The organism is Pseudarthrobacter raffinosi (assembly GCF_023913835.1).
Classification (GTDB): domain Bacteria; phylum Actinomycetota; class Actinomycetes; order Actinomycetales; family Micrococcaceae; genus Arthrobacter; species Arthrobacter raffinosi.
Genome location: NZ_JAMXBG010000005.1, coordinates 169,770 through 226,415 on the forward strand (window position 1 = coordinate 169,770; position 56,646 = coordinate 226,415).

General features: G+C 65.0%; 59 protein-coding genes, 1 tRNA gene and 1 pseudogene (2 of these 61 running past the window's edge). 37 read left to right on the plus strand and 24 right to left on the minus strand.

The window, feature by feature from the left end; genetic code table 11:
• Both NG697_RS07020 and NG697_RS07025 read left to right on the plus strand, forming a co-directional pair.
• A protein-coding gene (locus NG697_RS07020; protein WP_252613890.1) for a glycoside hydrolase family 13 protein crosses the window boundary here: on the plus strand, positions 1–1,315 show its 3' portion. The gene continues 398 nt to the left of window position 1, outside the view; the window shows 1,315 of its 1,713 coding nt (coding positions 399–1,713); its start codon lies off the left edge, out of view; the stop codon is at positions 1,313–1,315.
• Positions 1,316–1,398: 83 nt separating this feature from the next.
• Complete coding sequence (locus NG697_RS07025; RefSeq protein ID WP_252613892.1) at positions 1,399–2,367, plus strand: aldo/keto reductase; 969 nt, start codon at positions 1,399–1,401, stop codon at positions 2,365–2,367.
• 227 nt (positions 2,368–2,594) lie between these two features.
• On the opposite strand, the gene NG697_RS07030 is transcribed toward NG697_RS07025, so the two are convergent.
• From NG697_RS07030 to NG697_RS07055, 6 genes are all read right to left on the minus strand, one after another.
• On the minus strand, positions 2,595–2,906 hold the full coding sequence (locus NG697_RS07030) for a thioredoxin family protein (RefSeq protein WP_252598457.1): 312 nt from the start codon (positions 2,904–2,906) through the stop codon (positions 2,595–2,597).
• Between the two features lie 95 nt (positions 2,907–3,001).
• Positions 3,002–3,802: a cation diffusion facilitator family transporter gene (locus NG697_RS07035; protein WP_374209904.1), complete on the minus strand. Its 801-nt coding sequence runs from the start codon at positions 3,800–3,802 to the stop codon at positions 3,002–3,004.
• Positions 3,799–4,125 carry an ArsR/SmtB family transcription factor gene (locus NG697_RS07040; RefSeq protein ID WP_252613894.1) on the minus strand — a complete coding sequence of 109 codons (327 nt, stop codon included), beginning with the start codon at positions 4,123–4,125 and terminating at the stop codon, positions 3,799–3,801. Before NG697_RS07040 ends, NG697_RS07035 begins: the two co-directional genes overlap by 4 nt.
• Before the next feature lie 114 nt (positions 4,126–4,239).
• The gene (locus NG697_RS07045) at positions 4,240–4,602 is read right to left on the minus strand and encodes a GNAT family N-acetyltransferase (RefSeq protein WP_252598451.1); all 363 of its coding nucleotides are present in this window, start codon (positions 4,600–4,602) and stop codon (positions 4,240–4,242) included.
• The gene (locus NG697_RS07050; protein ID WP_252613896.1) at positions 4,599–4,949 is read right to left on the minus strand and encodes an ArsR/SmtB family transcription factor; all 351 of its coding nucleotides are present in this window, start codon (positions 4,947–4,949) and stop codon (positions 4,599–4,601) included. Before NG697_RS07050 ends, NG697_RS07045 begins: the two co-directional genes overlap by 4 nt.
• 111 nt (positions 4,950–5,060) lie before the next feature.
• On the minus strand, positions 5,061–5,801 hold the full coding sequence (locus NG697_RS07055) for an aquaporin (RefSeq protein ID WP_252598449.1): 741 nt from the start codon (positions 5,799–5,801) through the stop codon (positions 5,061–5,063).
• Between the two features lie 45 nt (positions 5,802–5,846).
• Here NG697_RS07055 and NG697_RS07060 point away from each other — a divergent pair, with 45 nt between their 5' ends.
• The 13 genes from NG697_RS07060 to NG697_RS07120 all read left to right on the plus strand — a co-directional run bounded on the left by NG697_RS07060 (position 5,847) and on the right by NG697_RS07120 (position 16,423).
• Positions 5,847–6,521 carry an arsenate reductase/protein-tyrosine-phosphatase family protein gene (locus NG697_RS07060; protein ID WP_252613897.1) on the plus strand — a complete coding sequence of 225 codons (675 nt, stop codon included), beginning with the start codon at positions 5,847–5,849 and terminating at the stop codon, positions 6,519–6,521.
• 148 nt (positions 6,522–6,669) lie between these two features.
• Positions 6,670–7,092, plus strand: a complete 423-nt coding sequence (locus NG697_RS07065) for an arsenate reductase ArsC (protein ID WP_252569627.1) — start codon at positions 6,670–6,672, stop codon at positions 7,090–7,092.
• A gap of 38 nt (positions 7,093–7,130) precedes the next feature.
• Positions 7,131–8,108, plus strand: coding sequence for a thioredoxin-disulfide reductase (gene trxB, locus NG697_RS07070; protein ID WP_252569624.1), 978 nt, complete (start codon positions 7,131–7,133; stop codon positions 8,106–8,108).
• A 179-nt stretch (positions 8,109–8,287) separates the two neighbouring features.
• Positions 8,288–9,667 (plus strand): FAD-dependent oxidoreductase, encoded by a 1,380-nt coding sequence (locus NG697_RS07075; RefSeq protein WP_252613899.1) that lies wholly within the window; start codon positions 8,288–8,290, stop codon positions 9,665–9,667.
• A 58-nt stretch (positions 9,668–9,725) separates the two neighbouring features.
• Positions 9,726–10,397 (plus strand): arsenate reductase ArsC, encoded by a 672-nt coding sequence (locus NG697_RS07080; protein WP_252569619.1) that lies wholly within the window; start codon positions 9,726–9,728, stop codon positions 10,395–10,397.
• On the plus strand, positions 10,394–10,816 hold the full coding sequence (locus NG697_RS07085; RefSeq protein WP_252569616.1) for an arsenate-mycothiol transferase ArsC: 423 nt from the start codon (positions 10,394–10,396) through the stop codon (positions 10,814–10,816). The genes NG697_RS07080 and NG697_RS07085 overlap by 4 nt, the downstream gene beginning before the upstream one ends.
• 145 nt (positions 10,817–10,961) lie before the next feature.
• Positions 10,962–11,825 carry an HpcH/HpaI aldolase/citrate lyase family protein gene (locus NG697_RS07090; RefSeq protein ID WP_252598443.1) on the plus strand — a complete coding sequence of 288 codons (864 nt, stop codon included), beginning with the start codon at positions 10,962–10,964 and terminating at the stop codon, positions 11,823–11,825.
• A 32-nt stretch (positions 11,826–11,857) separates the two neighbouring features.
• Positions 11,858–12,829, plus strand: a complete 972-nt coding sequence (locus NG697_RS07095; RefSeq protein WP_252608542.1) for a DUF2797 domain-containing protein — start codon at positions 11,858–11,860, stop codon at positions 12,827–12,829.
• Positions 12,830–12,851: 22 nt separating this feature from the next.
• The gene (locus NG697_RS07100) at positions 12,852–13,076 is read left to right on the plus strand and encodes a DUF3188 domain-containing protein (RefSeq protein WP_252598440.1); all 225 of its coding nucleotides are present in this window, start codon (positions 12,852–12,854) and stop codon (positions 13,074–13,076) included.
• Between the two features lie 44 nt (positions 13,077–13,120).
• Positions 13,121–13,588: an FAS1-like dehydratase domain-containing protein gene (locus NG697_RS07105; RefSeq protein ID WP_141141246.1), complete on the plus strand. Its 468-nt coding sequence runs from the start codon at positions 13,121–13,123 to the stop codon at positions 13,586–13,588.
• A gap of 2 nt (positions 13,589–13,590) precedes the next feature.
• A complete protein-coding gene (locus NG697_RS07110) occupies positions 13,591–14,028 on the plus strand; it encodes a MaoC family dehydratase (protein ID WP_058931677.1) in 438 nt (145 codons plus the stop codon).
• A 4-nt stretch (positions 14,029–14,032) separates the two neighbouring features.
• Positions 14,033–15,307, plus strand: a complete 1,275-nt coding sequence (locus NG697_RS07115) for an MFS transporter (RefSeq protein WP_252598438.1) — start codon at positions 14,033–14,035, stop codon at positions 15,305–15,307.
• Between the two features lie 48 nt (positions 15,308–15,355).
• Positions 15,356–16,423, plus strand: a complete 1,068-nt coding sequence (locus NG697_RS07120; RefSeq protein ID WP_252598436.1) for a UDP-N-acetylmuramate dehydrogenase — start codon at positions 15,356–15,358, stop codon at positions 16,421–16,423.
• A 20-nt stretch (positions 16,424–16,443) separates the two neighbouring features.
• On the opposite strand, the gene NG697_RS07125 is transcribed toward NG697_RS07120, so the two are convergent.
• Positions 16,444–16,953, minus strand: a complete 510-nt coding sequence (locus NG697_RS07125) for a hypothetical protein (RefSeq protein ID WP_252608557.1) — start codon at positions 16,951–16,953, stop codon at positions 16,444–16,446.
• 37 nt (positions 16,954–16,990) lie between these two features.
• Here NG697_RS07125 and NG697_RS07130 point away from each other — a divergent pair, with 37 nt between their 5' ends.
• Positions 16,991–18,088 (plus strand): winged helix DNA-binding domain-containing protein, encoded by a 1,098-nt coding sequence (locus tag NG697_RS07130; RefSeq protein ID WP_252598662.1) that lies wholly within the window; start codon positions 16,991–16,993, stop codon positions 18,086–18,088.
• A 1,154-nt stretch (positions 18,089–19,242) separates the two neighbouring features.
• On the opposite strand, the gene asd is transcribed toward NG697_RS07130, so the two are convergent.
• The 8 genes from asd to NG697_RS07170 form a co-directional block, all read right to left on the minus strand.
• Positions 19,243–20,385 carry an aspartate-semialdehyde dehydrogenase gene (gene asd / locus NG697_RS07135; RefSeq protein ID WP_252598433.1) on the minus strand — a complete coding sequence of 381 codons (1,143 nt, stop codon included), beginning with the start codon at positions 20,383–20,385 and terminating at the stop codon, positions 19,243–19,245.
• 92 nt (positions 20,386–20,477) lie between these two features.
• Positions 20,478–20,696 carry an NF038396 family protein gene (locus NG697_RS07140; protein ID WP_252598432.1) on the minus strand — a complete coding sequence of 73 codons (219 nt, stop codon included), beginning with the start codon at positions 20,694–20,696 and terminating at the stop codon, positions 20,478–20,480.
• A gap of 1 nt (position 20,697) precedes the next feature.
• Positions 20,698–21,282, minus strand: a complete 585-nt coding sequence (locus tag NG697_RS07145; RefSeq protein ID WP_252613900.1) for a dihydrofolate reductase — start codon at positions 21,280–21,282, stop codon at positions 20,698–20,700.
• On the minus strand, positions 21,279–22,082 hold the full coding sequence (locus NG697_RS07150; RefSeq protein ID WP_252598429.1) for a thymidylate synthase: 804 nt from the start codon (positions 22,080–22,082) through the stop codon (positions 21,279–21,281). The genes NG697_RS07145 and NG697_RS07150 overlap by 4 nt, the downstream gene beginning before the upstream one ends.
• Positions 22,083–22,251: 169 nt before the next feature.
• Complete coding sequence (locus NG697_RS07155) at positions 22,252–23,220, minus strand: NUDIX hydrolase (protein WP_252598428.1); 969 nt, start codon at positions 23,218–23,220, stop codon at positions 22,252–22,254.
• A gap of 10 nt (positions 23,221–23,230) precedes the next feature.
• Complete coding sequence (locus NG697_RS07160; protein WP_252608559.1) at positions 23,231–25,480, minus strand: RNA degradosome polyphosphate kinase; 2,250 nt, start codon at positions 25,478–25,480, stop codon at positions 23,231–23,233.
• A gap of 148 nt (positions 25,481–25,628) precedes the next feature.
• The gene (mshD, locus tag NG697_RS07165) at positions 25,629–26,600 is read right to left on the minus strand and encodes a mycothiol synthase (RefSeq protein ID WP_252598425.1); all 972 of its coding nucleotides are present in this window, start codon (positions 26,598–26,600) and stop codon (positions 25,629–25,631) included.
• 224 nt (positions 26,601–26,824) lie between these two features.
• Positions 26,825–27,523, minus strand: coding sequence for a winged helix-turn-helix transcriptional regulator (locus NG697_RS07170; RefSeq protein ID WP_056344481.1), 699 nt, complete (start codon positions 27,521–27,523; stop codon positions 26,825–26,827).
• Between the two features lie 348 nt (positions 27,524–27,871).
• Between NG697_RS07170 and NG697_RS07175 the strand changes: the two genes are divergently transcribed.
• From NG697_RS07175 to NG697_RS07200, 6 genes and pseudogenes are all read left to right on the plus strand, one after another.
• Positions 27,872–28,639 carry a permease gene (locus NG697_RS07175; protein WP_252598661.1) on the plus strand — a complete coding sequence of 256 codons (768 nt, stop codon included), beginning with the start codon at positions 27,872–27,874 and terminating at the stop codon, positions 28,637–28,639.
• A gap of 170 nt (positions 28,640–28,809) precedes the next feature.
• Complete coding sequence (locus NG697_RS07180; RefSeq protein WP_056344475.1) at positions 28,810–29,424, plus strand: nitrobindin family protein; 615 nt, start codon at positions 28,810–28,812, stop codon at positions 29,422–29,424.
• A 74-nt stretch (positions 29,425–29,498) separates the two neighbouring features.
• A complete protein-coding gene (locus NG697_RS07185) occupies positions 29,499–30,221 on the plus strand; it encodes a flavodoxin family protein (RefSeq protein ID WP_141141233.1) in 723 nt (240 codons plus the stop codon).
• 96 nt (positions 30,222–30,317) lie between these two features.
• The gene (ygfZ, locus tag NG697_RS07190; RefSeq protein ID WP_252613902.1) at positions 30,318–31,403 is read left to right on the plus strand and encodes a CAF17-like 4Fe-4S cluster assembly/insertion protein YgfZ; all 1,086 of its coding nucleotides are present in this window, start codon (positions 30,318–30,320) and stop codon (positions 31,401–31,403) included.
• A complete protein-coding gene (locus NG697_RS07195) occupies positions 31,400–31,837 on the plus strand; it encodes an ankyrin repeat domain-containing protein (RefSeq protein ID WP_252613903.1) in 438 nt (145 codons plus the stop codon). The genes ygfZ and NG697_RS07195 overlap by 4 nt, the downstream gene beginning before the upstream one ends.
• A gap of 28 nt (positions 31,838–31,865) precedes the next feature.
• Positions 31,866–32,968 (plus strand): annotated as a pseudogene (locus NG697_RS07200) (MFS transporter); the annotation flags it as partial.
• A 37-nt stretch (positions 32,969–33,005) separates the two neighbouring features.
• On the opposite strand, the gene NG697_RS07205 reads toward NG697_RS07200, so the two are convergent.
• The 6 genes from NG697_RS07205 to NG697_RS07230 form a co-directional block, all read right to left on the minus strand.
• Positions 33,006–33,722 carry a GNAT family N-acetyltransferase gene (locus NG697_RS07205; RefSeq protein ID WP_252598421.1) on the minus strand — a complete coding sequence of 239 codons (717 nt, stop codon included), beginning with the start codon at positions 33,720–33,722 and terminating at the stop codon, positions 33,006–33,008.
• Between the two features lie 90 nt (positions 33,723–33,812).
• Positions 33,813–34,838, minus strand: a complete 1,026-nt coding sequence (locus NG697_RS07210) for an ATP-dependent 6-phosphofructokinase (protein WP_252569560.1) — start codon at positions 34,836–34,838, stop codon at positions 33,813–33,815.
• 97 nt (positions 34,839–34,935) lie between these two features.
• Positions 34,936–35,076: a response regulator transcription factor gene (locus NG697_RS07215; protein WP_308293080.1), complete on the minus strand. Its 141-nt coding sequence runs from the start codon at positions 35,074–35,076 to the stop codon at positions 34,936–34,938.
• A 197-nt stretch (positions 35,077–35,273) separates the two neighbouring features.
• Positions 35,274–35,525, minus strand: a complete 252-nt coding sequence (locus NG697_RS07220; protein WP_056344450.1) for a PspC domain-containing protein — start codon at positions 35,523–35,525, stop codon at positions 35,274–35,276.
• Positions 35,526–35,528: 3 nt separating this feature from the next.
• Positions 35,529–35,813, minus strand: coding sequence for a hypothetical protein (locus NG697_RS07225; RefSeq protein WP_252569547.1), 285 nt, complete (start codon positions 35,811–35,813; stop codon positions 35,529–35,531).
• 1 nt (position 35,814) lies between these two features.
• A complete protein-coding gene (locus tag NG697_RS07230) occupies positions 35,815–37,365 on the minus strand; it encodes a PspC domain-containing protein (protein WP_252608562.1) in 1,551 nt (516 codons plus the stop codon).
• A gap of 124 nt (positions 37,366–37,489) precedes the next feature.
• On the opposite strand from NG697_RS07230, the gene NG697_RS07235 reads away from it, so the two are divergent.
• Positions 37,490–38,908, plus strand: coding sequence for an ATP-binding protein (locus NG697_RS07235; protein ID WP_252613905.1), 1,419 nt, complete (start codon positions 37,490–37,492; stop codon positions 38,906–38,908).
• Complete coding sequence (locus tag NG697_RS07240; RefSeq protein ID WP_210412321.1) at positions 38,905–39,603, plus strand: LuxR C-terminal-related transcriptional regulator; 699 nt, start codon at positions 38,905–38,907, stop codon at positions 39,601–39,603. Before NG697_RS07235 ends, NG697_RS07240 begins: the two co-directional genes overlap by 4 nt.
• Positions 39,604–39,746: 143 nt before the next feature.
• On the opposite strand, the gene NG697_RS07245 is transcribed toward NG697_RS07240, so the two are convergent.
• Entirely contained in the window at positions 39,747–40,964 is a 1,218-nt protein-coding gene (locus tag NG697_RS07245; RefSeq protein ID WP_252598417.1) for a pyridoxal phosphate-dependent aminotransferase, read from the minus strand.
• Positions 40,965–41,238: 274 nt separating this feature from the next.
• Here NG697_RS07245 and NG697_RS07250 point away from each other — a divergent pair.
• From NG697_RS07250 to rplL, 10 genes are all read left to right on the plus strand, one after another.
• Positions 41,239–41,311, plus strand: a tRNA-Trp gene (locus NG697_RS07250).
• Positions 41,312–41,392: 81 nt separating this feature from the next.
• Positions 41,393–41,677 (plus strand): preprotein translocase subunit SecE, encoded by a 285-nt coding sequence (gene secE / locus NG697_RS07255; protein WP_056344431.1) that lies wholly within the window; start codon positions 41,393–41,395, stop codon positions 41,675–41,677.
• A 116-nt stretch (positions 41,678–41,793) separates the two neighbouring features.
• Positions 41,794–42,660, plus strand: a complete 867-nt coding sequence (gene nusG, locus NG697_RS07260) for a transcription termination/antitermination protein NusG (protein ID WP_252608577.1) — start codon at positions 41,794–41,796, stop codon at positions 42,658–42,660.
• A gap of 130 nt (positions 42,661–42,790) precedes the next feature.
• Positions 42,791–43,222, plus strand: coding sequence for a 50S ribosomal protein L11 (gene rplK, locus NG697_RS07265; protein WP_024365990.1), 432 nt, complete (start codon positions 42,791–42,793; stop codon positions 43,220–43,222).
• A 142-nt stretch (positions 43,223–43,364) separates the two neighbouring features.
• Positions 43,365–44,072, plus strand: coding sequence for a 50S ribosomal protein L1 (rplA, locus tag NG697_RS07270; protein ID WP_058931708.1), 708 nt, complete (start codon positions 43,365–43,367; stop codon positions 44,070–44,072).
• Between the two features lie 148 nt (positions 44,073–44,220).
• Positions 44,221–44,679: a GNAT family N-acetyltransferase gene (locus tag NG697_RS07275; protein WP_252613907.1), complete on the plus strand. Its 459-nt coding sequence runs from the start codon at positions 44,221–44,223 to the stop codon at positions 44,677–44,679.
• A gap of 47 nt (positions 44,680–44,726) precedes the next feature.
• Positions 44,727–45,176 carry a hypothetical protein gene (locus tag NG697_RS07280; RefSeq protein ID WP_252613909.1) on the plus strand — a complete coding sequence of 150 codons (450 nt, stop codon included), beginning with the start codon at positions 44,727–44,729 and terminating at the stop codon, positions 45,174–45,176.
• A gap of 8 nt (positions 45,177–45,184) precedes the next feature.
• Positions 45,185–46,303 carry a GNAT family N-acetyltransferase gene (locus NG697_RS07285; RefSeq protein WP_252613911.1) on the plus strand — a complete coding sequence of 373 codons (1,119 nt, stop codon included), beginning with the start codon at positions 45,185–45,187 and terminating at the stop codon, positions 46,301–46,303.
• Between the two features lie 296 nt (positions 46,304–46,599).
• On the plus strand, positions 46,600–47,199 hold the full coding sequence (gene rplJ, locus NG697_RS07290; protein ID WP_252598412.1) for a 50S ribosomal protein L10: 600 nt from the start codon (positions 46,600–46,602) through the stop codon (positions 47,197–47,199).
• An 80-nt stretch (positions 47,200–47,279) separates the two neighbouring features.
• Positions 47,280–47,657, plus strand: a complete 378-nt coding sequence (gene rplL, locus NG697_RS07295) for a 50S ribosomal protein L7/L12 (RefSeq protein ID WP_056344416.1) — start codon at positions 47,280–47,282, stop codon at positions 47,655–47,657.
• A 134-nt stretch (positions 47,658–47,791) separates the two neighbouring features.
• On the opposite strand, the gene NG697_RS07300 is transcribed toward rplL, so the two are convergent.
• Positions 47,792–48,289, minus strand: a complete 498-nt coding sequence (locus NG697_RS07300) for an aminoacyl-tRNA deacylase (RefSeq protein WP_252598411.1) — start codon at positions 48,287–48,289, stop codon at positions 47,792–47,794.
• 33 nt (positions 48,290–48,322) lie between these two features.
• Complete coding sequence (locus NG697_RS07305) at positions 48,323–49,522, minus strand: acetyl-CoA C-acetyltransferase (RefSeq protein ID WP_252608589.1); 1,200 nt, start codon at positions 49,520–49,522, stop codon at positions 48,323–48,325.
• A 243-nt stretch (positions 49,523–49,765) separates the two neighbouring features.
• Here NG697_RS07305 and NG697_RS07310 point away from each other — a divergent pair, with 243 nt between their 5' ends.
• From NG697_RS07310 to NG697_RS07320, 3 genes are all read left to right on the plus strand, one after another.
• Positions 49,766–50,236 carry a hypothetical protein gene (locus tag NG697_RS07310; protein ID WP_252598409.1) on the plus strand — a complete coding sequence of 157 codons (471 nt, stop codon included), beginning with the start codon at positions 49,766–49,768 and terminating at the stop codon, positions 50,234–50,236.
• Between the two features lie 296 nt (positions 50,237–50,532).
• Positions 50,533–54,042, plus strand: coding sequence for a DNA-directed RNA polymerase subunit beta (gene rpoB, locus NG697_RS07315; protein WP_058931713.1), 3,510 nt, complete (start codon positions 50,533–50,535; stop codon positions 54,040–54,042).
• 119 nt (positions 54,043–54,161) lie between these two features.
• Positions 54,162–56,646, plus strand: partial view of a DNA-directed RNA polymerase subunit beta' gene (locus NG697_RS07320; RefSeq protein WP_252613912.1) — the 5' portion only. It continues 1,415 nt past the right edge of the window; the window shows 2,485 of its 3,900 coding nt (coding positions 1–2,485); the start codon lies at positions 54,162–54,164; its stop codon lies off the right edge, out of view.

Sequence of the window (56,646 nt, forward strand, 5' to 3'; positions counted from 1 at the left end):
GCCGAAGGGTTCCGCCGCCCGTGAGCGATACATCTTCCGTGACGGCAAAGGACCCAACGGGGAATTCCCGCCGTCGGACTGGGACTCCGTCTTCGGCGGACCGGCTTGGGAACGCATCACCGAGCCGGACGGCACCCCCGGCCAGTGGTACATGCACATCTTTGCCAAGGAGCAGCCGGACCTGAACTGGTCCAGCCGGGAGGTCCGCGATGACTTCCTCAAGACCCTGCGCTTCTGGTCCGACCGCGGCGTCGACGGCTTCCGCGTGGACGTGGCACATGCCCTCACCAAGGATCTCACCGAGCCGCTGCTCTCCAAGCTGGAGCTGACCGAGGCCAACTCGGGGACGGACGGGTTCGACGACGGTTCGCACCCCTTCTGGGACCGGGACGACGTCCACGACATCTACCTCGAATGGCGCGAAGTCTTCAACGAATACAACCCGCCCCGCACCGCCGTCGCCGAAGCGTGGGTGCACGCTACCCGCCGTGCCCGCTACGCCAGCCCGGAGGGCCTGGGCCAGGCCTTCAACTTCGACCTGCTGCAGGCCGACTTCGATGCCGAGGATTTCCGCAAAATCATCACCCGCAACCTCGCCGAAGCCGCCGCGACCGGCGCGTCCTCCACCTGGGTTTTCTCCAACCACGACGTCGTCCGGCATGCCACGCGCTATGGCCTGCCCAAGGCGTCCAAGGGCAAGAAGCACGCCAAGGGCCAGGACGGGAAGGGCTGGCTGCTGGCCGGCGGCCCCAAGGAGGAACTCGACGTGGACCTTGGCGAGCGACGTGCCCGCGCCGCCACCCTGCTGATGCTCGCTGTGCCCGGCTCGGCCTACCTGTACCAGGGCGAGGAACTGGGCCTGCAGGAAGTGGCGGAGATTCCGGACTCCGAGCGCCAGGATCCCGCGTTCTTCCGGAACAGGGGCGTTGAGGTGGGCCGTGACGGCTGCCGGGTGCCACTGCCCTGGAAGGTTGAAGGGACCTCCTTCGGCTTTGGCGACGGCGGTGCGCACCTGCCGCAGCCGGACTGGTTCAGCAAGTATGCGGTGGAGGCGCAGGACGGCACCGAAAACTCCACCCTGGAGCTGTACCGCACGGCCCTGAAGCTGCGCCGCGAACTGCAGGCCGGCGAGGAGCTGGAGTGGGTGGAGACCGGCAACCCGGAGGTCCTGCACTTCCGCCGCCCCGGTAGCTGGCAGTCCGTTACCAACTTCGGGGACACCGCCGTCGACCTGCCGGCAGGGACCGTCCTGGTCAGCAGCGCACCGCTGGTGGACGGCAAACTGGGCGCCAACAGCACCGTCTGGCTGCGCTGACATAACCCAAGATCGACAGGTGGCGGGACCCGGCCGGGTCCCGCCACCTGTGCGTCGGCCACGGCTCATGAAAGAGTGAAGCAATGACCCAACACACCGTTCCATCCCCCGCGCAGGAACTCATATACGGCTGCATGGGCCTGGGCGGCAGCTGGACCGACGAACCGCATCAGGTGCAGCGTGTGGACGAGGCCGCCGCCGCCGTCGAGGCCGCGCTGGACGCCGGCATTACGCTGTTCGATCACGCGGACATCTACCGCGGCGGCAAGTCCGAGTCGGTGTTCGGCGAGGTCCTCGCGGCAACGCCCGGCCTGCGTGACCGGATCCGGCTGCAGACCAAGTGCGGCATCCGGCTCCGCGAACGCGGGTTGGCCACACACTATGACCTCAGCCGGGAATCCATCCTGGAACGCGTGGACGGCAGCCTGAAGAGGCTGCAGACGGACTACGTGGACGTCCTCCTGCTGCACCGCCCGGATCCCCTGACGGACCTGGCGGAGGTGGCGGCCGCCGTCGGGCAACTCCTGGCCGACGGCAAGGTTCGGGCGCTTGGGGTGTCCAACATGTCCGGCGCGCAGATCAAGGCGTTGCAGGAGCGGCTGGAGGTGCCCGTGGTGGCCAACCAGCTGGAGATGAGCCTGCTGAAGCGGGCCTGGCTGGAAAGCCAGGTCCTGGTGAACCATCCGGAGTCGCTGGACTACAGCTTCCCGCACGGGACCCTGGAGTACTGCAGCGAAAACGGCGTTACCGTGCAGGCTTACGGTGCGCTGGCGCAGGGGTTGTACACGGGGGCAGCTCCGGAAAACCCGACGGCGGCGGAGACTGCCGCGGCCGCGATGGTTGCGGAGCTTGCGAGTCAGTACGGCACCACGGGGGAGGCCGTCCTCCTGGGGTGGCTGATGAAGCATCCGGCCGGCATTGCGCCCGTGATCGGGACCGTGAATCCGGCGAGAATCGCCGCCTGCGCGGACGCCGCCCGCGTGGCGGAGGCCATGACCCGGGCCGACTGGTACGGACTGTGGATTGCGGCGCGGGGCGGCACCCTCCCCTGAGATGAAGTCCTAGGAGCGGGCCTTTCCAGGGAGCGCCGGACAGCGACACCGTCGGCGCCTCTCGCTTCGACGTGGGACGATGTCAAGTATGTGGCTTGGCCTTAGGGCGAGGGCGCAAGGCGACCCGGAGCCCGCATCTCCGGCAAATGTAGGCGGGTTCGGCACCGAGGGCATGGAGCTTCTCGCGCTTCATTGTCCGGCCACAGCAGGAACACTGATGGTAAGTGTCAGAGGCCATGGTTCGTCAGAGCTTCCGTCATCTGATCGACGGTTGGAACGCCGGCAAGACCATCTGGCGTGGGGTAGATCCGGCATGCGAGGTCGCTGGCCGGCGCCCTGTCGGGGAAGATGTCGGCCCCGTCTGCCGTGATCGTCGGCGAACCGGCAAAAGCCGTCCCGAGCGTATCTGCCGGAGTCTTGATGTGCCGCAAACGGACGCGGATGTCTTGGCGCCCCAAAGCGACCAAGGCGGCTTCCACCTGCTTGAGTGCAGGGGCCATGTTCGGGCAGTCATCGATGTGGAGGAGTTCTATTCTCACGTTGTCGTTCTCCGGTTCGCCTATCGCGGTAGTGCTGATCAGGGTTTGTGTCGTCTGTGGCCGATCCTATTCCGGTCGCTGCAGGCGGGCAGGCTCTAGGCATGGCCCTGCCCAGCGGGTTCGGAGCGGCTGGTAGGCGGTTCAGAACTGGTTCCGCAGCCCTCACAGCAGCCGGAAGTATCACTTTGCACAACAACCGCGTTCAGAGGTGCCGGTTCGCCCAAATCGGCCGGACCGGTGACTTTCTTGCTGCGGGTGCCCGGCTCGGGGACGGCGCAGCAGACGTCCCCTTTCCAGGCGTTGAGGCCTTCGCGAGTGGCGATCCCGGCGATGACCAGCGCCGCGCCGGCGTCTGCCCACCACCATCCCAGTGTGCTGTTGAGAACCAGGCCCACCAAAAGAACTGCGGATAGATATGTGCACAGCAGGGTCTGTTTCGAATCTGCGACCGCCGTGCGGGAGCCAAGTTCACGGCCCGCGCGGCGTTGAAGCCAGGACAGGACAGGCATGATGGCCAGACTCAGGGCAGCGATCACGATGCCCGGAGTGGAATGCTGTGCCTGGCCGCCTCCGGATAGGGCCCTGACCGAGTCCACGGAGACGAACAATGCAAGGGCAAAGAAGGACATCGCGATGATCCGAAGGGTGATGTGCTCGCGCCGTTCGGGGTCCGTCGCGGAAAACTGCCAGGACAGCGCGACCGCGGAAGCGACCTCGATCACCGAATCAAGTCCGAAGCCCACGAGGGCCGAGGAGTCGGCCAGGTTGCCCGCCCATAGCGCGACGACGGCCTCAACGACGTTGTAGGTGATCGTCGCGGCCGCGAACAGGCGGATGCGGCGGCTCAGGACAACGCGGCGGCTGACCGTAGGCGCACTTTGAATTGTGGTGGTCACACCAAGCACGTCCCGTCTGGGGCACAGCAGGCAGGATCCACGGCCAGCACGACACCCAGCAGATCTCTTATCGCGTGGCCCAACCGGGCGTCGGCGAGCTCGTACCGGGTCCGCCGGCCGTCCGGGACAGCCACCACCAGGCCGCAGCCCCGCAGGCATGTCAGGTGATTGGACATGCTCTGCCGTGAGACACCCAACGAATCGGCCAGGTCCGACGGGTATCCGGGCGCATCCTCCAATGCCAGCAGAATCCGGGCCCGGGTAGGGTCGGAGACCGCGTAGCCGAACCGGGCCAGCACTGGGGCGTGTACGAGGGTTTCCATATAGCCAAAGTACATCCAAGTGTGTATTCACGCAATCGTGTACTCAAAGCGGAGATTCAGGCCATCATGGCATTGCCTGCGCATGGCGGCCTTTGGCTGGCTTTCGTCCTCCGTTCAGATGGCGGGGGAGCGGCGCTCGATCAGGAGGGTGTCCCGCCACTGGCCGGCGCGAGGGCCGTGTGGCATTCGGGCGATGCGGTTTCTGCGCCCGACGATGGTGAAGATGGAGTGTTCCGCTACTCCTGCATAGGCCGGCCGGGAGGAGGCGGGCGAAACCGCGGCCCAGCCGAGGACCTCACCTTCGCTGGATACTGCGACATGGCGGTGGCCGGGGAGCTTGGACTGGTCGAAGGAGTCCCAGTCAGGGGCTTGGGTTTCGAAGGTGGCCTGCCCGGTGTCGATACCTTGCTGGTAAATCCGTCGGATGGCCGGCCAGTCGGACTGCTCCATGTTCTGCAAGGCCACCGGGTAGGTCATAAATTGGCCAGGATGCCGGCGGCGTCGTCGAGGGCTCCGGGGACGAGAGAGTAGTAGGCCCACGTGCCACGCTTTTCGCGGTGCAGCAGCCCTGCCTCCACCAAAATTTTCAGGTGGTGGGAAACCGTTGGCTGGCCCAGGTCCAGGGGGTCGGTCAGGTCGCACACGCAGGACTCGCCCGAGGATTCGGCCTTGACGATGGAAAGCAGCCGCAGCCGGTTCGGATCGGCCAGCGCCTTGAAGACCAGGGCTTTCTGCTTCGCCTCCTCGGCCCCCAATGCGGGCGGACCTGCCGAGATGCAGCAGGCGTCATCCGTGGCCTGATCGATTACGGGCAGCAAGTTCATGTACCCATTATGCCCGAATATTGACCATCATCAATGTATTAATCCCGCCGCTCGACCCGGAAGTGGCTACGCTCCGGAGGCTTGCCCGCCGTCGGACCGGTCGACGAAGTCTTAGGAGCTGGTCTTTTCCGTGGCGTGCGGAAGAACGACGTCGTCCGCGTTGCGCGCCACGGAGGGGAAAAGGGCGAGTAGGAGCCCCAAGCCCACGGCCGCCCCGAGCAGTTGCGCCACCACAAAGCCGGGAACTGAAGCGGGTGCGATGCCGGCGAAGGTGTCACTGAAGATGCGGCCGACCGTCACGGCGGGGTTCGCGAACGACGTTGAGGACGTAAACCAGTAGGCGGCTCCAATGTAGGCGCCCACGGCCGGAGCTGCGAGGGTGCCCCGGTTTGTGGCCGCCAGGGTGAAGATCAGCAGTACGAGCCCTGCGGTGGCGACAACTTCGCCCAGCAGCTGCCCGGTGGTGGCGCGGTCCTTCGCCGAGATGGAAGTGCCCACCTCGAACATGGCGTTGGCCACCACGCTGCCGCTGATTGCACCGACGGTTTGGGCAACTACATATGTGCCCAGGTCCGGAAGTGTCAATCCGGTTCCGCTGCGCCGGCCGAGGACCCAGTCCACGAGCGAGACCACGGGGTTGAAATGCGCGCCGCTGATCGGGCCGAAGACGAGGATCAGCACCGTCAGACCCAGAACCGTGGCGGTGCTGTTCTGCAGCAGCTGCAGGCCGATGTCGCTGGGGGAGAGCTGCTGTGCCATGATCCCCGAGCCAACGACGATCATGACGAGCAAACTGGAACCGAGTAGTTCGGCGAAGGCGCGGCGCCACAACGGCGGTTGTTGAGAAGTCATACCAACAGCTTGACTCAAGATATTTACTCAGTCAAAATTGAATCAATGAACATTGACCCAGTTGAAGTTTTCCGCGCGCGGGTCGCCAAGCATGCGGCCCTGGCGGATCCCGCGCGGCTGCGCATCGTGGACCTGCTGACCCTGGGGGATCTTTCCCCTACGGAGCTGCAGGCCGAGCTCGGGATGCCGTCGAACCTGCTGTCGCACCACCTGCGCACACTGGAAGTCGCGGGCCTGGCGACACGCCACCGTTCGGAGGCGGACAAGCGCCGCAGCTACATCCGGCTGGCCGCAGGGGCGTTGGAGGGATTGGCCCCCGGCCGCGAACACGGCGCCCGCCGTGTCCTCTTCGTCTGCACGCGCAACAGCGCCAGGTCCCAGCTGGCCGTCGCACTCTGGAATCAGGTCAGCGACATCCCCTCGACTTCGGCGGGCACCCATCCGGCGGACCGCATCGCCCTGGGTGCCATTGATGTCGCGAGTCGCCACGGCGTTGCTCTCGCGGACCTTCCCCCGCGCCGGCTCGATGAAGTGGCGCACGATGATGACTTCGTCGTGACCGTATGCGACAACGCCCACGAGGAAATCCTCAACCTGGGAGGGATCCATTGGTCTGTTCCGGATCCACTGCGCCTAAACACGGAGGATGCTTTCGAGGGCGCCTTCACTGGCATCTTCCACCGCGTTTCCGGCCTCGCGCCCCGACTGCATGCTGCCTGATAGTCTACGCCCGTAAATATTGACAACCATCAATATATTGTCCGATACTGCATACATCGACGCATATCAATGTCTAGCCGGCGTGGTGGTGCGGACACAACGACCTCGTCAAAACTGATCCACACGCAACTGATTCCAGGAGAAACACGTGAGCACCGAAACCGCCAAGAAGCCTTCCGTCCTTTTTGTCTGCGTCCACAATGCCGGCCGTTCCCAGATGGCCGCTGCCTTCCTGACCACCCTCTCCAGGGGCGGGATTGAGGTGCGTTCCGCCGGTTCCCAGCCTGCGGACAAGGTCAACCCGGCCGCCGTCGAGGCCATGGCCGAACTGGGCATCGACATGTCTGCAGAGATCCCCAAGGTCCTCACCACCGAGGCCGTGAAGGAGTCCGACGTCGTGATCACCATGGGCTGCGGCGACGAATGCCCCTACTTCCCCGGCAAGCGCTACGAGGACTGGGTCCTGGAAGACCCGGCCGGACAGGGCGTGGAGTCTGTCCGCCCCATCCGTGACGAGATCAAGACGCGCATCGAAGGACTCATCGAGTCCCTGATCCCGGCCGCCAAGTAACCCACCCCGCGCATTTTCAAGCACCAGGAGAGACCAACGTGAGCACCGATCAGTTGATCATTATCGGCTCCGGCCCTGCCGGCTATACGGCGGCCATTTACGCCGCCCGCGCGGGACTCAACCCGCTGGTCCTGGCCGGCTCGGTCACGGCTGGCGGCGCCCTGATGAACACCACCGAGGTGGAGAACTTCCCGGGCTTCCCGGGCGGTATCCAGGGCCCCGAGCTGATGGACGGGCTGCAGGAGCAGGCCGAAAAGTTTGGCGCCCGCATCGTGTTCGACGACGTCATGGAAGTCACGCTGACGGGGCACCTCAAGCGGGTGGTCACCGGATCCGGCGAGACCCACGAGGCACCCGCCGTCATCCTGGCCACCGGCTCCGCTTACAAGGAGTTGGGCCTGCCGGAGGAGAAGAAGCTCAGCGGCCACGGCGTGTCCTGGTGCGCCACCTGCGACGGCTTCTTCTTCCGCGAACAGGACATCATCGTGGTGGGCGGCGGCGACTCCGCCATGGAGGAAGCCACCTTCCTGACCCGCTTCGCAAAGTCCGTGACCGTCGTTGTGCGCAAGGACGAAGTCCGGGCCTCCCGGATCATGGCCCAGCGCGCCAAGGACAACCCCAAGATCAGCTTCGCGTGGAACTCCGCCATCACGGCCATCCACGGTGATGCCAAAGTCACCGGCGTCACCCTCACCGATACACGCACCGGGGAGACCCGCGAGCAGGCCGCCGCCGGGATCTTCGTTGCCATCGGCCACCTGCCGCGGACCGAACTCGTCGCCGGACAGGTTGACCTGGATGCCGAAGGCTACATCAAGGTCGACTCGCCCACCACCGTCACGAACCTCACCGGCGTGTTCGCCTGCGGCGACGCCGTGGACCACCGCTATCGCCAGGCCATCACAGCAGCCGGCACCGGCTGCGCGGCAGCCCTCGACGCCGAACGCTACCTCGCCGCGCTGGAAGATGCGGACAGCATCGCCACCGCACTGGTCGAAGAGCCGATCCACGCCTGACCACCGGGAAAGGGGAGGGGGTGAACTGGATGGACACCGATTGCTGCACCGATACGGGCTGCTGCGACGAGGACGATCTGGACTGCTGCTGAACAGCGCCGCCCCGGCCCGCCGGTCCCACAAGGCTCCGGCAGGCACCCCGATCGAACCGCACACCAACGGATGAAACAGAGGACAGCATGGATCCAGTAAAGAACCTTCCCGTCGCAGTCATCGGCGCCGGCCCCGTCGGTCTTGCTACCGCAGCCCACCTGCTCGAACGCGGCCTCGAGCCGCTGATCTTCGAGGCAGGCCCGACGGCGGCATCCGCCATCGAACAGTGGCGCCACATCCGGCTGTTCTCACCCTGGCGGTTCAACCTCGACGCCGCGGCCGTGCGTTTGCTGGAGGACGCCGGTTGGGAAACCCCTCGCCTGACGGCACTGCCTTACGGCGGGGAACTGATCGACAATTACCTCGCCCCGCTGGCTGCAACCCCGGAGATCTCCTCCCGGCTCCAGACCAGCGCACGCGTCATTGCCGTTACACGCCAGGGCATGGACAAAACCCACGTCCGGGACCGTGACGCCACCCCTTTCACCGTCCGGGTCGAACACGACGGCGGTGAAATCCGCGACCACACCGTGGCGGCCGTCATTGACGCGTCCGGCACGTGGTCCACCCGCAACCCGCTCGGAACTTCCGGGCTGCCCGCCATCGGTGAAGACACGGCCGCCGCCCGGATCTCCTCGCCCCTGCCGGACGTCACAGGACGGGACCGCACCTCCTTCGCGGGCCGCCGCGTCCTGGTCGTGGGCGCCGGGCACTCGGCCGCGAACACACTGATCAATCTGGCAGACCTCGCCAAGGAGGAACCCGGAACCACCATCCTGTGGGCCGTGCGCGGAGCATCCGCTGACAAGGCCTACGGAGGCGGCGACGCCGACGGCCTGCCCGCCCGCGGCCAACTCGGAGCCCGGCTCCGCCGACTCGTGGAGGCCGGAACAATCGAACTGCACACCGGCTTCGGGATCGCTGCCTTCAAGAGCCTGGACTCCAGCGTGAGCGTCGAAGCCGTCGACGGACGCACTCTGGAAGCGGACATCATCGTCCCCTGCACGGGCTTCCGGCCGGACCTGGTCAGCCTGCACGAACTCCGGCTCAACCTTGACCCCGCTGTCGAAGCACCCGTCGAGCTGGGCCCTTTGATCGACCCCGAATTCCATTCCTGCGGCACGGTCAAGCCGCATGGCGCCAAGCTTCTCGCCCACCCGGAAAAGGACTTCTACATCGTCGGCATGAAGTCCTATGGCCGTGCGCCGACCTTCCTGCTAGCTACCGGCTACGAACAGGTCAGGTCCGTCGCTGCGGCACTCTCCGGCGACCAGGCCGCGGCGGACACTGTCCACCTTGAACTGCCCGAAACCGGGGTTTGCTCCACCGACGCCGGCACCAGCTGCGACGTCCCCGCGGCCTCAACAGCAGACACTGACGGATCGGCGGAGAGCGGCTGTTGCGCCGCCCCGGAACCGGTCCTCGTTGGATTCCCCACCGGGCTGGCTCACGGCCGCTCCGGGTAACACTGACCACAACCAACCACGACGCACCGTTCCAGACGCACGCCAAGGGAGTATTGCCATGACCGAACACCAGAAAACGACGCTGGGATTGCAGGACAATACTGAAATCCTGCACCGGATCAGCGAACGCCTCGCCGAGCGTTTCACCGGGGTGTTCGCCGTCGAGACGGTCGAACGCTACGTCTTCGAGTCCTACACGGCCTTGGCCCGGACAGCGAAGATCAGCGCCTACCTGCCTGCCACCACGGAACACTTCGCCAACGACCGGCTGGCCGCCCTGGCCAAATCCAAAGGGTCGGTGGTCTCCGAGGTCCCGGAGGTCCTGTTCGTTTGCGTGCAGAACGCCGGGAGGTCACAGATGGCTGCCGCGCTGCTCAATGTTGAAGCCAAGGGCAGGATCCGCGTCCGGTCGGCAGGCTCCATGCCGGCAGCTGAGCTGGATCCAACCGTTGTGACTGCAATGTCCGAAATGGGCTTGGACATGGGCAAGGACTATCCGAAGCCACTCACGGACGACGTCGTGCGGGCATCTGACGTCGTCATCACCATGGGCTGCGGTGACTCATGCCCCATCTACCCCGGGAAACGCTATGAAGACTGGGACCTCACCGACCCCGCCGGTCAGTCCCTGGAGACGGTCCGGGTCATTCGCGACGAAATCCAGGCGCGCATCAAAACCCTCGTCGGCTCACTCCTGGCCGCAGAACAGAAAGAAAACATCAACTCATGACCGAAAGCACCAAGACTCCCCGTATCCTGTTCGTCTGCAGCAAAAACGGCGGGAAGTCCCAACTTGCGGCCGGTCTCATGCGGGACCTTGCCGGGGATGAGGTCACCGTTTACTCGGCAGGCACTAAACCGGGCAGCCGCCTGAACAACGAGGCCGTGGAATCCCTGAACGAACTCGGCATCGACATCACCGGGGAACACCCTAAGCCCGTCACCGACGAGGTGCTTGACGCCGTCGACGTCGTGATCGTCCTGGGCACCGAAGCCAAGCTCGAAGCCCGCGAAGGCACCCGCTTCGAAATTTGGGAAACCGACGAACCTTCCACCCGGGGCATCGAAGGCACGGAGCGCATGCGCCTCGTCCGCGACGACATCAACGCCCGCGTCCGAAAGCTCCATGCGGAACTCACAGGGAACTAAGCCTGTCCAAACCAGTGATTGAGCTTGTCGAAACCTGGGTCTCGACAGGCTCGACCACCGGCGCTGGCCGGTCGTATCTGTATTGTTCGGCACGTCCGGCGCCATGGCTTAGCGCTGGCAGTGCCCGGGCAGATACGGTAGTAGCATGACGTCACCCACCGCCACCGAGACATTACGCCCCAAGCGCAACATCCCAGCAGAAATCGCCCGTTCGTGGCTTCTGGTCAACGCGATGAAAACCGACCTGTTTGACCAGTCGGCTGTTTCGCGCGCTGACTCGATCATCCTGGACATCGAGGATGCCGTGGACCCGTCGCAAAAGGACGAAGCGCGAGGTCACGTGATTGACTGGCTCAGCGGTGGCGGCCAGGCCTGGGTCCGCATCAACGATGCCACCAGCCCGTTCTGGGCCGATGACCTTGCAGGGCTGCGCGGTACGCCCGGCCTGCTCGGCGTGATGCTCGCCAAGACCGAATCAGCTGACCAGGTGACCGAAAGTTTCCACCGGATGGACGGCAAGACGCCGGTCATCCCGCTCGTCGAATCGGCGCTCGGCATCGAGGAAGCCAACAACATCGCCAAGGCCCAGGGTGCTTTCCGCCTGGCGTTCGGCTCCGGCGACTTTCGCCGCGACACCGGCATGGCGGCCACCCCGGAGGCCATGGCCTACCCGCGCGCCAAGCTGGTGGTCGCTAGCCGCGTGGGCAACCTCCCGGGCCCCATCGACGGCCCCACCGTCGGCACCAACCACCCCATCCTGCGCGAGCAGACCGGCATCACCGTGATGATGGGCATGACCGGCAAGCTGTGCCTGGCCATCGACCAGACGAACGTCATCAACGAGGTCATCAGCCCCACCCCGTCGGACGTCGCCTGGGCCACGGACTTTATGGCCGACTTCGAGGCCAACGGCCGCGTCATCCGTGACGGCTCGGACCTGCCCCGCCTGGGTCGCGCCGAAAAGATCATGAAGCTCGCCATAGCGTTCGGCGTGCAGCCGGCGCTGTAGCGCCACCCGTACACCCAAGCACTGGAGACCCCGTGACCCATACCCGCTATCTGGTTCACGGGGTCTTTTGGGACGGCGCCCCGGCGCAGTCTGTAGGGCACGACGGCGGCGGCCCGGCTCTGCGCCTCCAGTCACCGTCCGGGGATCTCCGCGAGGTCAGCCTCGAGGCGGGCGCCAGGCTCGGTTTCGCGGTGGCCGATCACGGCAGGTTCTGCCTGGGGCACCACAAGGTCCACTCAGCCAGCAGCCGCGACCACATCCTGTGCCCGGCCAGCGCTCCCGCTGTGAAGGGCAAGCAGTGCGAACGCTGCTTTGTGCTGGACGATTCCCGCCTCATCCACGATTTCCACCGGGGTGGCCGCGTTCCGGACGGGCTGCTCACTTATCTTCTGCAGGATCACTGGCTCTACGTGGCCACGTTCGCCGGCGGCGCCAGCAAGGTGGGCACGGCGTCCCACCTGAGGAAATGGAACCGGCTCGCGGAACAGGGAGCGGTGGTGGCACGGTACGTTGCCAGGGCGGAGGACGGCCGGGTGGTGCGGATCCTTGAGGACATGGTGACGCGCGAGGCCGGGCTGGCGCAGCAGGTCCGCTCCGCCGCCAAAGCCGAGGCGCTGGCGGGGCCATTGCCAGCGGCCGCCCTGGACGGCATCAATGAGCGGCACGCGGCCGCGGTCCGCACGCTGCTGGGCCAGGCCGCCGTCGACGGTTTCAGCCCAGAAGGTTGCAGCGCAGAAGGTTTCAGCATTGTGGACGAACTCTGGGTGCGGCCGGCGCAGGCGGCAGGGCTCTGTGCCCCAACGCCGCGCCACGCCTACCCGCATCCGTTGGAGCAGGGAAAGCACGGCTTCGGAATCACCGCGCTGAGCGGGACAAACGCCCTCGCCAGCCTGGCCGGAACGGACGCGGCGTTTGTGGTGAACCTTGGCCGGCTGGCTGCCCGGACAGTCGTCCTGGGGGGCTTCGCCTCGGAGGTCCCGGCCGTGCAGGAATCGCTGTTCTGAACGTGCTCGGTAGACTGTCACGGTGCTCAAAGAATTCTGGGAGTCAGCGCCCACCTCGTACAAAGTCCTGGTCTTCGGCGCCATGGGCCTCATCGGCGTCGGGATCATCCTGAACCTGATCGGCAACACGTCCGGAAACCAGGGCCTGGCCACGGCTTCCCTGCCGCTGATCGGCCTCGGCCTCCTCCTGCACATCGCCGGGATCGTGGTGCGCGGCCAGACCATCCGGAAGAACCTCCGCAAGTAGCCGGAATTCCGGGTGTCCCGGGGCAGACCGATAGGCTGGAGGCCATGACTATCAATCCGGACCTGCAGGGCCGCAGCTACCCTGCCGCAGAGGTTTACGACGTCGGCCGCGAGAAGATCCGCGAGTTCGCCCGCGCCGTCAAGGCCACGCACCCAGCCCACTTCGACGTCGAGGCCGCCAAGGCCCTGGGGCACAAAGACCTGGTGGCACCACCCACGTTCGCCATCATCATCGCCCAGCGCGCCGATGCCCAGCTGATCGAGGACCCGGATGCCGGCATCGACTTCTCCCGCGTGGTCCACGCCGACCAGCGCTTCATCCACCACCGCCCCATCTTTGCCGGCGACCGCCTGGTTGCCGAACTGCACGTTGACGGTGTCCGTGCCATGGGCGGCGGGGCCATGATCACCACCCGCCAGGAAATTTTTGCCCTGACCGACGGCGGCAACGGGTCGCGCGAGGCAGTCGCCACCACCACGTCATCCATCCTCGTCCGCGGAGAGGGACAGTAACCATGAGCCCCAGCTTCCACGAACTCAGCGCCGGGCAGGATATCGGCAGCCGCACCATCGAGGTCACCCGCACCGACCTGGTCAAGTACGCCGGCGCCTCCGGCGACTTCAACCCCATCCATTGGAACGAAGCCTTCGCCACCGGCGTGGAACTGCCCGGCGTCATCGCCCACGGCATGTTCACCATGGGTGCCGCAGTGCAGCTGGTGACCGACTGGGCAGGCGACCCCGCCGCCGTCGTCGACTTCCAGACCCGTTTCACCAAGCCGGTCCTGGTCACGGACACCACCGGAACCACGGACGCCGGAGCCACCATCGAGGTCAGCGGCGCCATTGGAAAGCTCGACGCCGATGCCGGCACCGCCCGCGTTGACCTCACCGTGGTTGCTGCCGGCCAGAAAGTGCTGATGAAGGCCCAGGCTGTCGTCAGGCTTTCATGATCCTTTGACCGTCAACACAACTGCCTCGGCCGAGGTCACTGCCTGGCGCAATGCCGTGGTGGTTGCCTACGCCGGCAGCGGACTGGCCTTCGCGTCCTGGGTGTCCCGGCTTCCGGCGATCCGCGACGGGCTGGACCTGACCCCCGGCACTGTCGGTTTGCTGCTGCTGTGTATGACGCTGGGATCGTTCATCTCGGTGTCCGCGTCGGGGCTGATCGTGCTCCGCCTGGGTTCCAAACGGACCATCCGCGCCGGCGCCATCATGGTGGGCTGCGGCATGGCCATCACCGGATTTGGCACGTCGGTGCTGGCCACCCCGGGCGCGGTGGCCGTAGGTCTCGCCGTCATCGGATTGGGTTCCGCCAGCTGGAGTACCGCCTCCAACGTCGAGGGCGCCTCGGTGGAACGCGCGGTTGGCCGGCACATCATGCCCAGGCTCCATGGCGCGTTCAGCCTCGGCACCGTCGCAGGTGCAGGCCTTGGCGCGTGGGCCGCAGCCGCCTCCGTCCCGGTGTTTTGGCACCTGGCCGCGGCCGGCGTCGTGGTTGCCGTCTCGGTGACGACGGCGGCAGCCTGGTTCCGTGCGGATGTCACCCCCGTCGCGGGGGAACGGACCTATGTACCGGACAACTTCGAGGACCCGTTCACCGGCCCGATCCCCATTGTCACCGCCGGGGCGCCCGCTGACAGTGCCGGTGTCCCGCTGGACAACAAGCGCAAGATCGCGGAGGCCTGGCGCGACCGGCGCACCCTGCTTCTCGGAGTCATGGTCCTGGGGCTTGCCTTGGCCGAAGGTGCAGCAGGGGACTGGGTGGCACTGGCCCTCGCCGACGGGCACGGCCAGACCGACGCCGCCGGAGCCGCCGGTTACGGGCTCTTCGTGACCTTCATGACCATCGGACGGTTCGCCGGCACTGTGGTCCTGGACCGTTTCGGCCGCGTTCCGGTGATGCGCTGGTGCGCCGCGCTGGCAGTGTCCGGACTCGGACTGTTTGTGTTTGCCCCCGTTCCCTGGCTCGCCTTTGTGGCACTGGCCATCTGGGGACTCGGCGCCTCGCTGGGCTTCCCGGTGGGCATGTCCGCCGCCGCCGACGATCCCGCCAAGGCTGCGGCCCGCGTCTCCGTGGTCTCCACCATCGGCTACGGCGCGTTCCTGTGCGGGCCGCCGCTGTTGGGACTGCTGGCTGAACACGTAGGCATCCTGCACTCGCTGCTGGGCGTGATGGTGATGCTGGTAGCCACGTTCCTGCTCTCACCGGTGGCCCGGAAGATTCCCTAGCTCAGTTTGATGGCGTTTGATTCGGTTTGGTCTTGTTACGCTGGTTTGGTGACCCAGACAATGCTTTCTGCCCTGACCACGGCCGCCGTCGGGGGCCCCGCCGGCAAATATGTTGAGGCCAGCACCGAAGCGGAGATCATCGACGCCGTCCGCGCGGCGGACGTCGCGGGGGAGCAGGTCCTCATTATCGGCGGTGGCTCCAACCTCTTGATTTCCGACGACGGGTTCCCCGGCACCGTGATCAGGATCGCCTCGGAAGGGTTCACCGTCAACGCCGAGGACTCCTGCGGCGGCGTGGCCGTAGTGGTCCAGGCCGGCCACAATTGGGATGCCCTGGTGGAGCACGCCGTGCTGCATGCGTGGTCCGGCATTGAAGCACTTTCCGGCATCCCGGGGGCCACGGGCGCCACGCCCGTGCAGAACGTCGGGGCCTACGGCTCTGACGTGTCCCAGACCATCGCGGCGGTCCGCACCTGGGACCGGACCCGGAACGCGGTCCAGACGTTCACCAACTCCGAGCTGAAGTTCGGCTACCGCGATTCCATCCTGAAACAGACCACCGTCGAGGGCTCACCCCGCTACATCGTGCTGACCGTGGAATTCCAGCTGCCGCTGGGCCGGATGAGCGCGCCTATCCGCTACGCCGAACTGACCCGCTCCCTGGGCGTTGAAGCAGGCAAACGGGCGTACTCCAACGATGTCCGCCGGGAGGTCCTGCGGTTGCGGGGTTCCAAGGGCATGGTGCTGGACCCGGCCGACCGGGACACGTATTCCACCGGCTCCTTCTTCACCAACCCGGTTGTGCCCGTGGACGTGGCGGCAACGCTGCCGGAGTCCGCACCGCAGTACCCCGCGGGGGCGGACGGGCTGGTGAAGCTGTCCGCAGCTTGGCTGATCGACCAGGCCGGATTCGGCAAGGGCTATGGCCTGGAGGAGGGCAGCGCCTCCGGCGGGCGGGCGTCACTGTCCACAAAACACACGCTGGCCATCACCAACCGCGGCTCCGCCAGCGCGAAGGACATGCTGGCCATCGCGCGCGAGGTGCGTGCCGGCGTCGTCGAACGCTTTGGCATTGAACTCCACCCGGAACCGTTGCTCATCGGCCTGACGCTCTAGCGTTCAGCCCGTTGAAGGCATCAGCCTGCTTGCGTGACCGGCGCCAGGCGCCCGTCAACGGTGCCGATCAGCCGGACGTTCGTGGCCATGCCCAGCAGGGCGGCGGCCCAACCGGTCAGCGCCAAATATGGCCCCATAAACAGCCAGACCATAAGGCCCGGAACCGCCGGGTGGGTCGCGGCTGCAAGAATGCAGACCACCAAACCGATCACGGCGGTGGCATGGGCGAGGATCCAGAGCAGCCGGCCGCTGACGGGATAGAGCTTCCAGTCACGGACAATGCGGACCTTGCCGCGGCCCACCCGGATACCGGGAAAAAGCACGACGTACCCTCCGCCCAGCGACAGGAACAGGGAAGGCAAGAGGAGTTCCAGGGGTGCCTCGCCGCCGCCTCCCGGGAATCCCAGGGGCTGGAAACCAATGGCCGGGGCCAGCCCGATGGCCACGCCGGCCAGGACCGATACGGTCCCTGCCACCAGCCATGCCTGTGTTCCGCGCGCGAACAATTGCCACAAACTCCCCAAAGTCATGCTTACACCCTATCGGGCCAGGTCCTACGATGAGGACATGGCAGTGAACCGCGTAAGCCCCAAGGTGCTGGGCAGGTTACGCCTGGCCTCTCAAGGACTGCTTGGCCCCGGACTCGGCTCCGTAGAGGGCGCGGTCCGCTGGATGACGGCCACGCAGGCTCAGGACCTGCAGGCCGCGCTCTGGGCCATCGGCCTCCGCGTTCCGGGCGCAGGTTTGACTGACGTGCGCGCCGCGCTGGACAGCGGAAGGGTGGTCCGGTCCTGGCCGATGCGCGGCACCCTGCACCTGGTGGCTCCCGGGGATCTGCGCTGGATGCTGGACCTCACCACCGAGCGTCTTAGCCGCATCATTGCCGGCCGGCACCGGGAACTGGACATCACCTGGGCGGACATCGAGAAGTGCCGCGACGTTGCCTTGGAGCGGATTGCGGCCGGCGGTCCCGTGAGCCGGACCGAACTCTTCGAGGTGTTTGAGGCGGCCGGGCAGCCCACCACCGGCCAGCGGGGGATCCATATCCTGGGGACGCTGTGCCGGCACGCCTGGCTGGTTCAAGGGCCATTGGCCGGGAACCAGCAGCTGCTGGTGGCGTTCGATGACTGGATCCAGGTTTCGCGGGGCCTTGAGCGTCAGGAAGCGATCGCCGAGTTCATGCTGCGCTACTTCCGCAGCCACGGCCCTGCCACGGTCCGCGACTTCGCCTGGTGGACGCAGATTCCCCTGACCGACGTGCGGGCGGCGTTTGAGCTGGTCAGCGGCCAACTGGTGGAGCTGGAGTTCGCGGGCGTCCACTACTGGATGTCACCGGAGACTGCATCAATGCTCGACGACGGTGTGCCCGGGCAGCGGTCCGTCCTCCTCTTGCCGGGCTTCGACGAGTTTGTGCTGGGCTACATGGACCGGAGCCTTGTGCTGGCCCCTGAGCACGCCAACAAGATCGTCCCGGGCGGCAACGGAGTGTTCAAGAAGACCGTCGTGGCAGGGGGAGAGGTGATCGGCACGTGGGCGCGGGCCGGCACCGGCCGCAGTTCCGCCGTCGTGCCTGAACTCTTTGACGAATCCAAACCGCTTGGACCCGCTGCGCAGGCGGCGTTCAGCAAGGCCGCCGTACAGTGCCTCGCATTCCTGGACAGCTAAGCCAGGCCCCAATCGCCGCCCTGCCGAACACGGGCGGCCCTGCCCCGCAAAAGCGGTGCGGGGCAGCACCGTTCCTGCGGGGCAGGGCCGTTCAAGCGGCGGGTGGCAAGCGGGGAGGCAGCGCAGGATGCCGGAAGAAGCGGATGCGGGTATTGCTGCCGGGGTTGTCCACATAACGTGGCTGCGATCTACCCGGGCCAGCACTCGTCCGAGAACCTTGGACCATGAATGGCGACAAAATCCGTGTGCTCCTGGATGTGCGCTGGCCGGCCTTCCCCGTTGCCTCCACGCAACAGTTGGACGCGGCAGGGCTGGACGAGCGGGTCCTGACGGCGGCAGTCCGCCCCGGAACCATCCTGCGCCTTCGACGCGGAGCTTACGTCCGGAACGCTGACTGGAAGAGAGCGGAGCCGTGGACCAGGGACGCCCTGCGGATCCAGGCGCACTTCCTGTCCACCGGCGGGGCCTGCCGCTACAGCCATATCAGTGCCGCCAGGCTGCACGAGTGTCACGTCTGGGATGCCGGGCCCATGATCCACGTCACCACGGACTACGCCAACTCGACGAATAGTGCCGGCACGGACGTCCGCACCCACCGGATGGACCTGCAACCCGTAGATGTGACAACGCTGTGGAGCATGGGTGGCAAAGAGATTCTGACCACCGGCATTGAACGGACCGTCCTGGACTGCGCCCGTATCCTGCCACTGGAGCAGGCAGCCGTGATCGGCGACCACGCGCTGCGCAAGGGAGCCGGGATCGACAGCATGCGGCAACTTCTGGACGTGGGACCGGTCAAACGCGGGAACCGGCGGGCGCTGGATCTGCTGGCGGCCCTGGATGGGCGGTCGGAATCGGTGGGGGAGACCCGGACCAGGCTGCTGCGATCATTCGATCTGCACATGTTCATTCCGCAGTTCGAGATTCAGACGCCAAGTGGTCAATTCCGGGCAGACTTCGCGGATCCGCTAACCCGCATAGTGATTGAGTTTGATGGCAGCGGCAAATACACCGACTACGGGCCCACGGAGGACGTGCTGCTCGCAGAGCGTCGCCGGGAGAACGCACTGATCGAAGAAGGCTGGCTGGTCCTTCGACTTGAGTGGAAGCACTTGGCGTATCCCGCAGAAGTGCGGCGCCGGAGCCGCGGGAGGTTACAGGTTCCCGGTGGCGATGTTGAGCATGCGGCGCAGCGGCTCGGCGGCGCCCCAGAGCAGCTGGTCGCCCACGGTGAAGGCGCTGATGTACTCCGGGCCCATTTCCATCTTGCGGATGCGGCCCACGGGGATGTCCAGGGTGCCGGACGCAGCCACGGGGGTCAGGCCCGCCATGGAGTCTTCCTTGGTGTTCGGGATGACCTTGGCCCACTCGTTGTCCTCGGCGAGTAGCTTCTCGATCTCGGACACGGAGAGGTCCTCGCGGAGCTTGAGGGTCAGCGCCTGCGAGTGCGAACGCATGGCCCCGATCCGGATGCACAGGCCGTCCATCATGATCCGGTTTTCGTCCGAGGTGCCCAGGATCTTGTTGGTTTCAACCCCGGCCTTCCACTCTTCCTTGGACTGGCCGTTCCCAAGGTCCGCGTCGATCCACGGGATCAGGGAACCGGCCAGCGGCACGCCGAACTGGGTGGCGTCGATGTCGGTGCGCTGGTGGGCGAGGACCTTGCGGTCAATTTCCAGGATGGCCGACGCCGGGTCGTCCAGTTCCGAGCTGACCTCGGCATTGAGTGTGCCGAACTGGCTGAGCAGTTCGCGCATGTGCCGGGCGCCGCCGCCGGAAGCAGCCTGGTATGTCATGGACGTGCCCCATTCAACGAGGCCGTTCTTGAACAGCCCGCCGAGGCCCATGAGCATGCAGGAAACGGTGCAGTTCCCGCCGATGAAGTCCTTGGTCCCGTTGACCAGGCCCTTGTCGATGACGTCGCGGTTGATCGGGTCCAGCACGATGATCGAGTCGTCGTTCATGCGCAGCGTGGAGGCGGCGTCGATCCAGAGGCCGTCCCAGCCGCGGCCACGCAGCTCGGTGTGCACGCGCTTGGTGTAGTCCCCGCCCTGGGCGGTGACAATAATGGGCAGCTTAGCCAGCGTGTCGACGTCGAACGCGTCCTCAAGCTTGCCGGCGGCGCCAGCGGCAGCACCGGCAATCGACGGGGCGGCACCTCCCGCGTTTGACGTGGAGAAGAACACCGGGTTGATGTTGGCGAAGTCGCCCTCGTCCTGCATGCGCTGCATCAGGACGGAGCCGACCATGCCGCGCCATCCGACCAGGCCGACGGAGGGGGTAGCTGCTGTAGTCATTCGTCCAGTTTAGACGCCGGATCGCGCAGGGCGCAGTCGGTTACGTCACCCGCGCGGGGATGCGTACGAGCGGCGTGCGGGGGAAACAGGCGTCAGCTGCGGTTGGTTTCCTCCAGCACCGCGGCTTTGCGGAGTCGCAACGCGTAGAAGGCGCCGAAGGCAAACACCTGCGTCACCACCACCAGCACGATGGCGCCGGGGATCTTGTTGCCGCCCAGGATCATGGTCAGGCCAACGATCGCAGACAGCAGCGCGAGCAGCGGCAGCAGCATGTAGCCCAGCACAAACAGTGTTTCCGGTTTTTTCAACATCTCAGCCCTGCGTCCTAATCCATTTGGTAAACCTGTAGCGCGTTCCGTTGGCCGCCGTCAGCCACCCGTCTGGCGGGACGCACGCCGCCGCCTCCCAGGTCTCATCGAGCTCGGGGGCGAACGTGTCGCCGTCCGCCTCCACGTCGATGGTGGTGACCACCGCGACGTTGGCGAGTTCGGTGGACTGGCGGAAGACTTCCCCGCCGCCCAGGATCCAGACGGTCCCGCCGCCGTCGACGAACTGCGACTCAAGGAGGGCATCATCCAGGGAGGGGACCACGACGGCGCCCTCCGCCTCGGGCGATTCGCCCCAGTTTTTCTGCCGGGTGATCACAATGTTCGTCCGGCCGGGCAGGGGACGGTACTTGTCCGCGAAGGACAGCCACGTCTTGCGCCCCATGATCACGGGGTGCCCCATGGTGAGCCGGTTGAAGTGCTTCAGATCCTCAGGGAGGTGCCAGGGCATGTCGCCGTCCTTGCCGATCACGCCGCCGGACGTCTGCGCCCACACAAGGCCGACGCCGGTCACGGAACCGGCGAGTTCCTGCGTGAAGTCCTGGGGGTCTGCTGCGTTCTCGGTGCTCATACGGCGATCGGGGCTTTGATCGTGGGGTGGTGCTGGTAGCCCACCACTTCGAAGTCCTCGAGCGTGTAGTCGAAGATCGAGGCCGGCTTCCGGGTGATCCTCAGCTGCGGGTATTCATAGGGTTCCCGGTCCAGCTGCTTCAGGACCTGGTCCATGTGGTTCTCGTAGATGTGGACGTCGCCGCCTGTCCATACAAACTCGCCAGGCTCCAGCCCCACCTGCTGCGCAATCATGCACGTGAGCAGGGCGTAGGAGGCGATGTTGAAGGGCACGCCCAGGAACATGTCCGCCGAGCGCTGGTACAGCTGGCAGGACAGTTTGCCGTCGGCCACGTAGAACTGGAAGAACGCGTGGCACGGGGGCAGTGCCATGTCCTTGAGCTCGGAGACGTTCCAGGCAGACACGATGTGCCGGCGCGAGTCCGGGTTGGTCCTGAGGTTCCCCACCAGCTCGGCGATCTGGTCAACATGGCCGCCGTCAGGGGTGGGCCAGCTGCGCCACTGGACGCCGTAGACGGGACCCAGTTCGCCTTCCGCGTCGGCCCACTCGTTCCAGATGCTCACGCCCTGGTCCTGCATCCATTTGACGTTCGATTCACCGCGCAGGAACCACAGCAGCTCCACTGCCACGGACTTGAAATGCACGCGTTTGGTGGTGATCAGCGGGAAGCTCCGGCCAAGGTCAAAGCGCAGTTGACGGCCGAAAACGCTGGTGGTTCCGGTGCCCGTGCGGTCGGATTTGTGCGTGCCATGGGCCAGGACATCGCGCAGGAGGTCTTCATAAGGCGTCGGGATGCTCACGGCTAAAGTCTACCGGGCGAAGCCCCGCCGACCCCGCAAGGGTCCCGCGGCCGGCCCCAGCGTTGGCCGCCGGCCGCGCATCGGATCAGCCCTTCCTCAGTTTGCCGCGGACCAGATCGAGCAGCAGTTCATCGGTGAGCCGGGCGGCGCGCCCGGGCGTGCCGAAAACTCAGTCGTCGAAGGGCTTGAACTGCTCCACTGCCACGATGCGGCGCCTGTTGTCGATGGCCACGTGGCACACCACCAGCTCACCGGGGGACAGGTAAGGGTCGGCGTCCGGCAGGAGCGCGCGCACGCGGCCTGGCATGTGCTTGGCCAGCTGGCCCAGGATGGTGGGCAGTGCGGGACGGTGCGTGCAGACGGCGACGGGCCGTGCCTTCTCCAGGAGCGACTCAATGGCGGCAGCGGTTTTTTTGGGGGTCCGGGCGTGCCGGTGTTCCGTCAGCGATTCCACCAGTTTGACCTTGGCCCCTGTTGCCCTCAGGTATGGCGCCACGGTTGACACGCAGCGCCGCCAGGGACTCGTCACCACGCGCGGCGGCTTCCAGGCCTGCAGCAGCCGGCTGACGGCCTGCGCCTGCCTGATTCCCGTCGCGGCCAGGGGCCGTTCGCCCTCGGCTTTGGACCAGGACGAGCGGGGCTTGGCCTTTGCATGCCGCACCACAATCAGCGGCCATGTGTTGAGGTCACCCCGGCCATGGGCTGCCCGCAGGTACTCCAAGGGAACGACGTCGGTCGGATTGGACAGCAGCCCCGCGGCCGTTTCAGGGGCGCACCACACCACGCGGTCCACCTCCTTGCCGTCGGGAACGAGGCGGGCCCCGTTGACGTGGACCGCCCAATAGTGGACCACCTTCAGTCCAGTCGCCACCCGGTAGTGGATCGGCGGCAGCGGAATGCCCAGGGGCGCATCAAGTCCGATCTCCTCGTGCACCTCACGGGCCGCGCATTCGGGAAGGGTCTCACCGGCGTCGATCTTGCCCTTGGGCCAGGACCAGTCGTCATACCGCGGACGATGGATCAGCAGGACTTCGAGACCTTCGGAGTTGATACGCCAAGGCAGTGCCCCGGCTGCGACGACGGCGATTGCCTCGCCGGGATGTTCTGTTTGGTCTGCTACGAGGATGTCGCCCGCCAACGCCGTAGTCCTACCGACGGCTCAGGCTGCGCTGGCGGGTGCGCGAGGCCAGCAGCCAGGACTGGATGTCGTCGAGGTGGCTGCCGTCGTCGGCAATGTGGTGCCGGTTCCACAGGCCCTGGTTATCCAGATGCCAGCTGGCTGTCTCCGGATCCATGTAGCGGCGCAGCAGGTTAAGGACGTAGCTGATGTCGTCGGGATTGGACAGCTGGACCAGGGCCTCGACCCTGCGGTCCAGGTTCCGGTGCATCATGTCCGCCGAGCCGATGTAAACCACAGGATCGCCGCCGTTGGCAAAGGCGAACACCCGGGAGTGTTCCAGGAATCGGCCCAGCACGGAGCGCACCGTGATGTTGTCGCTGAGGCCCGGAACGCCGGGACGCAGCGAGCAGATGCCGCGCACAACGACGTCCACCATCACGCCGGCCTGGGACGCGCGGTAAAGGGAGTCGATGATGGCTTCATCCACCATGGAGTTGACCTTGATCTGCACCCTTGCGGCCAGCCCGGCCCTGGCGTTGCGGATCTCGGTCTCGATGCGGTCGATCAGCCCGGAGCGGACGGAGCGCGGAGCCACCAGGAGCCGCTTGAACGTTGACTTCGGAGCATAGCCGGAGAGCTGGTTGAACAGTTTGGAAAGGTCCTCGCCTACCTGGTCATTGGCGGTCAGCAGGCCAAGGTCCTCGTAGTAGCGGGCCGTGCGGGGATGGTAGTTGCCGGTGCCGATGTGGCAGTAGCGGCGCAGCCCGTCCACTTCCTGGCGGACCACCAGCGACAGCTTGCAGTGGGTTTTCAGGCCCACGATGCCGTAGACCACATGCACGCCCGCCTGTTCCAGCTTGCGGGCCCAGGAGATGTTGGCCTGCTCGTCGAACCGGGCCTTGATCTCCACGAGGGCCAGCACCTGCTTGCCGGCCTCTGCGGCATCGATCAGGGCGTCAACGATGGGGGAGTCGCCCGAGGTCCGGTACAGGGTCTGCTTGATGGCCTGGACCTTGGGGTCCGCGGCCGCCTGTTCCAGGAACGCCTGCACGGAGGTGGAGAAGGAGTCGTACGGGTGGTGGAGCAGGATGTCGCGGCGGCGCATGGCCGAGAAAACGTTGGCGGCCTTGGACGTCTCGGACTCGTTGAGGAATCGGGACGTGTGCGGCATGTGCTTGGGGTAATGAAGGTCGGCACGGTCAATTCCGGCAATGACGGACAGGCCGCGGAGGTCCAACGGAGCCGGGAGCGAGTACACCTCGGACTCTTCCACTCCGAGCTCACGGATGAGCAGGGCCCGGATGTTCGGGTTGATGTCGTGGGTGACTTCGAGGCGGACGGGAGGGCCGAACCGGCGGCGCAGCAGTTCCTTCTCCAGCGCCTGCAGGAGGTTCTCGGCGTCGTCCTCTTCCACTTCGAGGTCCTCGTTGCGCGTGACGCGGAAGATGTGGTGTTCCAGGACTTCCATGCCGGCGAAGAGCTTGTCCAGGTGGACGGCGATGACTTCCTCAAGCGCGATGAAACGCGCCACGCGTCCCGCCACGGCCCCGGCCCGCGGACCGTCGATGGAGATCAGGCGGGGAAGCTGGTCCGGAACCTTGAGGCGGGCGAACAGTTCCTTGTCGCTCACGGGGTTGCGGACCACGACGGCCAGGTTGAGGGAGAGCCCCGAAATGTAGGGGAACGGGTGTGCCGGGTCCACGGCCAGCGGCGTCAGGATCGGGAAGACCTTTTCGGCGAACATGGCACTGAGCTGCTGCTTGGCGGCGTCATCCAGTTCGTCCCAGTGCATCAGGTGGATGTGCTCATAGGCCAGGGCGGGGCGGATCTGTTCGGCGTAGACCTGGGCATGGCGCTGTTGGAGGCGGTGGGCTTCGTCGCCGATCTTCTCCAGCACCTCCACAGGGCTGAGGCCGGCAGGGGAGGGCACGGCGAGGTTGGTGGCGATGCGCCGCTTCAGGCCGGCCACCCGGACCATAAAGAACTCGTCCAGGTTGGACGCGAAGATGGACAGGAAAGCCACGCGTTCCAGGAGGTGGAGCGAGGGATCTTCGGCGAGTTCCAGGACGCGGGAGTTGAAAGCCAGCCAGCTGAGCTCGCGGTCCAGGAAACGGTCAGGCCGGATGTCCCCTTCGGGCACAAGGTTGGGCGCAAACTCGGGGATGTCGATCCGGTCCTGCGTTGCACGCGAGGCAGGGACTTCGGATGAGCCGAAGCGCGCGCGCACCGGCACTGAAGCGCCCTCGGACGTGACTGTTCCGGCGGGTTCCGGTTTCATGGTCTCTCCTCTTACCTGGCGCTTGATGCTGGCCCTCGGCCGGCGCGGTTCTTTACCAACCTTACAATCAATCAGCGTCCACAAGCCCTAGATTTCGGGCCATCCGAAGTCGTTAGTCACACGAGAGGGATAACTCACCCGGGCGGCACTAAACAGAGGCCAGCGGTCCGTACATCACGTCCATATCCCAGCGTGTGAAGCCCAGGCCCCGGTATAGGGAAACGGCAGCGGTGTTGTCGGCATCCGTGTAGAGCATGACGGCGTGAAGCCCCAGGCCCTGCAGATGCCTGATGCCAGCCACAGTGAGTGCTTTTCCCAGGCCCATACCCTGCGCGGCCGGTGTGACGCCCACCGCGTAGACCTCGCCGATCGCAGGGTGGGCGCCGTGGCGCGGATGCACCTTGGTCCAGTGGAATCCCAGCAACCGGTCCTCGGCGTCCACGGCCAACAGGAAGCCGGCGGGATCAAACCAGTCCTCGGCCATGCGGGCATCCAGGTCCGCGCGGGACATCGAGCCCTGCTCGGGGTGGTGGGCAAATGCGGCGCGGTTCGCAGCCAGCCAGCGGTCCTCGTCCCTGCCCGGCGCAAAGGCGCGGAGCGTGACGCCATCCGGCAGGCCGACGTCGGGCAGTTCTGCCGTGGCGGTGGTCAGCCTCATCTTCCAGAGTTCGCGCACCGGACCGTAGCCGTAGCGGGCGGCGAGGTCCGCGGCTGCCTCGTGGTTGCCGTGGGACCAAGCCTTCAGCCCATCCAGGCCTCGCCCGGACTGAAGTGCGCCGACAAGCCTGTCCGCCACGCCCTGGTTGCGGTAGCTGGGGTGGACGGCAATTTCCAGCACTCCGCTGCCGTCCGGCTCCTCCACAACAACGGCAAACCCGGCCAGGTCCTGGCCGGAGGAGGGATCGGAGTCCTCGTCCGGCGCGTAGAGCGCCAGGGTCAGGAGGGAATGCTCTGCAGAGTCCCCGGCGCGGAGCGTCACCACCGTTTGCTCGGAAAGCGAGGGGTTGCCGTCAGACTCCTCGGCAGCTGCGAGGAGCGCCACGCAGTCCTTCAGCAGCTGTTCTTCCAGACCGCCGTGGATAATAAGGACGGGCCATTTTTCCGGGTGCGCAGGACTCATGAGGCTAGGCTATACGCCCCGGCCGGACGGCGCTCCGATTTGATGGCCCCGGGGCAGGCACGTATAGTCGATATCTCACCCGCCGGTAACGGTGGGAAACGAGGGGGATCCACCAGTGGGGTGGCCTCGATACGTTCGACCCGTATGTCCTCCACAAATACAGCATCACTACGACAGCAACAGCCCCGGACCAGCGGTCCGGGGCTGTTGCTGTCTGAACGGTGTCAGGCTTCCGTCAGTTCGTCTTCCTGCTGCCGCACCAGGGTCAGGCGATAGCCGACGTTCCGGACCGTGCTGATCAGGTTTTCGTGGTCTGCACCGAGTTTGGCACGCAGCCGCCGGACGTGGACATCCACGGTGCGCGTGCCGCCGTAGTAGTCATAGCCCCACACCTCGGTGAGCAGTTGCTGGCGGGTGAAGACGCGGCCGGGGTGCTGGGCCAGGTATTTGAGGAGCTCGAATTCCTTGAACGTCAGGTTCAGCGGGGCGCCGTTGACACGGGCAGTGTAGCTCGCTTCATCGATGACCACGCCTGCCGCCCGGATCTCCGTGGGGGCGTCATCCTTGTCCGGAACTGCCCGCGCCACGGAGAGCCTGATGCGGGCTTCCACTTCGGCGGGACCGGCTGAATCGAGCACGATGTCATCCACGGCCCAGGCCGAAGAAACAGCGGCCATGCCGCCCTCGGTCAGGATCAGGACCAGGGGTGCGCTCAGACCTGTGGCCTTGAGCAGCTGGGTGAGGGAGCGGGCGCCCACCAGGTCCTTGCGGGCGTCGAGGAGCACAATGTCGCAGGGATCGGTCTCCAGCAGGGCTGTGGGTTCCGCGGCGAGGATGTGCACGCGGTGGTTCAGCAATTCCAGGGCAGGCAGAATGTCTACCGAAGAACCGGTGCTGTTCGTCAATAGCAGGATGTGCGACATTGTTCCTCCAAGGGGCGTCCGCGCATCTTCGGGCGACTGAACCGGGTTTTCACCGGCCGGTACTATCTCACTGCAGCGGACTTGGCCGACTAAGTATCTATCCGGCCGGCATCCGTAGCAGGAAGCGTAGCTGAACTCTGAGTATACCCACCGGCCTGCACGACAGCACGGATTCCGCCCCCTCAAACCTTCGTTTTGCGACATATCCGGGTCACATAAGGCAGGATTGAACCGTCGGGCAGAACGCCCTGACACCGAAGGCCGAGCCGCCGGGTCCACAGCCAGAATGGGATGCCACGAATTGAGTGCAGAGTCGAAGCCGAAGCGAACTGGCCGGCCGGGTTTCCGATGACCGCCGACGTGCAGGCCCCGGCAAAGTCACTGGACTCGTGGGTCATCGGTGTTGTCGGAGTGGCGGGACTCGTAGCGATCATCGCCGGCGTCTACATCTCACGTGAGGTACTCATCGGCGTCGCTGTGGCGATCGCTGTGGCAGTAGGCATCGGCTGGCCCCATTTCCTGCGCATCCCCGCGAAAAAGACCCTTGCAGCCGTCATTGCGCTGCCGGGCGTCGGATCGGCGCTCGCTGCCGGTTTTGTCCCCGCCCCGGGTTTCCTGGACTGGACGCCGGCGTTCATGGCGTTGGGAATGATGGCTGTGTTTGTGGTGCAGCTCATCCGAGGCACGGGCCAGGCCCAACGGCTTGAGTCCACGCTGGGCTGCTGCGCCGGGGTACTCCTCTCGTGCCTGGGGGCAGGCTGGATTGCCGGCGCGCGCTTCAACGGCGTGCGGGAGATGCTCCTGGTGGCAGCCATCAGCGCTGCCGTGGCTCTGCTGGCCGGCCTGATCCGCTGGCCGGACAGCATCGTGGCCCCCCTCGGCATTGTGATGGCAGGACTTGCCGGGCCGCTCGCCGGACTGGTCTTTTCCGATATTGCTGTTCTGCCGGCGGCGATCTTCGGTGTTGTGGTGGGCGCCGTGCTGGTCAGCTTCCGCCGACTCGTAACACTCCGCGGCGGTCCGCTGAATCCTTTGGCTGCGGTTAGCATGGGCCTTGCGCCGGTTTCGGCCGTGGGCTCCCTGGCTTACTTCATAGACAAACTACTCATCTACTAACCGGTTAGGATGGCATCATGTCCGTACTTGCATTTGAAATCTTCTTCCTCGTCCTGCTCGGCATCGCCAGCCTGTCCATGGCCTGGTTCGCCGGCTTTGTGGTTTACCGCCTCTTCAAAGGCCAGAAGTAAACCCGTTCAACGAGCTAGCATTTTCCTGAGGTAATTGCCGTGCCGATAGAAATTCCTACAGACCTGACACCGGAACTTGTTCCGCTTTCCTGGCTCATTGGTGAGTGGGAAGGCAGCGGCCGGCTCGGCAGCGGGGACGAGGACTCGGAGCACTTCCTCCAGCATGTCTCCTTCACGCACAACGGCCTGCCGTATCTTCAGTACCGCGCGGAGAGCTGGTTAACCGACGACGACGGCACGCGCCTGCGGCCGCTGACGGTTGAGACCGGTTTTTGGGCGCTGGAGCGCAAACAGCTTGATGCCGACGGCGGACCGGGCCTGATTCCGGCCGATATTGTTCCCGCTCTCAAGAGCGCCGATGAAGTCGAAGCGCTCCGCAATAAAGACGGCGGGTTCGATATCTCGGTGTCCATCTCACATCCCGGCGGGATCTCCGAGCTCTACTACGGGCAGATCAAGGGCCCTCAGATCCAGCTGACCACCGACATGGTGATGCGCGGAAGCCATTCCAAGGACTACAGCGCGGCCACCCGGATCTTCGGACTGGTGGACGGCAACCTGCTCTGGCGCTGGGACGTGGCCACCGGCGGAACATCGCAGCCCGGCAAGGGCCTCGAAGCGCACGCCTCTGCCTTCCTGAAAAAGGTTTCCTGACGCCCTGCCGTGTCACCGGTCATCGGTAGACTTGGCATCCTGGGCTTCACCCACGAGTGAATCAAGGGAGCATCATGGCTACACAGAAGGACTCCACGGATTACAGCGACCTGAAGGCTGTGTTCTTCAACGGCACTCTGAAACGGTCGCCCGAGACCAGCAACACCGAGGGCCTGATCAATGTCAGCCGCCTCATCATGGAGAAACAGGGCGTGAGCACCCGCGTGATCAGGACTGTCGATCACGACATCGCGAGCGGTGTTTACCCGGACATGACCGAGCACGGCTGGCCGTCCGATGAGTGGCCGGAACTGTACCCTGCTGTTGAGGAGGCCGACATTGTGGTGGTGGCCGGTCCCATCTGGCTGGGCGACAACTCCTCCCAGACCAAGAAGCTGATCGAACGGCTTTACGCGCATTCGGGGGAACTCAACCACAAGGGCCAATGGGTGTTTTACCCCAAAGTTGGCGGGTGCCTGATCACCGGCAACGAGGACGGCATCAAGCACTGTTCCATGAACGTGCTGTACAGCCTGCAGCACATCGGCTTCACCATCCCACCCCAGGCCGACGCCGGCTGGATCGGCCCGGTTGGCCCCGGCCCGAGCTATCTTGACGAAGGCTCCGGCGGCCCCGAATCCGACTTCACCAACCGCAACACCACGTTTATGACATGGAACCTGCTGCATTTCGCCCGGATGCTTAAGGACGCCGGCGGGATTCCCGCCTACGGCAATCTTCCTGAAGAATGGAAAGCCGGAACACGCTTCGACTTCGAAAACCCGGAATACCGCTAACGCCGCGGCGCGGTGGTTGACCCACCGGTGGTCGAGCCTGTCAGGACCCGCTGCCCGAGACCGGAATACCCACCGACCTAAGGACGTTCCCCCAGTATGACTACTCCCAGCCCCCTACTGTCGCGCCCCGGCGCCGTCGAGGCCACCGGCGCGGACACCGGCGTCGCATCCCACTACGGTGAGCCGCTGCGTGAGCAGCGCGCCCTCGCGGCCGGTACCGCCGTCGTCGACCTCTCCCACCGCGGCGTGGTGACGGTCAGCGGTCCGGACCGGCTGACCTGGCTGAACACCCTGTCTTCCCAGCAGGTCACAGGCCTGCAGCCGGGGGAGTCAAGTGAGTTGCTGCTGTTGAGTATCCAAGGCCGGATCGAGTTTGACGCCCGTGTAGTGGACGACGGCGGGACCACCTGGCTGATTGTTGAAGCCGCCGAGGCTGCACCGCTGGCTGAGTGGCTGAACAAAATGAAGTTCATGCTGCGCGTCGAGGTCACCGACGTCTCCGCCGACTGGGCAGTTCTCGGGTCCACCAAGACTGTGGAGGAATGGTCCACACTGCTGGCCTGGCGGGATCCGTGGCCGCACGTCGGCGCCGGCGGCTACTCCTACGCTGTGGTTCCGGAGGAAGGGCACCCAGGGCTGGAGCGGCCCTGGATCGAGTACCTCGTCCCGGCCGCAGCACTTGAGGACACTTTGGCAGACCGCCCGCTCGCCGGCGTAATGGCGGCCGAAGCCCTCCGCATCGCTGCGTGGCGCCCCAGGCTGGGCGCCGAAACCGACGACAAAACCATTCCGCACGAACTGGACCTCCTCCGCACCGCCGTGCACCTGTCCAAGGGCTGCTACAAAGGCCAGGAGACCATCGCCCGCGTGCACAACCTGGGCCATCCGCCGCGGCGCCTGGTGTTCCTCCAGTTGGACGGATCGCAGCACACCATGCCCGCGCCCGGCAGCCAGGTCATGCTCGGCGAACGGAAGGTCGGAACAGTGACCTCCGTTGCGCAGCACTACGAAATGGGCCCGGTGGCGTTGGCCGTCATCAAACGGTCCGTCGCACCGGACGAAATGCTGACCGTGCTGGACGGCGACGAGCCTTACATCGCTGCCCAGGAAGTAATTGTTGCTCCCGACGCCGGCCAGGTAGTGGGACGCCAGACTGGATTCCTGAGGGGGACCCGCTCATGACCGAGAACACCGCACCCGACGCCGCTACGCCCGGCGCCGCCAAACCCGAGGCCACGACCGACGACGAAGCGGTGGCGTTGGCGCACCGGCTCTTCCAGGCTGCCCGGGAGGGGGACGCCGGTCTGCTGCGGAGTTATCTCGAGGCCGGAGCGCCCGCCACCATGACCAACACCGCGGGCGATTCGCTTCTGATGCTGGCCGCATACCACGGCCACGCTGAGACGGTACAGCTGATCCTGGAGCACGGCGGAGAGGCCAACACGGCCAACGACCGCGGCCAGACCCCCTTGGCCGGTGCAGCATTCAAGGGGTACACGGACGTGTCCCGCGTGTTGCTCGACGCCGGAGCAGATCCCGACGCCGGCAGCCCCTCCGCCCGGGCTGCCGCGCAGATGTTCGCCCGTACCGACATCCTCGATCTGTTGGGCAACTGAGGCTTGGAAAATGTAGCGCGGCCTTGGCACTGGCCGGCTCGGCGACCGCTTCGGACCCAAGAAGCTCTACCTCTCCGGCCTCGTGGTCTTCACGCTCGCCTCCCTCTGGTGCGGGCTGGCCGGTGACGTCCAGACGCTGATCACGGCCCGGATCTTCCAGGGCCTGGGCGCCGCCATCATGACGCCGCAGACCATGGCGGTGATCACCAGGATCTTCCCGCCGGACCGAAGGGGCGCCGCCATGGGCCTGTGGGGCGCCACCGCGGGCCTGGCAACGCTGGGGGGACCAATCCTGGGCAGCCTGATCGTGGACAGCCTCGGCTGGGAATGGATCTTCTTCATCAACGTGCCGGTCGGCATCGTTGGATTTATCCTCGCCTGGCGGTTCGTCCCCACCCTCAGCACGGACCCCCATAAGTTCGACATCCCGGGCGTGCTGCTCAGCGCCGCCGGGCTGTTCCTCCTGGTGTTCGGCATCCAGGAAGGCGAGACGTACAACTGGGGGACCATCGTTGGCCCCGTCAGCGTCTGGGGTCTCATCATCTCCGGCCTGCTGGTCCTTGGGGCGTTCATACTCTGGCAGCGCTTCAACAAGGGCGAGCCGCTCCTGCCGCTGGGCCTGTTCCGGGACCGCAATTTCTCCTTGGCAAACATCGGCATCACCACCGTTGGCTTCACCTGATGCACCCGGATACCCCCATCCTGCTCTTTCTCCTGCCCAGTGCTGTCCTGGGGTTCGCGAATGCCGGTATCTGGGCGCCCCTGAGCTCCACGGCCACGCGCAATCTGCCCCCGCGTCAGGCCGGGGCAGGTTCCGGGGTCTACAACACCACCCGTCAGATCGGCGCGGTACTGGGCAGCGCGGCCCTCGCCGTGCTCATCCAGGCGCGCCTGGCCGCGGAGCTTCCCGCGCAAGGTTCCGGGTCCGGCGGAATGGAATTCTCCGGACTGTTGCCTGAGGCGCCCCATGAGGGATTCTCGACGGCGATGGGACAGTCCATCCTGCTTCCTGCCGGTGTGATCCTGGTGGGCGCAGCCGTGGCACTGTTCTTCGCCAAGCCCAAGGTAGCAGCGGGCTGGGGCGGTCAGCCGGCGGCTCCGGCCGTAGAGGGTGCCACCCGGGCGTCCTAGGCGGCGTCCCAAAAGTAGGCAGCCGTCCCAGGCGGCGTCAGCCCAGGTGCACGCTGGTCTGGATGCCGCCGGTGGACAGGCCCAGCTGCCGCGCCAGGGCCACGGCGCCGGTGTTGCTGACCTCGGCGCGCCACTGGACGGTGAGGCCCGCCGCGAGGGCCGCGTGGGCGGCGATCGATGCGGCCACCGATCCGAGCCCGCGTCGCCGCCACTCGGGGTCCACCAGGACTCCCATCTGCGCGAGAAGTCCTTCCCATTCCCCGTAGGCGCCGCAGGCCACCGGGAAGCGCCGCCCGTCCACCTCGTGGAGAATCGTGTAGCGGTGCCCAAGTTCTGACAGGTGCACTTCGTTGACGTCGTCCGGCGGGCACAGGCCTTCCAGCTCGATCGCCTCCGGGTTTCCGTGGGACACGGTCAGCTCTTCGGAGGGCTGGCGAAGGGGCAGGTCGTCGGCGAAGAACAATGCCGCGGCGCCGAGGCCGTGGCCTCCGTGGGACCGGGTCAGGGTCAGGAGGGTCACATGCTGGGCCATCTCCTCATCCGGAATTCCGGCGGCGGCGTCAATGACCCATTGGGGTCCCACCAGTGCCGAGCTGCCGAACAGCCTGACGAACTCCACAGTCCCTGCAGCGTCGTCGGCCCTGACCAAACGCTCGCCGGAAGTCAGCGACGCAGCGAAAGCGCCGTCGTCGAGCCCCAAATGCCGGGCCCAAGCGAGCTGGATGATGGCGGCGGAACCGGGGTCAAGAGTCATATCCCCAGCCTACCCAGCACAGGGAAGCGCGAACGGACACTTGAGGCCCCACAGCGGAGGGCCTCAAGTGTCCGTTCGCGCTGATCAGGCTTAGCCGAACAGGACCGCAGCCTCGTCGTAGCGGTTCTGCGGTACGGTCTTCAGCTGGCCCAGGGCCTTGTCGAAGCTCACGTGTACAATGTCGGTGCCCTTGAGGGCCACCATGGTGCCCCAGTAGCCCTCCACCACGGAGTCGATTGCGGCCATGCCCAGGCGGGTGGCGAGCACACGGTCGAACGCGGACGGGACGCCGCCGCGCTGGATGTGCCCCAGGATCGTGGCACGGGTCTCGATGCCGGTGCGGGCTTCGATCTCGGGGGCGAGCTGGTCCGCGATGCCGCCCAGACGGGGCCGGCCGAACGTGTCCAGGCCGCGCTCGGAGTGCGGGGATTCCATGTGGTCCGGAACAAAGCCCTCGGCAACAACAATCAACGGGGCGCGGCCACGGTCATGGGCTTCCTGGACCCATTCGGTGATCTGCTCGATGCTGACCTTCTGCTCGGGGATCAGGATGGCGTGGGCGCCGGCGGCCATGCCGGCGTGCAGGGCAATCCAACCAACGTGGCGGCCCATGACCTCGGCGATCATGCAGCGGTGGTGGGACTCGCCCGTGGTCCGGAGCCGGTCGATGGCCTCGGTGGCGATCTGGACGGCCGTATCAAAACCGAACGTGTAGTCGGTGGCGTCAAGATCGTTGTCCACGGTCTTGGGGACACCCACGATCTTGAGACCGACGTCGGTAAGGCGTTTCGCGGCCGCGAGGGTCCCTTCGCCGCCTATAGCGATGATGGCGTCGATGCCGAGGCGGTCCATGTGGGCCTTGATGACCTCCGGCCCGCCGCCGTTTTCAAAGGGGTTGGTGCGGGAGGTGCCCAGGATGGTGCCACCCTGCTTGGCGATGCCGCGGACCATGCTGCGGGGGATGTCGATGATGTCGCCTTCGACGACACCCCGCCAGCCGTCCAGGAACCCCACGAATTCGTGGCCGTGGATGGCGATGCCCTTGAGGACGGCTCCGCGGATGACAGCGTTCAGTCCGGGGCAGTCGCCGCCGCTGGTAAGAATTCCAATTTTCATGTCTCGGCTCAAATCCTGGTGTGAAGGTTTACAGGCAGAGCGCCACGCTGAGCTCACCTAGATTGTAGTCGGCGGTGTGCGTTACGACACAAACCGGTTACAAAACGCCCCGCTCCATGGGAAGGACCACGGCACGGGTCCTGTCGTCCACGTCCAGCTTGTTGAAGATCCGCAGCAGGTGGGTCTTGACCGTCGCCTCGGCGATATGGAGCGCGGTGGCCACCTCGGGATTGCTCAGATGGCATCAGGCGATTGCCGCTGCCCGGGGATGAGGGAAGTGTTCATGCTTCCAGCGTTGCAGTCCCGGGGTGCCGGTCAACAGGCCCGGCCGGTTGAATCTGTTGTCCGCCGGCCGGTGGACAAGGACAGGAGAAAGGCCCCCGCTCCTGGAAGGAACTCTCCGGGGAGCGGGGGCCTTGCGGTTCTGACCTGAGGTCAGCTGATGGAGCGGCGGTCCAGGAATTTCTGCAGCGGGATGGAGTTCTGCTGGTCAGGAAGGACCAGCCACGCTGCGATGTAGAGGACGACGGCGGGGCCGGGGAGGAGGCAGAAGACCAGGAAAGCGATCCGGACGAATGCCACATCCACGTTGAGCTTTGCTGCAATGCCGCCGCACACACCTCCCAGCCAGCGTTGGGGTCCACGTTTCAGGCCGAAGCCCCTGACGATGCTGAAGAACTTGTCCATGGTTCAAGACTTCCCTGTTGTGGGTTCATTGTCACGCTTTCGGGCCGAAAGCAGCCCGCCGATCACCAGCGCGGCGCCGGCGCCGATCATAAGGCCGATCAGTACGTAGGTGCCGTTCAGGGTTACCACGCCCAACTGGGCGATGATGATCAGGGCGGCCAGCGCCATCACGATCAGGCCCCAGACTATCGTGCCCACCCGTGTGGGTGAGGGTCCGGCCGCGTCGGTGTGCACCGTCGTCGGGGTTTGCGGGGTAGACGAATCCGGTGCCGGATCGAAGCTGCTCATGTCAGTTTCCTTCCTGGATGGTGACGTTGCTGAGGGTGCCGTCGATCCGGATGATCAGGTGGCCGCCTGGCTTGTCGGTGTTGTAGCTGGTTTCCTGGGAGGTAATGCCGCCCCGGTGGTTGGTGCCTTCGTTGAGGTTCCCCAGCGTCATGTCTGCCCTCACGTCCACGGGAATGTTGCTGGGGAGGATCACGGTGACGTTGCTCGCCGTGATGTCCAGGGGAACCACGACTTCTGAGTCCAGCGGGGCTTGCGCGCCCAATTGGGTGAGGTCAACGGTTCCCCTGCCGCCGGTGACGCTGAAGCCATCGGCCGCCTGCTGCTGGCTCGTCGGTGCCCAGTCGACCTGGGTGAAGCGGACCCTGTCGCCGTTGCCCACAACGTTGAAGATGCTGCCAATCACCAGGGCAACAACGGCGAAGAATCCGAGGATTCCGGACGTCCTGCCGCGCAGGCCCGCGACCAGGATGCCCAGGCCCAGGACGGCTGCACCGCTGGCCCAGACGATCGCGTTGGCGGCGTCGCCGAGGTTGATCACGTTGCCGGCGTCCAGGGCTTTGAGCCCGCCACCCACCAGGAGCGCTGTTCCGGCTGTAATGGCTACTGCCGGGGCGCCGGGGCCGGACGGGCGGACCTTGGGTGCGCGTGCCGGGCCCTGTGGAGGCTGGTAGCCGCCGTAGGCACCGCCGTCGCTGCCGCCCCCGCCGTAGCTGCCGCCGCCGTAGCTGCCCCCACCGTAAGGCGGGTTGACGCTCGACGGCGGGACCGGAAGGTAAGGCGCGCTGCCGGTCGCGCCGGACGTGCTCGACGTGCGGGCAGAGGCGGAATCCGTGGCCGCAAACGGCGAGGCATAGGGGGCGGTGGGGTCGGCCGAGTAACCGGAGTTTGCGCCGGCCGGCTGCGGTGCGGCGTTCATGGGAGCTCCATTCCGGGCCTTGTTGCGTTGGGTCAGGTAGTAGATGAAGTAGATGGCGCCGCCCACCCAGAAGACGGTCCAGAGGAATCCGCCGAAGCCGTTGCGGCTCCAGCCCCAGAATCCGCCGCCCAGCCCGGTGAGCCCCACCACAGTGGTGATCAGGGCGCCTGTCATGCCGCTGGACCAGCGGCCGGCGCCGGCTTCCTGGACGTGGATGCGCCCGTCGGGTTCGGGAAGGACTGCCCAGGCCAGGCCGTAGAGCAGGACGCCGATTCCGGCGAAGAGGGTGAGGACAATGAAGATGCCGCGGACAATCAGCGGATCGATGCCCATCCGGTGCGCGATGCCGCTGGAGACACCGCCGATCCACCGGTCGCGTCCGCGCTGGATACCGTGGCTCCGGACCCAGGTGAAGAAGTCACCGGACTGCCCCGGCGCTTTGGCGCTGGAGTACGGGCCGGAATACGGGCCGGCATGCGGGCTTGCGTACGGGCCGGCATAGGGACCGGCGGTCGGGGGTGTGTCCTGCGAAGCAGCCGGGGGTGGCAGCAGGGGTTCGGTCGGCTGGTCCGGGTCGCTTGGGGGGAGCGGTTCGGTGGGCTGGCCGTCATCGGGGGTGGGGGTCTGGGAGTTCATACTTCGATCCTGCCGTCCGGGGCGGCGCAGCTCTACTGGGGAACACCCTGACTCGCCCCTGAGTTACCCCCGGTTCAGGCCGGAATCGGGTCCGGGGAACCCTGATCCGTGCTTGGATTGACACATGACCACCGCCCTCACCCGCCCACCGCTTGTCCGCAGCAGCGACCGCGTCATCGCGGGCGTCTGTGCCGGCCTCGCGGCGCATCTGGGCTGGCCGGTGAAAAGCGTGCGGATCGGCATGGCACTCGCGACGCTCGCCGGTGGCGCCGGGTTGGCCTTCTATGCGTGGCTGTGGATCATGGTCCCCACCGCCGACGAAAGTGCCCGGCGCAATGCCAGGCGTCCGGCGTCGCCCATTGCCCCGGCCGTCAGCCTTGACCCGGCATTCAGCGCCGGGCCGCACTCGGCGGCGCCGTCGCAGGGCTCGCCCGCGGCCGCTCCCTGGTGGGGAAATCCCGACGCCGGTGCTTTCGCCCCGGGGGGTGTTTCCGGCGGGCCCGCTGCCGGCTACGGTTCGAGCTACGGGGCCCCCGTGCGGCCGCCGTGGTTCCGGGTCCGCAGCATGCGTTATGGCAAGGAGATTCTGCTGGGCGCCGGACTCCTCCTCGTGGCGGGCATCATGATTGCCCGGCTCCTGGGCGTGGACGTGCCCCTGGAGACCCTTATCCCCGCGGCTGCCGTGCTGGGCGGTGCAGCCATCGCCTGGATGCAGCTCGACGAAACCCGCCGCGCGGGGCTCGTGGACAAAACCAAGGCCGATCAGGCAGGCGGCTGGGCGCGCCTGGCCGCCGGTCTGGCGCTGGTGGTTGCCGGCGTGCTGGTGATGGTGTCCGGTTCCGGATCCTGGGAACAGACCTGGCTGGCGCTGCTGGCGTCGGTGTCGGTGCTGGGCGGCGTGGTGCTGGTACTTCTTCCGTGGGCCCTCAAATTCTGGCGGGACCTGGAAACTGAGCGGGCGGGCCGTATCCGTGAAACGGAGCGGGCCGAGATCGCTGCCCACCTGCACGATTCCGTCCTCCAGACCCTCGCCCTGATCCAGCGGCGGGCGGGAAACGAGCACGACGTTGTCCGGCTCGCCCGGGCGCAGGAACGTGAGCTCAGGAGCTGGCTGTTCCAGGACCCGGGTAAGGAGGCGGGCCAGCTTTCGGACCGCATCAAGGCCGTGGGTGCCGAAGTGGAAGACTCGCTCGGCAACGCTGTGGAGGTGGTGAGCGTCGGGGACACAGCCATGACCGAATCCCATGAAGCCCTGGTCCAGGCCAGCCGTGAGGCGATGCTCAATGCCTCCCGGCACGGCGGCGGGACCGTCTCTGTCTACCTCGAAGTTTCCGATGGTCGGACGGAAATCTTCATCAAGGACTGGGGGCCGGGCTTCGACCTGCAGGAGGTGCCCGAAGACCGTCTCGGTGTCCGCGAATCGATCATCGGACGCATGAAACGCCACGGCGGGTCCGCCTCCATCACCAGCACGCCCAACGGCACTGAGGTGCGGCTGGGAATGCCGGCACTCCAACCGGAAAACGCGGAAGGGAAATCATGAACAACGTACAGGGGACCGGCATACAGGGGACCGGGCCCATCCGCCCCGCAACGCCGGTCAGGGTGGTCATCGTGGACGATCACGCCATCTTCCGCTCGGGACTCAAGGCCGACCTCTCTGAGAGCATCCAAGTAGTGGGGGAAGCGGCAACGGTTGAGCAGGCCATCGCGGTGATCGCGCAGGAGCGTCCGGAGGTGGTGCTCCTGGACGTGCACCTGCCCGGTGGTCTGGGTGGCGGCGGCCGGGAAGTCATCGCGGGTTCCGCGTCGCTCCTGGCCACCACCAAGTTCCTGGCCCTGAGCGTCTCCGACGCCGCCGAGGACGTGGTGTCAGTCATCCGCGCCGGTGCCCGGGGGTATGTCACCAAGACGATTTCCGGGGCCGAGATCACCGACGCCGTGTTCCGAGTCGCCGGTGGCGACGCTGTGTTCTCGCCCCGGCTGGCCGGCTTCGTGCTGGACGCCTTCGGCACCGCTCCGGCCGATATTGCCGACGACGAGCTGGACAGGCTGTCTGCCCGCGAGCTTGAAGTGATGCGTCTGATCGCCCGGGGCTACAGCTACAAGGAGGTGGCCAAGGAGCTGTTCATCAGCATCAAAACCGTGGAAACCCACGTCTCAGCGGTGCTGCGCAAACTCCAGCTCTCCAGCCGACACGAGCTGACCAAGTGGGCCGCCGAACGCCGCCTCCTCTAGCCCACCCCGGACGCTCTCTCACATAAAGTGCCTTTTTCCCCAACGCTCTCTCACTTGATGCGGCTTAAGCGCAAACGCTCTATCACTCCTAAAGGAAGTGATAGAGCGTTTGAGTATTTCCTGCAGGAAGTGAGAGAGCGTCCCTACTTGGCCTGGCCCAGGAAGTCCTGGAGCCGGGCGACGCCGGTGGCGAGGTCATCGTCGCCCAGGGCGTAGGAGAGCCGCAGGTAGCCTGAAGGGCCGAACGCCTCACCCGGTACCACGGCAACTTCAACCTCATCCAGGATCAAAGCAGCCAGTTCGGCGGAGGTCGACGGCGTTGCGGTGCCTGCCGCCGTCGGGAATTCCTTCCCCAGCAGCGCACGGACGTCCGCGTAGACGTAGAACGCACCCTTCGGCGTCGGGCATTCAACACCGTCGATCGCGTTCAGGCCGGCAACGATCGCCTTGCGGCGGCGGTCAAATGCCACCTTCATCTCGTCGACGGCGGTCAGCGGTCCGGAGACCGCGGCGAGGGCTGCGATCTGCATGATGTTAGAAACGTTGGAGGTGGCGTGCGACTGCAGGTTGGTGGCTGCCTTGATGACGTCGGCCGGGCCGATCATCCAGCCGACGCGCCAGCCGGTCATCGCATAGGTCTTGGCGACGCCGTTGAGGATGACCACTTTGTCGCCCAGTTCCGGGGCTGCGGTGGCGATGGAGGTGAACGGGACGCCGTCGTACGTCAGGTGCTCGTAGATCTCGTCGGTGACCACCCAGAGCCCCTTGGCGGCGGCCCACTTGCCGATTTCGGCGACCTGCTCGGGGCTGTAGACGGAGCCGGTGGGGTTGGACGGCGAGACAAACAGCAGGATCTTGCTCTTGTCCGTCACCGCGGCCTCAAGCTGCTCAACGGTGACCAGGTAGTCCTGCTCAGGTCCGGCGAACACCTCAACGGGGACACCGCCGGCGAGCCTGATGGCCTCCGGGTAGGTGGTCCAGAACGGCGTGGGGACAATCACTTCGTCGCCCGGATCCAACAGCGTGGCGAAGGTGTTGTACACGGCCTGCTTGCCGCCGTTCGTCACCAGCACCCGGGACGGATCCACGGCGTAGCCGGAGTCGCGGAGAGTCTTCTCGGCGATGGCTTTTTTGAGCTCCGGCAGGCCGGCGGCGGGGGAGTAGCGGTGGTACTTGGGCTGGCCGGCGGCCTCAATCGACGCCTTGACGATGTAGTCCGGGGTGGGGAAGTCCGGTTCCCCTGCCCCGAAGCCAATAACGGGCCGGCCAGCTGCCTTCAGCGCCTTGGCCTTGGCATCAACGGCCAGGGTTGCGGATTCGGCAATAGCGGAAATGCGCTTGGAAACGCGGGCGGCAGACATGGCAGGGTCCGTTCTTCGCTTGCAGCCCGGAGGCTGAATGGTGGAATTCGACGTGGTCTACTCTATGCTGTTCAGCGGATCGTTCGGGCTGCCGGCGTGGATGTGACTGCAGGTCAAGTCACCCACCAGGGCGGATTGGACGGTCCGGAATGAGGCTGGTTCGACGTAGACGAAGTTGTTGCGTAGACTGGTTCTCCGGTGTTGAAAACACGGATGATGACGTGCGCCCCAGTGCAAACTGCGGAAGTTTGTCAGGATGCTGTTTTCGATCCATAGGGTAGTGGCGCAATTGGTAGCGCAGCGGTCTCCAAAACCGCAGGTTGCAGGTTCGAGTCCTGTCTGCCCTGCGCAAGCTGTTCCGGCGGAATGCCGGAGCAAGCGCAGCAACCATGGTTCTGATCAGAACCGGGTAATCCAACATTGCAAAGATGAGCGAGGACCAGGTGACCGAAACAGCTGCCAGCAGCTCCAAGGGCCGCCCAGCTAAGAAGGACGCCAAGGCAAACTTCTTCGCTCGTATTGCACTCTTCATTCGCCAGGTCATCGGCGAACTGAAGAAGGTTGTTGCACCAACCCGCAAGGAACTGATCAACTACACGCTCGTGGTGCTGGTGTTCGTGGCCATCATGATGGTGATCGTCAGCCTGCTGGACATCGGTTTTGGAACCGCGGTCAGCTGGGTCTTCGGCGGGATAGCTCCCGGGGACCGCTAAGGCATATCGTCCGCAGGCCGCGTGGCCTTGTCCGGGTAAACCGGAAGAATCCACGCGGTGTGCGGAATTGAGCCATTTAAATAGGCATGTTAGGCAATGAGGAAGCAGGAGACCAAGTGTCTGAGCAGGAGCTCGAGGTAACCGAGACTGAGCTGGAAGAGTCCACGGACAACACGGCGGCCCCCACGGCTGAAGCCGGTGAAGAGTCCGAGGTTGAGTCCGCTGCGCCCGAATCCGCCGACGCCGATTCCGCCGACGATTCAGACGATTCAGAGGGTGCCGATTCAGAGGGTGACGCCGTAGAAGGCGAACCTGCTGAGGGCGACTCGGAGGGCGACGACGCTGATGCAGACGCCCTGGCAGCCGCGGCCGCCAAGGCCGAGGTTGACCCCGCCGACGAATTCAAAGCCAAGCTGCGCCGCCAGGAGGGTGACTGGTACGTCATCCACTCCTACGCCGGCTACGAAAACCGCGTCAAGGCCAACCTTGAGACCCGCATCCAGACCCTGGACATGGAAGATTACATCTTCGAAATCCAGGTGCCCATGGAAGAGGTCGTTGAGATCAAGAACGCTCAGCGCAAGGTCATCAACCGCGTCCGGATCCCCGGCTACGTCCTGGTCCGCATGGACCTGACGGATGCCTCCTGGGGCGCCGTCCGCCACACTCCCGGTGTTACCGGCTTCGTGGGCAACGCCCACAACCCGGTGCCGCTGCGCCTCGACGAAGTCTTCTCCATGCTCGCGCCGGTCTTCGAAGAAGAGCAGGCCGAAAAGGGCAAGCCCGTCAAGCACGCTGCCGCCCAGATCGACGTCGACTTCGAGGTCGGCGAATCGGTCATCGTCAAGGAAGGTCCGTTCGAGACCCTCCCCGCCACGATCTCCGAGATCAAGGTGGAATCCCAGACCCTCGTGGTGCTCGTGTCGATCTTCGAACGCGAAACCCCGGTCACGCTGGCATTCAACCAGGTCAGCAAGATCTAGTTACCCGCACAGAATTCGTTCCGGACTGCCCGCTTAGCAGCCCCGGAACGGCCGGTCGCCTCGCCATGGCGGCCAACAACCTGAGGCACGCTCCTGTGTCCCAGGAAGATATTGAGAGAAGGACCTTACATTGGCTCCCAAGAAGAAGGTCACCGGCCTCATCAAGCTGCAGATCCAGGCAGGCGCCGCTAACCCGGCCCCGCCGATCGGTCCTGCGCTTGGCCAGCACGGTGTCAACATCATGGAATTCTGCAAGGCGTACAACGCTGCCACAGAAGCCCAGCGCGGAAACGTTATCCCCGTGGAAATCACGGTCTACGAAGACCGTTCCTTCACGTTCATCACCAAGACCCCGCCGGCTGCAGAGCTCATCAAGAAGGCTGCAGGCGTTGCCAAGGGTTCACCCACCCCGCACACCGTCAAGGTTGCCAAGCTGACCCAGGCCCAGGTCAACGAGATCGCCACCACCAAGATGGAAGATCTCAACGCCACCAGCCTCGAAGGCGCAGCGAAGATCATCGCCGGTACCGCCCGCTCCATGGGTATCACCGTAGAGGGCTAATAGCCTTCACCGTCGGGAAACCGGCACCACTGCCGGACAACCGGCACAAACCGTAATGCCGCAGGGTCCTCCCAGGATCCTCGGCTGTGGCAGGGCCCAGCGCGGTCCGCAGACCACAACTGCACAAGGAGAAATAAGCAGCATGGCAAAGCGCAGCAAAGCATATGAGGCAGCAGCCGCCAAGATCGACGCGGAGAACTTCTACGCGCCGTTCGAGGCAGTAACGCTCGCCAAGGACACCAACCCGTCCAAGTTCGACGCCACCGTTGAGGTTGCCTTCCGCCTGGGCGTTGACCCTCGCAAAGCTGACCAGATGGTCCGCGGCACCGTTATCCTGCCCCACGGCACCGGTAAGGTCTCCCGCGTCCTGGTCTTCGCAACGGGCGACAAGGCTGAGGCAGCAATCGCTGCCGGCGCCGACTTTGTTGGTTCCGATGACCTGATCGAAAAGATCGCAGCCGGCTGGACCGACTTCGATGCAGCCGTAGCCACCCCTGACCTCATGGGCAAGGTTGGCCGTCTTGGTAAGGTCCTGGGTCCCCGTAACCTGATGCCGAACCCGAAGACCGGCACCGTGACCGCAGACGTGGCCAAGGCTGTCAACGACATCAAGGGTGGCAAGATCGACTTCCGCGTCGACAAGCACTCGAACCTGCACTTCATCATCGGAAAGGTTTCCTTCGACGCCATCAAGCTGGCCGAGAACTACGCAGCAGCACTGGAAGAGGTGCTTCGTTTGAAGCCGTCCGCTTCCAAGGGCCGGTACATCCAGAAGGCCACCGTGGCCACCACGTTCGGTCCCGGCATCTCCGTCGACCCCAACGTCACGAAGGTCCTGACCGAGGTCTAGTCCTCAACAGCACTTCGGCCGGCTTATCCCGGCACACCTAAGGACCGTCCGGCACTGCGCCGGACGGTCCTTTTGCTTACCCAAGGACCCTGGACCAAACGGCCTCCGCCTGCCCTCGACCAAACCCAACGGATGGTTAGGATGGGGCATGACCGGTCAGCAGCTGATGATCACCGCAGGGGCCATTCCTTCAGCGCTCGACGCCGGGACAGACCACAGTGCCGGCGGCACCGGCGGCGTGATGGACTTCTTCGAGTGCCACGCCCTGCGCGAGAAGCATGAACTGGAGAAATGGGGTGACCTGGACCGCTGCCCCACGGCCATGGAGAGCCTGGAATACTGGCGCGGCAATGAGTATGAGGAACGCCGCCTTTTCGTAGCACGGCTGGGCCAGGAAACCGTGGGTACCTGCTCCGTAACCCTGCCCCTGCGTGAGAACACGTCCACGGCAGGGATCATGGTGGACGTGGCGGCAGCCTTCCGGCGGCGGGGTTGGGGCCGCCGGCTGCTGGAGCACGCCGAGGCGGTGGCCGCGGACAGCGCCGCACTTCCTTGGATGCGTACTGTGAGCTGCCCGCCGGGCCGGTGGAGAACGCGGCCCGGTTGATCCCCGCCAAATCCGGCGCGGTCGGGCTCCCCGCAGATGATCCTGCCGTGGCCTTTGCAGCCGGTGCGGGCTACGAACTTGAGCAGGTGGAGAGGTCTAGCCGGCTAACGCTGCCGGTCCCGGCGAACCAGCTGGACACGCTGGAGATGGAGGCGTGTTCACGGGCAACCGGCTACGTCCTGGTGGGCTGGTCTGATACGTGTCCTGACGAACTCCTGGCTGAATGCGCAGTTCTCAAGAACCGGATGAGCAAGGATGTCCCCATTGCCGGACTGGACTGGGAAGCCGGGGACTGGGACCCTGCCAGGCACCGCGGGAAGAGGCTGGGATTGCTGATCAAGGCCGCGAACCTTCGAGCCGCCCAGCATCGATGGCCGGCGGCGCGGTCGGTGCTGACATGGAACGCAGTGGAAAACCGGCATATGCTGGCGATAAATAATTTGCTTGGATTCAAACCTGCTGGTTATGAGGGCGAATGGCAGAAACGGCTGGGATGACGCACCTTATGGCAGAAGACGTACGGATAGAGCAGCTGTGGATCCCGGACACCCTGGACGCACCTGACGCGGTGGATTTCCTGGCTGCCGTGGAGGTGGGCCGCAAGGTACGGATGCAGACCTGGGGCAGCGACGACCTCGCGTACACGCCGCTGGAGAAGCTCCTGGAGCTGGCCGATCCCTATGAGCGCCAGGTCATCCTGGTGGCCAAGGCCGGAGAACAGATCATCGGCACGGTGGACATTGCCCTGCCGCTGACCGACAACCTGGACATGGCGGAGTTCACCCTGGACATCCTGCCGGAATTCCAGCGCCAGGGAGTGGGCCGCAAGCTGCTCCTCGCGGCTGAACACCTGGCGCGCAGCGAGGGCCGCACGCTGATCCTCGTTGACACCAACCATCCCGGCGCGTCCCTGCACGAGTTCGAGACGGCCCAGCTGGTGCCGGGTTCAGGCCAGGGCTTTGTGCCGTTGGACAGCCGAGAAGTCGAATTCGCGCGCCGGACGGGCTACACGCTTCAGCACATCGAACAGTTCAGCTCCTGTGCACTGCCGCTGGACACCAAACTCGTGGCCGATCTCCAGGCCGAGGCGGATGAAGCCAACAACGCGCGGTACCGGCTCCATCACTGGACGGACCGTTGCCCGGATGAGTGGCTGGAAGCCGTGGCCGTGCTTGAGAACCAGGCGGGCGCCGACGTCGATCCTTCCCTTGAGACTCCCGTTGAGCAGGACATGGTGTTCGACGGCGGCATCCTCCGCGAGGCCGAAGAGGTCACCATCGCGCAGGGGCGGCGGACGGTGGTCACCGCCGTCGAGCATCTGGCCACCGGGGCCCTGGTGGGCCTGACCACCATCAGTGTCCTGGCCCACCGGCCCGATGTGGTGTTCCAGGACGACACCCTGGTCCTGCATGAGCACCGCGGGAACAAGCTGGGGCTGCTGATCAAGGTGGCCAACATGGAGCGGCTCACCGAGCAGTTCCCCGATGCCCGTGTCATCTACACCTGGAACGCCCCCGAGAACAGGTACTTGCTGACTGTCAACCAGCAGCTCGGCTTCACCACCGCCGGCGTGACCGGCATCTGGCAGAAGGAACTTCCGTACCTGGGGACCAGCAAGAGCTAAGGCCGATTTGGTGGTCCGGCTGGCCGTCCCGTAAGCTTGAACTACCAAAGACCGTCGGTTGTTGGAAATCCATTCTCCTGAACGCAGCTCAACTCTGCAGTTGCGTGCGGGAGATCAAATGTATTTCTGGACGAAGGACCCTGAACATAGGGCGGCCGGCGCAGGTGAACGAAGCAACGCTCCACAGTGAAAGCCGTGTTGAGCCAAGCCCCGTGCATCTGCGCGGGGCGTTTTTTAGTTTTAGCTCATCTGAGCGGGGACCGTCGCATACCGGCACTATCCCCGGAAGGAGGGTTATGGCAACGCCTACAAAGGTTTCAGCAGTAGCTGAGATCACTAACGATTTCAAGGAATCGAACGCCGCTGTCCTGACCGAATACCGCGGGCTCACCGTTGCACAGCTCAAGCAGCTGCGTGTTTCTCTCGGCCAGGACACCAAGTTCTCGGTCGTCAAGAACACCCTGACCGCCATTGCAGCCAAGGAAGCTGGTGTCGAAGCATTCAACGACCAGCTCTCCGGCCCCACTGCAATCGCGTTCATCAAGGGTGACGCAGTTGCCGCTGCCAAGAGCCTGACGGATTTTGCCAAGGCCAACAAGCAGCTGGTTATCAAGACCGGTTACTTCGAGGGCAAGGCACTGAACGCGAGCGAAGTCGCTGCCCTGGCAGCACTCGAGTCCCGCGAGCTGCAGCTCGCCAAGGTTGCAGGCATCCTCAAGGCTCCTGCTGCCGCCGCTGCACGCACCATTGACGCACTGCGCCTCAAGCTCGAAGAAGCGAACGGTTCACCGGCAGTTGCCGAGGCTCCCGCCGCGGAAGAAGCTCCGGCCGCAGACGAAGCCCCCGAAGCAGCTGCAGAGGCTCCCGCCGAAGCGCCCGCTGCCGAAGAGAACTAGTTTCTCTTCACCCACCAGACTCCGGTGTGAAGGCAATGGCCCAGGCCGCCAAGCACCACCTATAGGAAGGACGCCACACCATGGCGAAGCTCACCAACGAAGAGCTCATTGAAGCTTTCAAGGAACTGACCATCATCGAGCTCTCCGAGTTCGTCAAGCTCTTCGAAGAGACCTTCGAAGTTACTGCAGCTGCAGTTGCTGTTGCTGGCCCCGCCGGTGGCGGCGCAGCTGAAGAAGCTGAAGAGCAGACTGAATTCGACGTTATCCTCGAATCAGCTGGCGAAAAGAAGATCGCAGTGATCAAGGAAGTTCGCGCAATCACTTCCCTGGGTCTGAAGGAAGCTAAGGACGTTGTTGACAGCGCCCCCAAGGCTGTCCTCGAAGGCGTCACCAAGGAAGCTGCCGAAAAGGCAGTGGAACAGCTCCAGGCTGCCGGCGCAACCGTTACCCTCAAGTAACTCACGCCGCTTCACGGAAAACCCCGTCCACTTCGGTGGGCGGGGTTTTCCTGCATTTAACCCAAGTAGGTCGCACTAACTGTCGTTATGAGCGCTCAAAACGACAGTTAGTGCGACCTACTTGCGTGTGGTGCCTAGTTCGGTTCGGAGATATCGGCGACGACGGCGCCCAGTGCTGCGGTGAGCGCATCGGCGTCCACAAACGCGCTGTAGCCGTGTTCGCCGGCGCCCATGGAGATCCGGCGGCCGGCGATGGTGGCGTCCGCGTACACCGGCCAGGCGGTGGTGCTGCCGAGCGGGGTGATGGTCCCGCGTTCATAGCCGGTCGCACCAAGCGCCACGTCCGCGGGCGGCAACGAGAGCTTGTTGACGCCCACCAGGGTCCGCAGTTTTGGCCAGGAGATCTGCCGGTCACCCGGAATCAGCGCGAACAGGAACGTCCCGTCCTTGTGCTTGACCACCAGGGACTTCACGATGTCCGCGGGCGTGATGCCCAGAATCCCGGCAGCCTCCTCGAGGCTCCGCGCGGCCAGCCGCTCCACCAGCTGCACGTCCAAGCCGCGCGCGGCGGCGTCGGCAAGGAAGCGCTGACGTCCGACGGCGGCGCCCGCGTTGTGGACCTGCCCCACCATCAGTTCCTGCCCACCATTATTCCGTGCCCGCCATCAGTCCCGGTACAGCAGGAGCGCTTCGCCCTGACCGCCGCCGCCGCACAGGGAGACCGCGGCCCTGCCGCTGCCCCGCCGTTTGAGTTCATGGGCCGCGTGCAGCGCCAACCGCGCACCGGACGCCCCGATCGGGTGGCCCAGGGCAATGGCGCCCCCGTGGATGTTGCACTTCTCCAGCGGGTAGTCCAGGTCTTTCAGCGACTGCACCGCGACCGAACCGAACGCTTCGTTAATTTCGATGAAGTCAAGGTCGGCGGTGCTCCATTCCGCCCGCTGCAGTGCGTTCATGATGGCGTGGGACGGCTGCGAATGCAGGGAATTGTCCGGACCGGCAACCTGTCCGGGCTTTCCCACCACAGCCAGGTATTCCAGGCCGTTCTCCTCCGCGAATCGGCGCGATGCCAGCACCAGTGCGGAGGCGCCGTCGGACAGGGGAGAGGAGTTGCCGGCGGTGATGGTTCCGTCGCTGACAAAGGCGGCCCGGAGCCCGGCCAAGGACTCGATGGACGTGTTGGGCCGTACCCCTTCATCCGTGGAGACGACGATGGGATCTCCCTTGCGCTGCTTGACGCTGATGGGTGCGATCTCGTCGTCGAAGACGCCGTTCTTCGCCGCCAGCGCCGCACGCTGGTGCGAGTGGGCGGCCACGTTGTCCTGCGAGGTCCGGTCAATGCCCAGGGTCAGGTTCTTGGTTTCGGTGGACAGGCCCATGGACTGGCCGTCGAACGCATCCGTGAGGCCGTCGTGCGCCGCAACATCCAGCGCCTGGATGGCGCCATAGGTCCAGCCCTGGCGGGAACCCGGCAGCAGGTGAGGCGCACGGGTCATGGATTCCTGGCCGCCGGCCACGACGACGGTGGCGTCGCCGCTGCGGATCATCCTGGCGGCGTCGATCACCGCGGTCAGCCCGGACAGGCACACCTTGTTGATGGTGACGGTCGGAACGTTCCAGCCGATTCCCGCTCCGATGGCGCTCTGGCGTGCGGGGTTCTGCCCGGCGCCGGCCTGCAGTACCTGGCCCATGATGACGGCGTCCACCTGGCCGGCGTCCACGCCGCTCGCTGCAATCGCGGACCTGATCGCGTGCGCTCCCAGTTCGACGGCGGTGAAGCTCGCCAACTGCCCGTTGAGCCGGCCCTGCGGGGTGCGCGCACCGGCCAGGATGACCACGTCAGTGTTGTCGTTGGAGTTGCCCATTGTGATCTCTTCCGCTCTGAATCGATGTACTTCCAAGGCTACCGTGAGGCATGTCACCTATTTATCCAAACGCCGCAGGGGTGCCGATGATTCCAATCCTGCCGGCCGTGGCCACCAGGGGAGAACTACCCATCCGCCGGTTGTGCGCGAGGTCGCGGTGGTGCGTAGGGTGGACGGCGAAGACGAAAGCAACAGAGCGACGCAAGAACATCAGAGCAACGCAAAACAGGGAGCAGCAGCATCTTGAAGAAAATCCTCGCCGCGGCAGCCATGGCCAGCCTCGCCGGACTCACCGCCTGCAGCGTTGCCACTCCTGCGCCGGACAGCACTTCATCCACAGCAGCCCCCACTGCGTCCACGTCGGCACCTTCCACCGCATCGCCGTCGCGCTCTTCCATTCCGTCAGCAGCGCCCCAGGCCGGCGGTGTTAAGGGAGCCTGCGAGACGTTCAACTCGCTCTACGCCGACTACAAGGCCATCCAGGACGATTCCAACGCCTACGAGGACATCTACTTTGCCGCCCAGGACGCCAAGGACACGGTGTCGGGGAACCTGGTGGGACTGTTTACCTCGCTCAGCGTCCTCGCGCTTGACCACTCCACGGCCGCGAAAAGCGGCGGCGATCCCGAGCAGACTTCCAAGGATGGTGTGCGTGATGCTGTCTTCGCAAACGCCCAGGCCTGCACGGCTGAGGACGTTACGCTGCGGCTCTGATGCCGCTTCCGGTATCAAGAAATCAGTGCTTGCAATAAGTCCGGTTGTGGGGTAGACACGTAATTGGTTTTGCCGTATCGTAGATATTTGCGTCTTCCCTGTTTACCTTCAGCCTTCATATAGCGGTGGGCTTTGCCTGGCAGCTGACCATCAACGTGCCGTCAACAACGTCATTGTATGGAAAGCCCCGGCCCGGGTCATATAGCGGAACCGGATGGTAGCACTGCGGAGTCATTCCGCAGGGTGCACAGCGGGGGAGATCTGAAAACGCCTGAAGGTCTGTGGAAGGATCCCTCTTGGTCGCCTCGAGCACCTCTAATAACGAAACCGCTAACACCGCCGACAGCACTGATGGTGCCACTCGCCGGCTCTCATTCGCAAAGATTCACGAACCGCTGGACGTTCCGAATCTCCTTGCCCTGCAGACGGACAGCTTCGACTGGCTGGTCGGAAACGAACGCTGGCAGGCGCGCGTAGCGAAGGCCGTCGAAGAAAACGATCTCAGCGTCGCCACCTCGTCCGGACTGTCGGACATCTTTGAAGAGATCTCCCCGATCGAGGACTTCCAGGGCACCATGTCCCTGAGCTTCTCCGATCCGGAGTTCGCTGACCCGAAGTACACCATGGCCGAGTGCAAGGACCGGGACGCAACGTACTCGGCACCGCTGTACGTCAAGGCCGAGTTCATGAACAACAACACGGGCGAAATCAAGCAGCAGACCGTGTTCATGGGCGACTTCCCCCTCATGACGGAGAAGGGCACCTTCGTCGTCAACGGCACCGAGCGTGTGGTCGTCTCCCAGCTGGTCCGTTCACCGGGCGCCTACTTTGAGCGCACCGCCGACAAGACCAGTGACAAGGACATCTTCACTGCCAAGATCATCCCGTCCCGCGGTGCATGGTTTGAACTCGAAATCGACAAGCGCGACCAGGTCGGCGTTCGCCTCGACCGCAAGCGCAAGCAGTCCGTCACCGTTCTGCTGAAGGCCCTCGGCTGGACCGAAGGCCAGATCCTCGAAGAGTTCGGCCAGTACGACTCCATGCGTGCAACGCTGGAGAAGGACGCCACCGAGACCCGCGAAGACGCGTTGCTGGACATCTACCGGAAGCTGCGACCGGGCGAGCCGCCCACAGTCGAGGCTGCCCAGTCACTCCTGGACAACCTGTACTTCAACTCCAAGCGCTACGATCTGGCCAAGGTTGGCCGTTACAAGATCAACCGCAAGCTTGGCATCGACCGCTCCCTTGGCGACAAGGAAGCTTCTGTCCTGCACGTTGAAGACATCGTGGCCATGATCAAGTTCCTGGTTGCCCTGCACGCCGGCGAGAAGACCCTCACCGGCAAGCGCGACGGCCAGGACCACGAGCTGCGCGTTGAGATCGATGACATCGACCACTTCGGCAACCGTCGTATCCGCGCCGTCGGCGAGCTCATCGAGAACCAGGTCCGCACCGGCCTGTCCCGTATGGAGCGCGTTGTCCGCGAGCGGATGACCACCCAGGACGTCGAGGCCATCACGCCGCAGACACTGATCAACATCCGCCCTGTTGTTGCAGCCATCAAGGAGTTCTTCGGAACTTCCCAGCTGTCACAGTTCATGGACCAGAACAACCCGCTGTCGGGTCTGACCCACAAGCGCCGTCTGTCCGCGCTTGGCCCGGGTGGTCTGTCCCGTGACCGCGCAGGCATGGAAGTTCGAGACGTTCACCCGTCCCACTACGGACGTATGTGCCCCATCGAAACCCCTGAAGGCCCGAACATTGGTCTGATCGGTTCGCTGGCATCCTACGGCCGCATCAACCCGTTCGGCTTCATCGAGACTCCTTACCGTCTCGTCGCTGAAGGCGTTGTCTCCGACGAGGTCCAGTACCTCACGGCCGACGACGAGGCAGAGGTCCTGATCGCCCAGGCCAACGCTCCGCTGGATGAGAACAAGAAGTTCGCCGAAGAGACCGTCCTGGTCCGCGCCCGTGGTGGTGGAGGCGAGCCTGTGCTCGTTCCCGCCGGCGAGGTCGAGTTCATGGACGTTTCCCCGCGCCAGATGGTGTCCGTGGCTACCGCCCTGATCCCGTTCCTCGAGCATGACGATGCTAACCGCGCACTCATGGGTGCCAACATGCAGCGCCAGGCCGTGCCGCTGGTCCGTTCCGAGGCCCCGTTCGTGGGTACCGGCATGGAGCGCGCCGCAGCCGTCGACGCCGGTGATGTCACCATTGCGAAGAAGGCCGGTGTGGTTACCGAGGTCTCCGCTGAGCTCGTCATTATGCTCAACGACGACGGTACGGAAACCAACTACCGCATCAACAAGTTCGCACGCTCCAACCAGGGCAACTGCTACAACAATCGTGTCCTGGTGAACGAAGGCCAGCGCCTCGAGGTCGGCGGCATCATCGCCGACGGTCCGGCAACGGACCAGGGCGAACTCGCCCTCGGTAAGAACCTGCTCGTGGCATTCATGTCATGGGAAGGCCACAACTTCGAGGACGCCATCATCCTCTCGCAGCGCATTGTTGCCGAGGACGTTCTTTCCTCCATCCACATCGAGGAGCACGAGATCGATGCCCGCGACACCAAGCTTGGTGCCGAGGAAATCACCCGTGACATCCCCAACGTGTCCGAGGAAGTCCTGGCAGGCCTGGACGAGCGCGGTATCATCCACATCGGTGCCGAAGTTGAAGCCGGCGACATCCTGGTCGGAAAGGTCACCCCGAAGGGTGAAACCGAACTGACCCCGGAAGAACGCCTGCTGCGTGCCATCTTCGGTGAAAAGTCCCGCGAAGTGCGCGACACCTCCCTGAAGGTTCCGCACGGCGAGTCCGGCACCGTCATCGGCGTCCGCGTCTTCGACCGCGACAACGACGACGAACTGCCCCCGGGCGTGAACCAGCTGGTGCGCGTCTACGTGGCCGCCAAGCGCAAGATCACCGACGGCGACAAGCTCGCCGGCCGTCACGGCAACAAGGGCGTTATCTCCAAGATCCTCCCGATCGAGGACATGCCCTTCCTCGCCGACGGTACCCCCGTTGATATTGTCCTGAACCCGCTGGGTGTTCCGGGCCGTATGAACGTCGGCCAGGTGCTGGAAACGCACCTCGGCTGGGTTGCCAAGACCGGTTGGAAGATCGAAGGCGAGCCCGAGTGGATGAAGCAGCTGCCGAACCTGCCGCGCGAGAGTGGCCAGACCACTGTTGCAACGCCGGTGTTCGATGGCGCCCGTGAAGAGGAAATCACGGGTCTGCTGGACTCCACCAACGTCACCCGCGACGGCGACCGCCTGATCAACTCCTCAGGCAAGACCCGCCTCTTCGACGGCCGCTCCGGCGAGCCGTTCCCGGATCCGATCTCGGTCGGCTACATGTACATCCTGAAGCTCCACCACCTGGTGGACGACAAGATCCACGCCCGCTCCACTGGCCCGTACTCCATGATCACGCAGCAGCCGCTGGGTGGTAAGGCACAGTTCGGTGGCCAGCGCTTCGGTGAGATGGAAGTGTGGGCGCTGGAAGCTTATGGCGCCGCGTACACGCTCCAGGAACTCCTCACCATCAAGTCGGATGATATCCACGGTCGTGTCAAGGTCTACGAAGCAATCGTCAAGGGCGAGAACATCCCCGAGCCGGGCGTTCCTGAGTCCTTCAAGGTCTTGATCAAGGAAATGCAGTCGCTGTGCCTGAACGTGGAAGTACTCTCCACGGACGGAACCACAATTGAAATGCGTGACTCTGATGACGCAGTCTTCACGGCTGCGGAAGAACTGGGCATCGATCTGTCTCGTGCAGAGCCCAGTTCCGTAGAAGAGGTTTAGCAGGTTGATGTCCGGGGAAAAGCAAGCGGCCCCGCCGCGCTGCCTTTTCCCCGGCATCACCTCCCTCTTCCCGTAACCAAGACTTCAGAATTTAGAGAACAAGAGAGAACAGGGACCATATGTCCAGCGAATCCTCCTTCGGCCTCATGCAGATCGGCCTCGCCACCGCGGATGACATCCGTGGCTGGTCTTACGGCGAGGTTAAGAAGCCGGAAACCATCAACTACCGCACGCTCAAGCCCGAGAAGGACGGCCTCTTCTGCGAGAAGATCTTCGGCCCTTCCCGCGACTGGGAATGCTACTGCGGTAAGTACAAGCGCGTGCGCTTCAAGGGCATTATCTGCGAGCGGTGTGGCGTTGAAGTCACCCGTGCGAAGGTCCGCCGTGAGCGCATGGGCCACATCGAGCTGGCCGCCCCGGTCACGCACATCTGGTACTTCAAGGGTGTTCCGTCCCGCTTGGGCTACCTCCTTGACTTGGCACCGAAGGACCTCGAAAAGGTCATCTACTTCGCTGCCTACATGATCACCAGCGTCGACGCCGACAGCCGCCACGAGGAACTGCCCAACCTGCAGGTTGAGCACGACATCGAGAAGAAGCAGCTGATCGACAACCGCGACTCCGACATCGCCACGATCGCCCGTGACCTCGAAAACGAGATCGCGCGCCTCGAAGGTGAAGGTGCCAAGGCTGCCGACAAGAAGAAGGCCCGCGACTCCGCGGACCGTCAGATGGCCAACGTGCGTAAGCGTGCCGACGCCGAGATCGAGCGGCTCGAGCAGGTCTGGGACCGTTTCAAGAACCTGAAGGTCGCAGACCTCGAAGGCGACGAAGGCCTCTACCGCGAGCTGCGCGACCGCTACGGCATGTACTTCGAAGGCTCCATGGGTGCCGAAGCGATCAAGAAGCGTCTTGAGAACTTCGACATGCAGGCCGAGTCTGACCTGCTGCGCGACATCATCGCCAACGGCAAGGGCCAGCGCAAGACCCGCGCCCTGAAGCGCCTGAAGGTGGTCAACGCGTTCCTGACCACCAACAACAGCCCGCTCGGCATGGTGTTGGACGCCGTCCCGGTGATCCCGCCGGAACTGCGCCCGATGGTCCAGCTGGACGGTGGCCGCTTCGCGACCTCCGACCTCAACGACCTCTACCGTCGTGTGATCAACCGCAACAACCGCCTCAAGCGCCTGCTTGACCTCGGTGCCCCGGAGATCATCGTCAACAACGAGAAGCGCATGCTTCAGGAAGCTGTTGACAGCCTCTTCGACAACGGCCGTCGCGGCCGTCCGGTCACCGGTCCTGGCAACCGTCCGCTGAAGTCCCTGAGCGACATGCTCAAGGGCAAGCAGGGCCGTTTCCGCCAGAACCTCCTCGGCAAGCGCGTTGACTACTCCGGCCGTTCGGTCATCGTCGTCGGCCCGCAGCTGAAGCTGCACCAGTGTGGTCTGCCCAAGCAGATGGCACTGGAGCTCTTCAAGCCGTTCGTGATGAAGCGCCTGGTTGACCTCAACCACGCACAGAACATCAAGTCGGCCAAGCGCATGGTTGAGCGTTACCGTCCGCAGGTCTGGGACGTGCTGGAAGAGATCATCACCGAACACCCGGTGCTGCTCAACCGTGCACCCACCCTGCACCGCCTTGGCATCCAGGCTTTCGAACCGCAGCTTGTTGAAGGTAAGGCAATCCAGCTCCACCCGCTGGTTTGTGGCGCCTTCAACGCTGACTTCGACGGCGACCAGATGGCAGTCCACCTGCCGCTGAGCCCCGAGGCCCAGGCCGAGGCACGCATCCTGATGCTGTCCTCGAACAACATCCTGAAGCCGTCCGACGGCCGCCCGGTCACCCTGCCTTCGCAGGATATGATCATCGGCCTCTACCACCTGACCACCAAGCGTGTTGGTTCAGCTGGCGAAGGCCGCGTCTTCTCCTCGGTTGCCGAAGCCATCATGGCCTACGACCTCCGCGAGCTGCACTTGAACTCGCAGGTCAGGATCCGTCTTGAAGGCTTCGTTCCGTACCAGGGCTGGGAAGCTCCGGAAGGCTGGGAGGCCGGCCAGCCGGTTATCGTCCAGACCTCCCTGGGCCAGGTCATCTTCAATGAGACCCTGCCGGCCGATTACCCGTGGGTTGAGAACGTTGCGGACAAGGGCGAACTGTCCACGATCGTCAACGACCTCGCCGAGCGCTACCCGAAGGTGGTCACGGCGGCAACGCTGGACAACCTGAAGGATGCCGGTTTCTACTGGGCCACCCGGTCCGGTGTCACCGTCGCCATCTCGGACATCGAGGTACCCAAGGACAAGCCGAAGATCCTGGCCGGTTACGAAATCATGGCTGCCAAGATCCAGGGCCAGTACGACAAGGGCCTGATCGACGACGACGAGCGTCGCCAGGAACTGATCGAGATCTGGAACAAGGCAACGAACGAGATCGCCCAGGTGATGCGTGACAACCTGTCGCCGATGAACACCATCAACCGTATGGTGTCCTCCGGTGCACGTGGTAACTGGATGCAGGTCCGTCAGATCGCGGGTATCCGTGGCCTGGTGGCCAACCCTAAGGGTGAAATCATCCCGCGTCCCATCAAGTCCTCCTACCGCGAGG

Coding starts and splice junctions, on each gene's coding strand:
- NG697_RS07225 (WP_252569547.1), bottom strand. CDS start 35,813: ATGAGCAGCTTCGATCCGGCACCGGATTCGTCTACCCCGCAAACCCCG.
- NG697_RS07205 (WP_252598421.1), bottom strand. CDS start 33,722: ATGACTCTTGACCCCGGTTCCGCCGCCATCATCCAGCTCGCTTGGGCC.
- NG697_RS07140 (WP_252598432.1), bottom strand. CDS start 20,696: ATGTTGAAAAAACCGGAAACACTGTTTGTGCTGGGCTACATGCTGCTG.
- NG697_RS07285 (WP_252613911.1), top strand. CDS start 45,185: ATGGCAGAAGACGTACGGATAGAGCAGCTGTGGATCCCGGACACCCTG.
- NG697_RS07240 (WP_210412321.1), top strand. CDS start 38,905: ATGAACAACGTACAGGGGACCGGCATACAGGGGACCGGGCCCATCCGC.
- NG697_RS07220 (WP_056344450.1), bottom strand. CDS start 35,525: ATGGACAAGTTCTTCAGCATCGTCAGGGGCTTCGGCCTGAAACGTGGA.
- NG697_RS07040 (WP_252613894.1), bottom strand. CDS start 4,125: ATGGAAACCCTCGTACACGCCCCAGTGCTGGCCCGGTTCGGCTACGCG.
- NG697_RS07275 (WP_252613907.1), top strand. CDS start 44,221: ATGACCGGTCAGCAGCTGATGATCACCGCAGGGGCCATTCCTTCAGCG.
- NG697_RS07235 (WP_252613905.1), top strand. CDS start 37,490: ATGACCACCGCCCTCACCCGCCCACCGCTTGTCCGCAGCAGCGACCGC.
- NG697_RS07300 (WP_252598411.1), bottom strand. CDS start 48,289: ATGGTGGGGCAGGTCCACAACGCGGGCGCCGCCGTCGGACGTCAGCGC.
- NG697_RS07130 (WP_252598662.1), top strand. CDS start 16,991: ATGGCAGTGAACCGCGTAAGCCCCAAGGTGCTGGGCAGGTTACGCCTG.
- NG697_RS07170 (WP_056344481.1), bottom strand. CDS start 27,523: ATGTCGCACATCCTGCTATTGACGAACAGCACCGGTTCTTCGGTAGAC.
- secE (WP_056344431.1), top strand. CDS start 41,393: ATGAGCGAGGACCAGGTGACCGAAACAGCTGCCAGCAGCTCCAAGGGC.
- ygfZ (WP_252613902.1), top strand. CDS start 30,318: ATGACTACTCCCAGCCCCCTACTGTCGCGCCCCGGCGCCGTCGAGGCC.
- asd (WP_252598433.1), bottom strand. CDS start 20,385: ATGACTACAGCAGCTACCCCCTCCGTCGGCCTGGTCGGATGGCGCGGC.
- NG697_RS07210 (WP_252569560.1), bottom strand. CDS start 34,838: ATGAAAATTGGAATTCTTACCAGCGGCGGCGACTGCCCCGGACTGAAC.
- NG697_RS07085 (WP_252569616.1), top strand. CDS start 10,394: ATGACCGAAAGCACCAAGACTCCCCGTATCCTGTTCGTCTGCAGCAAA.
- NG697_RS07060 (WP_252613897.1), top strand. CDS start 5,847: ATGAACATTGACCCAGTTGAAGTTTTCCGCGCGCGGGTCGCCAAGCAT.
- NG697_RS07105 (WP_141141246.1), top strand. CDS start 13,121: ATGACTATCAATCCGGACCTGCAGGGCCGCAGCTACCCTGCCGCAGAG.
- NG697_RS07080 (WP_252569619.1), top strand. CDS start 9,726: ATGACCGAACACCAGAAAACGACGCTGGGATTGCAGGACAATACTGAA.
- NG697_RS07125 (WP_252608557.1), bottom strand. CDS start 16,953: ATGACTTTGGGGAGTTTGTGGCAATTGTTCGCGCGCGGAACACAGGCA.
- rplA (WP_058931708.1), top strand. CDS start 43,365: ATGGCAAAGCGCAGCAAAGCATATGAGGCAGCAGCCGCCAAGATCGAC.
- mshD (WP_252598425.1), bottom strand. CDS start 26,600: ATGAGTCCTGCGCACCCGGAAAAATGGCCCGTCCTTATTATCCACGGC.
- NG697_RS07160 (WP_252608559.1), bottom strand. CDS start 25,480: ATGAAACCGGAACCCGCCGGAACAGTCACGTCCGAGGGCGCTTCAGTG.
- NG697_RS07175 (WP_252598661.1), top strand. CDS start 27,872: ATGACCGCCGACGTGCAGGCCCCGGCAAAGTCACTGGACTCGTGGGTC.
- NG697_RS07185 (WP_141141233.1), top strand. CDS start 29,499: ATGGCTACACAGAAGGACTCCACGGATTACAGCGACCTGAAGGCTGTG.
- NG697_RS07195 (WP_252613903.1), top strand. CDS start 31,400: ATGACCGAGAACACCGCACCCGACGCCGCTACGCCCGGCGCCGCCAAA.
- NG697_RS07245 (WP_252598417.1), bottom strand. CDS start 40,964: ATGTCTGCCGCCCGCGTTTCCAAGCGCATTTCCGCTATTGCCGAATCC.
- rplJ (WP_252598412.1), top strand. CDS start 46,600: ATGGCAACGCCTACAAAGGTTTCAGCAGTAGCTGAGATCACTAACGAT.
- NG697_RS07025 (WP_252613892.1), top strand. CDS start 1,399: ATGACCCAACACACCGTTCCATCCCCCGCGCAGGAACTCATATACGGC.
- NG697_RS07110 (WP_058931677.1), top strand. CDS start 13,591: ATGAGCCCCAGCTTCCACGAACTCAGCGCCGGGCAGGATATCGGCAGC.
- NG697_RS07090 (WP_252598443.1), top strand. CDS start 10,962: ATGACGTCACCCACCGCCACCGAGACATTACGCCCCAAGCGCAACATC.
- rplL (WP_056344416.1), top strand. CDS start 47,280: ATGGCGAAGCTCACCAACGAAGAGCTCATTGAAGCTTTCAAGGAACTG.
- NG697_RS07055 (WP_252598449.1), bottom strand. CDS start 5,801: ATGACTTCTCAACAACCGCCGTTGTGGCGCCGCGCCTTCGCCGAACTA.
- NG697_RS07305 (WP_252608589.1), bottom strand. CDS start 49,522: ATGGGCAACTCCAACGACAACACTGACGTGGTCATCCTGGCCGGTGCG.
- NG697_RS07050 (WP_252613896.1), bottom strand. CDS start 4,949: ATGAACTTGCTGCCCGTAATCGATCAGGCCACGGATGACGCCTGCTGC.
- NG697_RS07045 (WP_252598451.1), bottom strand. CDS start 4,602: ATGACCTACCCGGTGGCCTTGCAGAACATGGAGCAGTCCGACTGGCCG.
- NG697_RS07230 (WP_252608562.1), bottom strand. CDS start 37,365: ATGAACTCCCAGACCCCCACCCCCGATGACGGCCAGCCCACCGAACCG.
- NG697_RS07145 (WP_252613900.1), bottom strand. CDS start 21,282: ATGAGCACCGAGAACGCAGCAGACCCCCAGGACTTCACGCAGGAACTC.
- NG697_RS07075 (WP_252613899.1), top strand. CDS start 8,288: ATGGATCCAGTAAAGAACCTTCCCGTCGCAGTCATCGGCGCCGGCCCC.